The organism is Paenibacillus polygoni (assembly GCF_030263935.1).
Taxonomy (GTDB): domain Bacteria; phylum Bacillota; class Bacilli; order Paenibacillales; family Paenibacillaceae; genus Paenibacillus; species Paenibacillus polygoni.
Genome location: NZ_CP127162.1, coordinates 1511886 through 1569556 on the forward strand (window position 1 = coordinate 1511886; position 57671 = coordinate 1569556).

Annotated in this window: 55 protein-coding genes (2 of these 55 cut by a window edge); 37 read left to right on the top strand and 18 right to left on the bottom strand. The window is 41.3% G+C overall.

Annotation, left to right across the window (positions count from 1 at the left end):
• From thrS to QPK24_RS07370, 15 genes are all read left to right on the top strand, one after another.
• Positions 1-290 carry the 3' portion of a threonine--tRNA ligase gene (gene thrS, locus QPK24_RS07300; RefSeq protein ID WP_160032872.1) on the top strand. The gene continues 1648 nt to the left of window position 1, outside the view, so the window shows 290 of its 1938 coding nt (coding positions 1649-1938); the start codon falls outside the window, past its left edge; its stop codon occupies positions 288-290.
• Positions 291-369: 79 nt separating this feature from the next.
• Complete coding sequence (locus QPK24_RS07305; protein WP_285747462.1) at positions 370-942, top strand: 3D domain-containing protein; 573 nt, start codon at positions 370-372, stop codon at positions 940-942.
• 161 nt (positions 943-1103) lie between these two features.
• Positions 1104-1343: a hypothetical protein gene (locus tag QPK24_RS07310; protein WP_285747464.1), complete on the top strand. Its 240-nt coding sequence runs from the start codon at positions 1104-1106 to the stop codon at positions 1341-1343.
• A gap of 245 nt (positions 1344-1588) precedes the next feature.
• A complete protein-coding gene (gene liaF, locus QPK24_RS07315) occupies positions 1589-2509 on the top strand; it encodes a cell wall-active antibiotics response protein LiaF (RefSeq protein ID WP_285747466.1) in 921 nt (306 codons plus the stop codon).
• Positions 2510-2513: 4 nt separating this feature from the next.
• On the top strand, positions 2514-3539 hold the full coding sequence (locus QPK24_RS07320; RefSeq protein ID WP_285747468.1) for a sensor histidine kinase: 1026 nt from the start codon (positions 2514-2516) through the stop codon (positions 3537-3539).
• Between the two features lie 65 nt (positions 3540-3604).
• Positions 3605-4240, top strand: a complete 636-nt coding sequence (locus QPK24_RS07325) for a response regulator (protein ID WP_285749166.1) — start codon at positions 3605-3607, stop codon at positions 4238-4240.
• 140 nt (positions 4241-4380) lie between these two features.
• A complete protein-coding gene (locus tag QPK24_RS07330) occupies positions 4381-6018 on the top strand; it encodes a S1C family serine protease (protein ID WP_285747470.1) in 1638 nt (545 codons plus the stop codon).
• Positions 6019-6209: 191 nt separating this feature from the next.
• Positions 6210-6899, top strand: a complete 690-nt coding sequence (locus QPK24_RS07335) for a response regulator transcription factor (protein ID WP_213532038.1) — start codon at positions 6210-6212, stop codon at positions 6897-6899.
• Between the two features lies 1 nt (position 6900).
• Positions 6901-8385, top strand: a complete 1485-nt coding sequence (locus QPK24_RS07340; protein ID WP_285747474.1) for a sensor histidine kinase — start codon at positions 6901-6903, stop codon at positions 8383-8385.
• Positions 8386-8425: 40 nt separating this feature from the next.
• Positions 8426-9373, top strand: a complete 948-nt coding sequence (locus QPK24_RS07345; protein ID WP_285747477.1) for a 4-hydroxy-3-methylbut-2-enyl diphosphate reductase — start codon at positions 8426-8428, stop codon at positions 9371-9373.
• Positions 9374-9641: 268 nt separating this feature from the next.
• Positions 9642-10691, top strand: coding sequence for a 3-deoxy-7-phosphoheptulonate synthase (gene aroF / locus QPK24_RS07350; RefSeq protein WP_160032880.1), 1050 nt, complete (start codon positions 9642-9644; stop codon positions 10689-10691).
• Positions 10692-10938: 247 nt separating this feature from the next.
• Positions 10939-12363 (top strand): type I glutamate--ammonia ligase, encoded by a 1425-nt coding sequence (glnA, locus tag QPK24_RS07355; protein WP_285747481.1) that lies wholly within the window; start codon positions 10939-10941, stop codon positions 12361-12363.
• 197 nt (positions 12364-12560) lie between these two features.
• Positions 12561-13652, top strand: coding sequence for a 3-phosphoserine/phosphohydroxythreonine transaminase (gene serC, locus QPK24_RS07360; protein ID WP_285747483.1), 1092 nt, complete (start codon positions 12561-12563; stop codon positions 13650-13652).
• Between the two features lie 114 nt (positions 13653-13766).
• Positions 13767-14231: a tRNA (uridine(34)/cytosine(34)/5-carboxymethylaminomethyluridine(34)-2'-O)-methyltransferase TrmL gene (gene trmL, locus QPK24_RS07365; protein WP_213532043.1), complete on the top strand. Its 465-nt coding sequence runs from the start codon at positions 13767-13769 to the stop codon at positions 14229-14231.
• 157 nt (positions 14232-14388) lie between these two features.
• Positions 14389-14643: an AbrB/MazE/SpoVT family DNA-binding domain-containing protein gene (locus QPK24_RS07370; RefSeq protein ID WP_160032883.1), complete on the top strand. Its 255-nt coding sequence runs from the start codon at positions 14389-14391 to the stop codon at positions 14641-14643.
• A 333-nt stretch (positions 14644-14976) separates the two neighbouring features.
• Here QPK24_RS07370 and QPK24_RS07375 read toward each other — a convergent pair whose 3' ends face one another.
• Both QPK24_RS07375 and QPK24_RS07380 read right to left on the bottom strand, forming a co-directional pair.
• Positions 14977-16044 (bottom strand): phosphodiester glycosidase family protein, encoded by a 1068-nt coding sequence (locus tag QPK24_RS07375; protein ID WP_285747487.1) that lies wholly within the window; start codon positions 16042-16044, stop codon positions 14977-14979.
• Positions 16041-16451: a hypothetical protein gene (locus QPK24_RS07380; RefSeq protein ID WP_285747489.1), complete on the bottom strand. Its 411-nt coding sequence runs from the start codon at positions 16449-16451 to the stop codon at positions 16041-16043. The genes QPK24_RS07375 and QPK24_RS07380 overlap by 4 nt, the downstream gene beginning before the upstream one ends.
• 342 nt (positions 16452-16793) lie before the next feature.
• On the opposite strand from QPK24_RS07380, the gene QPK24_RS07385 reads away from it, so the two are divergent.
• The 3 genes from QPK24_RS07385 (at position 16794) to QPK24_RS07395 (ending at position 19646) form a co-directional block, all read left to right on the top strand.
• Positions 16794-17447 (top strand): response regulator transcription factor, encoded by a 654-nt coding sequence (locus QPK24_RS07385; RefSeq protein WP_285747491.1) that lies wholly within the window; start codon positions 16794-16796, stop codon positions 17445-17447.
• A gap of 116 nt (positions 17448-17563) precedes the next feature.
• Complete coding sequence (locus QPK24_RS07390; RefSeq protein WP_285747493.1) at positions 17564-18790, top strand: aminotransferase-like domain-containing protein; 1227 nt, start codon at positions 17564-17566, stop codon at positions 18788-18790.
• Between the two features lie 229 nt (positions 18791-19019).
• The gene (locus QPK24_RS07395; RefSeq protein WP_285747495.1) at positions 19020-19646 is read left to right on the top strand and encodes an FMN-dependent NADH-azoreductase; all 627 of its coding nucleotides are present in this window, start codon (positions 19020-19022) and stop codon (positions 19644-19646) included.
• Positions 19647-19729: 83 nt separating this feature from the next.
• Here QPK24_RS07395 and QPK24_RS07400 read toward each other — a convergent pair whose 3' ends face one another.
• Positions 19730-20485, bottom strand: a complete 756-nt coding sequence (locus QPK24_RS07400; protein WP_285747498.1) for a DUF2161 family putative PD-(D/E)XK-type phosphodiesterase — start codon at positions 20483-20485, stop codon at positions 19730-19732.
• 388 nt (positions 20486-20873) lie between these two features.
• Here QPK24_RS07400 and QPK24_RS07405 point away from each other — a divergent pair, with 388 nt between their 5' ends.
• From QPK24_RS07405 to QPK24_RS07420, 4 genes are all read left to right on the top strand, one after another.
• Positions 20874-22769 (top strand): PrkA family serine protein kinase, encoded by a 1896-nt coding sequence (locus QPK24_RS07405; RefSeq protein ID WP_160032890.1) that lies wholly within the window; start codon positions 20874-20876, stop codon positions 22767-22769.
• Positions 22770-23029: 260 nt separating this feature from the next.
• On the top strand, positions 23030-24040 hold the full coding sequence (locus tag QPK24_RS07410; protein WP_285749168.1) for a globin-coupled sensor protein: 1011 nt from the start codon (positions 23030-23032) through the stop codon (positions 24038-24040).
• A 134-nt stretch (positions 24041-24174) separates the two neighbouring features.
• Entirely contained in the window at positions 24175-25185 is a 1011-nt protein-coding gene (locus QPK24_RS07415; RefSeq protein ID WP_285747501.1) for a LacI family DNA-binding transcriptional regulator, read from the top strand.
• Positions 25186-25453: 268 nt separating this feature from the next.
• A complete protein-coding gene (locus QPK24_RS07420; RefSeq protein WP_285747503.1) occupies positions 25454-26149 on the top strand; it encodes a hypothetical protein in 696 nt (231 codons plus the stop codon).
• A gap of 84 nt (positions 26150-26233) precedes the next feature.
• Here QPK24_RS07420 and QPK24_RS07425 read toward each other — a convergent pair whose 3' ends face one another.
• The 3 genes from QPK24_RS07425 to yhbH form a co-directional block, all read right to left on the bottom strand.
• Positions 26234-26788, bottom strand: coding sequence for an SEC-C metal-binding domain-containing protein (locus QPK24_RS07425; RefSeq protein ID WP_285747505.1), 555 nt, complete (start codon positions 26786-26788; stop codon positions 26234-26236).
• Positions 26789-27036: 248 nt separating this feature from the next.
• Positions 27037-28485: a SpoVR family protein gene (locus QPK24_RS07430; RefSeq protein ID WP_285747507.1), complete on the bottom strand. Its 1449-nt coding sequence runs from the start codon at positions 28483-28485 to the stop codon at positions 27037-27039.
• On the bottom strand, positions 28482-29648 hold the full coding sequence (yhbH, locus tag QPK24_RS07435) for a sporulation protein YhbH (RefSeq protein WP_160032894.1): 1167 nt from the start codon (positions 29646-29648) through the stop codon (positions 28482-28484). Before yhbH ends, QPK24_RS07430 begins: the two co-directional genes overlap by 4 nt.
• A 252-nt stretch (positions 29649-29900) precedes the next feature.
• Between yhbH and thrC the strand changes: the two genes are divergently transcribed.
• The 3 genes from thrC (at position 29901) to pdaA (ending at position 32928) form a co-directional block, all read left to right on the top strand.
• Entirely contained in the window at positions 29901-31316 is a 1416-nt protein-coding gene (gene thrC / locus QPK24_RS07440; RefSeq protein ID WP_285747510.1) for a threonine synthase, read from the top strand.
• A gap of 308 nt (positions 31317-31624) precedes the next feature.
• A complete protein-coding gene (locus QPK24_RS07445; RefSeq protein WP_285747512.1) occupies positions 31625-32041 on the top strand; it encodes a hypothetical protein in 417 nt (138 codons plus the stop codon).
• Between the two features lie 131 nt (positions 32042-32172).
• Positions 32173-32928 carry a delta-lactam-biosynthetic de-N-acetylase gene (gene pdaA, locus QPK24_RS07450; RefSeq protein ID WP_407082999.1) on the top strand — a complete coding sequence of 252 codons (756 nt, stop codon included), beginning with the start codon at positions 32173-32175 and terminating at the stop codon, positions 32926-32928.
• A 74-nt stretch (positions 32929-33002) separates the two neighbouring features.
• Here the strand turns inward: pdaA and QPK24_RS07455 are convergent, their stop codons facing one another.
• A complete protein-coding gene (locus QPK24_RS07455) occupies positions 33003-33851 on the bottom strand; it encodes a DegV family protein (RefSeq protein WP_285747514.1) in 849 nt (282 codons plus the stop codon).
• 135 nt (positions 33852-33986) lie between these two features.
• Entirely contained in the window at positions 33987-34415 is a 429-nt protein-coding gene (locus QPK24_RS07460) for a hypothetical protein (protein WP_285747516.1), read from the bottom strand.
• A gap of 189 nt (positions 34416-34604) precedes the next feature.
• Here QPK24_RS07460 and QPK24_RS07465 point away from each other — a divergent pair, with 189 nt between their 5' ends.
• Entirely contained in the window at positions 34605-34979 is a 375-nt protein-coding gene (locus tag QPK24_RS07465) for a DUF423 domain-containing protein (protein WP_285747518.1), read from the top strand.
• A 41-nt stretch (positions 34980-35020) separates the two neighbouring features.
• Here QPK24_RS07465 and QPK24_RS07470 read toward each other — a convergent pair whose 3' ends face one another.
• On the bottom strand, positions 35021-35512 hold the full coding sequence (locus QPK24_RS07470; RefSeq protein WP_285747520.1) for a hypothetical protein: 492 nt from the start codon (positions 35510-35512) through the stop codon (positions 35021-35023).
• A 264-nt stretch (positions 35513-35776) separates the two neighbouring features.
• Here QPK24_RS07470 and QPK24_RS07475 point away from each other — a divergent pair, with 264 nt between their 5' ends.
• Complete coding sequence (locus QPK24_RS07475; RefSeq protein WP_160032909.1) at positions 35777-36079, top strand: YunC family protein; 303 nt, start codon at positions 35777-35779, stop codon at positions 36077-36079.
• A gap of 122 nt (positions 36080-36201) precedes the next feature.
• Here QPK24_RS07475 and mtnA read toward each other — a convergent pair whose 3' ends face one another.
• Both mtnA and mtnK read right to left on the bottom strand, forming a co-directional pair.
• Positions 36202-37302: an S-methyl-5-thioribose-1-phosphate isomerase gene (gene mtnA / locus QPK24_RS07480; RefSeq protein ID WP_285747523.1), complete on the bottom strand. Its 1101-nt coding sequence runs from the start codon at positions 37300-37302 to the stop codon at positions 36202-36204.
• On the bottom strand, positions 37299-38522 hold the full coding sequence (mtnK, locus tag QPK24_RS07485; RefSeq protein ID WP_285747525.1) for an S-methyl-5-thioribose kinase: 1224 nt from the start codon (positions 38520-38522) through the stop codon (positions 37299-37301). The genes mtnA and mtnK overlap by 4 nt, the downstream gene beginning before the upstream one ends.
• A gap of 302 nt (positions 38523-38824) precedes the next feature.
• On the opposite strand from mtnK, the gene QPK24_RS07490 reads away from it, so the two are divergent.
• From QPK24_RS07490 to sufB, 6 genes are all read left to right on the top strand, one after another.
• A complete protein-coding gene (locus QPK24_RS07490) occupies positions 38825-39289 on the top strand; it encodes a Dps family protein (RefSeq protein WP_285747527.1) in 465 nt (154 codons plus the stop codon).
• 384 nt (positions 39290-39673) lie between these two features.
• Positions 39674-40456 carry a Fe-S cluster assembly ATPase SufC gene (gene sufC, locus QPK24_RS07495; RefSeq protein ID WP_160032913.1) on the top strand — a complete coding sequence of 261 codons (783 nt, stop codon included), beginning with the start codon at positions 39674-39676 and terminating at the stop codon, positions 40454-40456.
• Between the two features lie 26 nt (positions 40457-40482).
• Positions 40483-41784: a Fe-S cluster assembly protein SufD gene (gene sufD, locus QPK24_RS07500; protein WP_285747531.1), complete on the top strand. Its 1302-nt coding sequence runs from the start codon at positions 40483-40485 to the stop codon at positions 41782-41784.
• A complete protein-coding gene (locus QPK24_RS07505) occupies positions 41781-43004 on the top strand; it encodes a cysteine desulfurase (RefSeq protein WP_285747533.1) in 1224 nt (407 codons plus the stop codon). Before sufD ends, QPK24_RS07505 begins: the two co-directional genes overlap by 4 nt.
• Complete coding sequence (gene sufU / locus QPK24_RS07510) at positions 42994-43425, top strand: Fe-S cluster assembly sulfur transfer protein SufU (RefSeq protein WP_213532094.1); 432 nt, start codon at positions 42994-42996, stop codon at positions 43423-43425. The genes QPK24_RS07505 and sufU overlap by 11 nt, the downstream gene beginning before the upstream one ends.
• Before the next feature lie 20 nt (positions 43426-43445).
• Positions 43446-44843 (top strand): Fe-S cluster assembly protein SufB, encoded by a 1398-nt coding sequence (gene sufB / locus QPK24_RS07515; RefSeq protein ID WP_285747536.1) that lies wholly within the window; start codon positions 43446-43448, stop codon positions 44841-44843.
• Between the two features lie 63 nt (positions 44844-44906).
• Here the strand turns inward: sufB and QPK24_RS07520 are convergent, their stop codons facing one another.
• The 5 genes from QPK24_RS07520 to moaD all read right to left on the bottom strand — a co-directional run bounded on the left by QPK24_RS07520 (position 44907) and on the right by moaD (position 48729).
• A complete protein-coding gene (locus tag QPK24_RS07520) occupies positions 44907-45122 on the bottom strand; it encodes a tyrosine-type recombinase/integrase (RefSeq protein WP_285747538.1) in 216 nt (71 codons plus the stop codon).
• A gap of 404 nt (positions 45123-45526) precedes the next feature.
• The gene (locus tag QPK24_RS07525; protein ID WP_285747540.1) at positions 45527-46159 is read right to left on the bottom strand and encodes a DUF1648 domain-containing protein; all 633 of its coding nucleotides are present in this window, start codon (positions 46157-46159) and stop codon (positions 45527-45529) included.
• 48 nt (positions 46160-46207) lie between these two features.
• A complete protein-coding gene (locus QPK24_RS07530) occupies positions 46208-46465 on the bottom strand; it encodes an autorepressor SdpR family transcription factor (protein WP_285747542.1) in 258 nt (85 codons plus the stop codon).
• A gap of 391 nt (positions 46466-46856) precedes the next feature.
• A complete protein-coding gene (locus QPK24_RS07535; protein WP_285747544.1) occupies positions 46857-47912 on the bottom strand; it encodes an HD-GYP domain-containing protein in 1056 nt (351 codons plus the stop codon).
• Positions 47913-47997: 85 nt separating this feature from the next.
• A complete protein-coding gene (gene moaD, locus QPK24_RS07540) occupies positions 47998-48729 on the bottom strand; it encodes a molybdopterin converting factor subunit 1 (protein ID WP_285747546.1) in 732 nt (243 codons plus the stop codon).
• 132 nt (positions 48730-48861) lie between these two features.
• Between moaD and QPK24_RS07545 the strand changes: the two genes are divergently transcribed.
• The 3 genes from QPK24_RS07545 (at position 48862) to yfkAB (ending at position 52837) form a co-directional block, all read left to right on the top strand.
• On the top strand, positions 48862-50310 hold the full coding sequence (locus tag QPK24_RS07545) for a bifunctional metallophosphatase/5'-nucleotidase (RefSeq protein WP_285747548.1): 1449 nt from the start codon (positions 48862-48864) through the stop codon (positions 50308-50310).
• 45 nt (positions 50311-50355) lie between these two features.
• Positions 50356-51471: an HD-GYP domain-containing protein gene (locus tag QPK24_RS07550; protein WP_285747550.1), complete on the top strand. Its 1116-nt coding sequence runs from the start codon at positions 50356-50358 to the stop codon at positions 51469-51471.
• 223 nt (positions 51472-51694) lie between these two features.
• On the top strand, positions 51695-52837 hold the full coding sequence (gene yfkAB, locus QPK24_RS07555) for a radical SAM/CxCxxxxC motif protein YfkAB (protein WP_285747553.1): 1143 nt from the start codon (positions 51695-51697) through the stop codon (positions 52835-52837).
• A gap of 100 nt (positions 52838-52937) precedes the next feature.
• Here the strand turns inward: yfkAB and QPK24_RS07560 are convergent, their stop codons facing one another.
• A complete protein-coding gene (locus QPK24_RS07560) occupies positions 52938-55598 on the bottom strand; it encodes a cation-translocating P-type ATPase (protein WP_285747555.1) in 2661 nt (886 codons plus the stop codon).
• A gap of 379 nt (positions 55599-55977) precedes the next feature.
• Here QPK24_RS07560 and QPK24_RS07565 point away from each other — a divergent pair, with 379 nt between their 5' ends.
• Positions 55978-56664: an HAD family hydrolase gene (locus QPK24_RS07565; protein WP_285747557.1), complete on the top strand. Its 687-nt coding sequence runs from the start codon at positions 55978-55980 to the stop codon at positions 56662-56664.
• A gap of 139 nt (positions 56665-56803) precedes the next feature.
• Here the strand turns inward: QPK24_RS07565 and QPK24_RS07570 are convergent, their stop codons facing one another.
• Positions 56804-57671, bottom strand: partial view of a YheC/YheD family endospore coat-associated protein gene (locus QPK24_RS07570; RefSeq protein WP_285747559.1) — the 3' portion only. The gene runs 245 nt beyond the window's last position; 868 of the gene's 1113 nt are visible here — the last part of the coding sequence; its start codon lies off the right edge, out of view; it ends in the stop codon at positions 56804-56806.

Here is a 57671-nt window from a genome sequence, read left to right on the forward strand (position 1 = left end):
CAAAAGTAATTCCTGTATCTGTTCATTTCGAGAAGTATGCTCGTGAAGTGGAAGAACAGCTTAGACGCGGAGGAATCACTGTAGAAGCAGATCTGCGTAATGAGAAACTCGGCTATAAGATTCGTGAAGCTCAGCTAGAGAAAATTCCTTATATGTTCATCGTAGGGGAAAACGAGATGAATGACGGCAGTGTCTCCATCCGTAAACGTGGTGAAGGAGATTTAGGAGCAAAACCTTTGGCTGAGGTAGTACAAATGCTGCAAGAGGAAATTCGTACACACCAAGTCTAAAAAGAAATAAATAGACATGGATGAATATATCGTGTGTTTTATGGGGACTCTCTGCTAGAGAAAGGGAGGAATTAAACCTATGATACACCGAGTGATTCGGCGATGTTCTTCAGCTGTTTTGCTGATGATGCTGATTTGTTTTTCTAGTAATGACTTAGCTATTGCCTTTCATGTACAACAAAGTGAGCCGGATGAAGCAAGAGAAGTGCTCGCTCCGCCAACAAAACAGGTGGTCGGTACAGTAAATGTAACGGCAACGGGTTATACTGCCGGATATGAATCAACAGGAAAAGGTCCGAATCATCCACTATATGGCATCACTTATTCGGGTGTAAAAGTACACCGGAATAAACAAGGGGTTTCGACCATTGCCGCAGACCCTTCCTTATTCCCCCTCGGGACGGTCCTTTATATTCCGGGGTACGGATATGGAATTGTAGCTGATACAGGATCTGCTATTAAAGGCTCCAAGATTGATCTGTATTTTCCAACGATTAAGGCGGTATACAGTGAGTGGGGCAAAAAAGATGTGCAGGTTCAAGTAATCAAGCTGGGGAAAGGGAAATGTACGGAACAAATGCTAGAGCAGCTCGGAGATGCGATCATGGTCAATCAGAGCATTCCGGATGCCTTGCTGAATGAAGAAATATAATGAAGATGAAAGAGCTTGCTTGGGTAGTCATTCTACCCAGGCAAGCTCTTTTCTTTTTTTTGAATAAGAAACAGCAAATCCTCACATAATACGGACTGAGGTAGCAGTACCTCAGGTGAAGCAAGGGACCTACACTTGCAGGAGAGGGAGGTGAATCTAACATGAAAAAAGTGAATTCTCAAGGTACGCAAAGTTCCCAAGGTTTCCAAACTCCGAATGAGAAATACGATGCTGAGTTTGGTCAAGAAACGAACTCTGCAGCTGAAAAAGTAAAACAATCTTCAGCAGCCAAAGTACAAGATAACTACCAAACACCAGATGAGAAGTATGATGCTGAGTTTGGAGTAGAGAACACAGGAATCAAACAACAACAACAAGGTCAACAAGGCCAACAAAGATAAGGTAAGATAAACAAACAGACTCTGAAGAATATTCTTCAGAGTCTGTTTTTTCTGTTCCGCTTTTTCTGTTCCGCTTTTCTGTTCCGCTTTTTCTGTTCCGCTTTTTCTGTTCCGCTTTTCTACTCGGTCTCAAGACTGAGTAGAATTTCATTCCTGCGCCGCTCTTCTTATTATGTATTTTCGTTTACAATAAGTACATAATTAGCCAATCGTAAGGAAAATGAGGAAGAGAGGGTGCACGGAATATGGCAAACCGTTTTATCGGAGCTGTACTGCTTATCGGAATAGGATTATTGGTGTTACTTCACATATTAAATGGAGGCGATTTTAGTCTTAGCTATCTCATCTCCACATATTGGCCAGTCATTTTTTTGTATCTTGGATTCAGTTCCTTGAAAGACAAAAATTGGATAGGTGGTTTAATATTGCTGTATCTTGGCGCACATTTCTTAAGTAATAACCTTGGATATTCTTATTTCTCTTTCCGAGCTCTGTTCCGTTATGCCGTACCTATAGGTTTAATTGGAGGCGGCCTTTATGTACTGTTAAGTCCGCGAAGAAGGGATCGTAAACATGATCAGAGAACAAAAGAAGATGAAGAATATGTAGTTCCACCTTCACCGCCTGTTGAACCAAGTCCGCTTTACTCTGATTTTGATAAACAGTTTGAGCAAAAGTTTGGATCAGCCAAGGTAGACGATGATAACAAGAAGTATGAACAAGCGAGACAGCAGAGTCATTATGGAAATAATGACAATAACGATGTACATTTTCATGATGAAAATGAAAAAATAAACAAATCGACTTTTATTGGCGATATTCGTCTCGGAGATGATTATTACGAATTGAAACCAACCAATATATCTCAGTTCATTGGAGATACCGTAATTGATTTAACGAAAGCACAAATTCCGTATGGAGAGACACGAATTCATATCTCTAGCTTTATCGGGGACATCAAAGTCTTTGCTCCTAGAGATATGGAGATTGGGATTATGGTAAATTCCAATTCGTTCATCGGTGACATGGATGTTCTCAGTAATTCGAAACAAGGTTTTATGAGTAATGCGGTCGCAGAAACTCCCGGTTATAGAGAAGCTGGAAAGAAAGTACGTATTATTATTAGCGTTTTTATCGGTGACGTCAAAGTGAATTCGGTAGGTTAACGAGATGAAGATGATATTTCGAACGGTTAAATGGGAGTTGTTGTTATTTTTCTTAATGAATAGTGTAGTTACAGTGGGGATTCTTTATAGCGCCTCTCGAAAAGGGTATGCAGAATCAGCGATGCCTGAGACCTGGCTTTACTATCTAGCACTCATTGTAGTTACAACCCTGATTATTGGTTATATAGCTGGGCTGCGTGTCCAGCGTAGAATAGATGTGCTGAATCTCAATATGCTGCAGGTAACGAAAGGTAACCTTTCTTCTCGAATTGATGAGGATGAGGATGCTTCTTTTTCCGGGGTGTTTCCGCAATTTAACAGGATGATGGATGCCATCGAAGAGCGGATGAAATGGGTACAGAGATTGGGAGAACAAGAGGTAATTGAGAAGGAAAAAGCGGCAGAAGCAGCTGTGCTCGAAGAACGGAGAAGAATGGCCCGAGATTTACACGACACCGTAAGCCAGCAATTATTTGCTATGCACATGTCTGCTTCTGCTCTGCCATCGTTACTCAAACAGCATCAAGAACAAGGAAATATAGTACTTGAACAACTAATCACAATGTCACAAACTGCTCAAAAGCAGATGAGAGCGCTCATTGCTCAGCTAAGACCTGTAGAACTGGAGAACCGAAGTCTGGAAGAAGCACTTGACGCCTGGTTCCCCGATTATTGCAGACAAAATGGACTAAAGGGAATAAAAGAACAAGAGTTTATTGGCGGGATTTCGGAAGCCATCGAACATCAGATGTTTCTTATTATTCAAGAAGCAATGGCTAATATTGTGAAGCATGCCGGGGCAAGCCTCGTCAGTTTGTCGATACGAGAAGAGGAGAGACGAATTGTATTTAGTGTTAGTGATAACGGTAAAGGATTTCGTCCGGAAGAAGCAGGAAGGCAAGGTTCTTATGGGCTGATGACAATGAAGGAACGAGCTGAGAAATTAGGAGGAAATGTAGATATTATTGCACACCCGGGAGCAGGAACGACGATCAGGGTGAATATACCTAAGTTTAAGTCTGATTCGTAAAAGGAGATTCATCTGCGGCATATATGGAAGGGGAGATTACATTGGAACGGGATAAAACGAAAATTATGATTGTAGATGATCATGATATGGTCAGAATGGGACTAAAAACATACATAAGTTTGGATCCTACTTTTGAAGTGGTATCGGAAGGTAAAGATGGACAACATGCCTTACATACGTTACAGACCTCTAATCCCGAACAATTACCCGAACTGATTCTTATGGATTTAATGATGCCTGTGATGAATGGAGTCGAAGCGACAAGAGCCATACTATCTGAATACCCGGACATGAAAATCATTATATTAACCAGTTTTCTTGAGGACCATTTGGTGCTCGAAGCGATTGAATCTGGGGCAGTCAGTTATGTGCTTAAAACGATTTCCGCTGAGGAGCTTGTTTACGCATTACAGGGGGCAAAACGCGGTATGCCCGTAATGACAAATGATATCTCTCAAGCGCTTACTCGGGGACTTAGACATAAAACAGTTCAGGACGATGACTCCGGAATGACAGAAAGGGAACGAGAAGTTCTATTGCTCATTGCTGAAGGGAAGAATAATAAGGATATATCGGAAGAACTACATATCAGCATCAAAACCGTCAAAACTCATGTGAGTAATCTGTTGATGAAATGTGAGATGGATGACCGGACACAGCTAGCGATTTATGCTCACCGTAAAGGCTGGGTGAATCCATAATAAGATTTTTGAATTTCAACAATTTTACATGTTTTATCTCCTTTTTAATTGTTTTTAATGTGTATTTAAGGTTTAAAGTACAAAATAAAGACAGTTAAACAATATCCCTTGGAAGCAAGGGGTTTAGGAGGATAAATAAAATGAGCGAGAATAACAATAATCGTTATAACCGTGAAGAGGACGAACGTGAATACAGTAGAAGCGGCGATCAACGTTCTCCCGAAAACAATGGTGAATCTTACTACTACTCATATGGACCATTTCAATCGATTAACTCCGACGGAAAAGAACAGAGTTCAAACAATGTTGATGAAGTAGAAGTAACACCGCCAGATCCAATTAAACCGGTTCCGACGATGCTTGAACGCAATTCAAGCGGCTATGCACGGTCTACTCATTCAAGTACGAATACAGGAACAGGGCAAAGTGAAAACAATGGAAACGGCGGGAATCGCAACTGGAACTACAACCAAAAACCGAAGAAATCCAATTTTAAAACAGGGGTTGTTTCCTTTTTTGCCGGCATGATCGTTGTATCACTGTTGATGTTCACCGCAGACCGTATGAACTTGTTTACTCCGGACACTGCATTATCAGGGAATGAAACAACGCAAAACGGGGGTTCTAGTGACAATAACGGTTCGACAAACACAGGGAATTCGGGGGTGACGACTTCACTTCCCGTGGGATCTACTGACATTTCGGGCGTGGTAAGTAAAGTAAGTCCTGCTGTTGTTAAAATCGAAACTTTGTCTAAATCAAGCTCCAATAGTTCTAGACAAAACAATTCTTATTACAATGATCCTCTTTATCAATATTTCTTTGGTGGCAATGGAACGAATGGAAGCAGCAATAACAGCAATAATGGTTCGTCTGAGGATCAACTTGTACCGATTGGCATTGGTTCAGGATTTATTTTTGAAAAAGAAGGCTATATTCTTACGAATGAGCATGTGATCTCCGGTGCAGACGTAATTCAAGTTACGCTTGAAGATAATACAAAGCCTTATGAAGCTACGCTTCTAGGAAGCAGCAAAGACCTTGACCTTGCCGTTCTGAAAATTGAAGGAAATAATGATTTCCCAGTAGCAACCCTGGGCGACTCGGATAGTATTAAAGTAGGTGAGTGGCTGGTTGCGATCGGAAACCCAGAAGGGTTTGAACATACGGTAACCGCTGGTGTACTAAGTGCAAAAGATCGTACGATTACGATTAGTGATGAAAGTACTGGAAAACCAAATGAATATAAAAATTTACTCCAAACCGATGCGTCTATTAACCCAGGTAACTCCGGCGGACCTTTGCTTAACTTAAAGGGCGAAGTCATTGGTATGAATGTGGCAGTTAGTGCAGATGCACAAGGAATTGGATTTGCGATCCCATCTTCTGTTATTCAGGAAGTTGTAGATAAACTGAAAAACAATGAAGAAATTCCGAAAGAACCAGAACCATTTATTGGAGCTTCTTTGATGAACTTGACTCCAGAAGTTGCAAAACAAATGGGAACAGAACTCACAGAGGGTTCTGTGGTGACCAACTTAATCTATCAATCTCCAGCGTATTCTGCGGACCTTCGTCCTTATGACATTATTACAGGGATTAGCGGTAAGAAATATGCGACTGCACAAGATTTGATTGAACAAATTCAAGCAAAAAATGTGGGTGATGTTATTACACTCAATGTAAATCGCGATGGAAAAGATATTGAAATTAAAGTAACCATTGGTAACAAAAATGATTACAACACGGAAAGCAGTTCACAAAGCGTGCAGCCTTAATTCAAGCAGCAGATAGATGGACTGCAGCACAGAAGCGAAGGGAGACAGCCCCTTCGCTTTTTGTTGCTAGAATGGGTGCATGCTTGTGATTTGACTGATACAATGTAAGTAAAAAGGGAATGAATTTCATATCATCATGTTCATGAGGTGTGAAATTGATTCAAGTGTATAGAGAAAAAGGAGATGCTGGGGTGCGTTCAACGATATTAGTTATTGATGATGACGAAAAAATCATTTCCATGCTAAGAAGAGGTTTAGCATTTGAAGGTTACGATGTATTAACTGCGGCAAACGGAGCGGAAGGGCTTCAAAAGATGCTGGAAGCCGATCCTGACGTTGTTGTTCTTGATGTCATGATGCCAAAAGTAGACGGATTTGAAGTATGCAGAAGGGTTCGCGAAGGAGGAAGCAATGTTCCGATCCTAATGCTTACGGCTAAAGATGAGATTGAACAACGAGTCAAGGGACTGGATCTTGGGGCAGATGACTATTTAGTGAAGCCATTTGCGCTTGAAGAGTTGCTTGCACGGGTACGAGCATTACTACGTCGTAAAACGGAGACAAGCGGGGAGAGCAGTAATCGGCTCAGTTTTGAAGACATCTTACTCGATTATGATTCTCGAGAAGTACACCGTGCTGGAGTACGGCTTGATCTGACAGCAAAAGAATTTGAACTCCTATATCTGTTTATGCAAAATCCAAAACGTGTGTTATCGAGAGACTTGATTATGGATAAAATATGGGGATTCGATTATAGCGGAGAATCGAATGTACTTGAGGTATATATCGCAATGTTGCGTCAAAAAACAGAAGAACATGGAGGAAAACGTGTAATTCAGACCATTCGCGGTGCAGGTTACATTTTGAGAGGAGACTCCTAGTATGTCCATCCGGTTACGGCTAACTTTATGGTATTCAGGCTTGCTCGCTGCCGTACTGTTGCTTTTTGGGTCCATTATTTATGCGCTTGTGTATCATTATGCATACCAGGATGTCGAGAATGAAATTTTGAGACAAACCAGTAGTCTTAGCAAGAAGATGGCCGTTGTGGTGGTGCCTAACTCCGATTTTACTGAAGAGCTTAATTTGTTGTTACCGGAAGAGGCGAATCAACTCGCAGACCTGCAAATCTATGTACAGCTATATAACTATGAGAATAATAAAGTGGTGACTTCAAAAAACCTGAATAACTTTAATTTTGAGGTTCCTGCAACCATACAAGAGGCGATGGAAAATGAAGGGTGGAAACGGATGCTCGTGGATAAGACTCCGTTTCTTGTCTATCAATTCCCATTCACCTATACGATTCAAGGAACGACAGAACAGGTTAGCGGTCTGCTGCAGGTAGGATCGATTACGGCTTCAGAAGACAAATTAATGGATCGTCTGCTTTTTATTATGGTGTATGTATCCATTATTACGATTATGCTTGCTATGAGTGTAGGGCTGTTTCTGGCCCGTAAGTCGATGCGGCCGCTGGTGGATATTATTAATGCAGCGAACGGCATTCAGTCCGGGAACGATCTTAGTGTACGGATTGAGTACGATGGTCCGCAAGATGAAATAGGGAAGCTTATAGGAACGGTAAATAAGATGCTTGCTCGTACAGAAGGGTTCTTCAAAGAACTTGAGGATGCATATGCTGCGCAAAGGCGCTTTGTTTCCGACGCATCCCACGAGCTGAGAACACCGCTTACCACGATTCGCGGGAATACCGATTTTCTGAAGAAGCTATGGGATCCCGAGGCGGATGGCAGTAAGCAAATGAGCGATGAGATGAGAAAAGAAATTACCTTAGAAGCCATTGATGACATTTCAGACGAAGGCAAACGAATGAGTCGTCTGGTGAATGATATGTTATCACTAGCGAGAGCTGACACAGGCCAGACCATTGAGCTTCATCCAATTCCACTGTCTATCCTTGTGAAGGAAGTGGCTCGCAGAGCGCACCATCTTGAACGGACGGCAGAGTGGAGTTATGGAGATCTCGAAGTGCTGAACGGTGTATATGTGCTGGGAAATAAAGATTACTTGCAGCAAATGTTATTTATCTTTATTGAGAACGCCTTTAAATATACACCGGAGGGAACCGTAACGCTTGATGCAGTCGTTTATAATGGTCAGGTAGGCCTTAAGATCAGTGATACGGGGATCGGGATGGATAAAGATGAAGTTCCCTATATCTTTGATCGTTTCTACAGAGCAGATGAATCCCGCGGGGTTACAAAAGGAACAGGGCTTGGCCTGTCGATAGCCAAATGGATTATTGAGGAGCATGGCGGTTCTGTAGAAGTTCTGACGAAGCTGAATGAAGGTACGACTTTCATTATATGGCTTCCGTTGGTGTTGGCTCCCCCTCTTGAATAAGGTATACTAAGACTACGTTTAGAAGAAAGCAGGTGGCAACATGGAAGTACTACGAATTTCACCACGTGGATATTGTTATGGTGTGGTAGACGCTATGGTGCTGGCACGACAAGCAGCAAGCAACTTGGATCTGCCAAGACCCATTTATATACTCGGTATGATTGTGCATAACAGTCATGTGACGCATTCTTTTGAAGATGAAGGCATCATTACACTGGATGGGCCAAACCGTCTTGAAATATTGAAACAGGTAGACAAAGGTACTGTCATTTTCACTGCACACGGTGTCTCTCCTGAGGTGCGTAAGATTGCGCGGGAGAAAGGACTCACGACAGTGGATGCGACTTGTCCTGATGTAACCAAAACGCATGACCTCATTAGAGAAAAATCTGCTGAGGGTTATCAGATTATTTATATCGGTAAAAAAGGGCATCCCGAACCCGAAGGAGCGATCGGCATTGCTCCGGATTCGGTACATCTCATTGAGAAAGAAGAAGAGATTGAGGCTCTTGATATCCCGAAAGGGAAAATCATTATTACCAATCAGACGACGATGAGTCAGTGGGATATTAAGAACATTATGAAAAAGTTACTCCAGAAGTTCCCAGGAGCTGAAGTTCATAATGAAATCTGTCTTGCTACTCAGGTACGTCAAGAGGCGGTTGCAGAACAAGCAGGGCAAGCAGATCTTGTCATTGTGGTAGGCGATCCTCGCAGTAATAACTCCAATCGTCTTGCACAAGTATCTGAGGAGATTGCTGGGGTAACTGCTTACCGGATTTCGGATGTTACCGAAATCAAACAGGAATGGCTCAAAGGCATCAACAAGGTCGCTGTTACTTCGGGTGCTTCGACACCAACGCCGATTACAAAAGAAGTCATTAATTATTTGGAACAATACGATGCGAATAATCCGGAGACATGGGAAATTCAGCGTACAGTGAATATGAAGAAGTTGCTCCCGCCAGTGAAAAAAGTGAAATCGTAATTTATTTTATATATAGAAGAAGACCGGGTGGATTGAACCCAGTCTTCTTCTTTTTTTTAAGAAATGTAAAAAAATCAGCAGATAGATCGGTATCAATTTCATATAGAGTGCATAAAGTAAGGAGAGCTTGACGCGAAGTTATAAAACATGTATAGTTGCTTTAACGTATAAAAGCTTAAAAGCGAACAAGCGTTTAAGTGTAATAGTATAAATATAAACTGAGGTCTCTCATAGAGTATGATTTCACATTTGAAAGGTGGAGAATAATATGATCGTTATAACAGGAAACACCACACCGGAAGAACAGATTCAAGATATTATTTCAGCAATTGAAAAGGAAGGACTTCAAGTTCACCTTTCCCGCGGAAATGATCGTACTGTTATAGGACTAATTGGAACTGTTGAACCTAAACTGGCTGAACACTTACGGCAAATGAAAGGTGTAGAGAACGTAGTGAAAATCTCAAAATCGTACAAACTAGCTAGTCGTGACTTTCATCCTGAAGATACCGTTATTTCTATAAAAGGTGTAAATATCGGCGGCGGTGAACTTGTCGTAATGGGCGGACCTTGTGCTGTGGAATCAGCAGAACAGATCGATGAGATTGCAGGTCTTGTGAAAGCAGCGGGCGGGCAAGTACTGCGCGGTGGAGCATTTAAACCTCGCACAGGACCTTATAGCTTTCAAGGAGTGGGAGTAGAAGGTCTTATTATGATGGCAGAAGCCGGGAAAAAACATGACCTTCTGACTATTACAGAAGTCATGACTCCTGAATATGTTGATATTTGTGCGGAATACGCAGATATTCTTCAGGTAGGTACTCGGAACATGCAAAACTTTGATCTGCTTCGGAAGCTGGGTACGTGCGGGAAACCGGTTCTGCTAAAACGTGGATTTAGTGCAACTTACGATGAACTTCTAAATGCAGCGGAATATATCCTTGCAGGAGGAAATCCGAATGTCATGTTATGTGAGCGAGGAATCCGTACGTTTGAGACGTACACTCGAAATACCCTGGATTTGTCAGCTATCCCTGTTCTGAAAGATCTTAGCCATTTACCTGTTATCTCTGACCCAAGTCATGGTACAGGGCGCAGAGAGCTTGTAGAGCCGATGACAAAGGCCTCTGTTGCTGCAGGAGCAGATGGACTTATTATTGAAATGCATACCGATCCAGACAACTCAATGACAGGCGATGGAGTACAGTCCCTGTTCCCAGATCAATTCGCTGGACTTCTTCAAGATTTAGAGAAGCTGGCTCCAATCGTTGGTAAAACATTTAACACAAAAAAAGCGCCATTGATTCATCAAAGCTGATGTAAGGTTTGATATTTTAAGAATAGCCTATGATCTCGTTCTATAGACCGAGGTTATAGGCTATTAGTCTATAATCCTCTTATTCCTGCTAGTGTCAGCAATTCTCACACTAGCATAAAAAATACCTGACATAACTATTGACGATGTAAGATTTGGGATTTATACTTACCTCAGTTGAAAATTAGATTGATGAACATTCACAAGGTTATGGGTGTTTAATGTTCGGAAAAATTGGGAGGAAGTACACATGTCTGTTGAAAATGTATTGAAAACAATCCAAGAAAACAATATTGAGTGGGTCGATTTTCGTTTTGTAGATTTATCTGGTCGTGCACACCACATTAGTTTGCCTTCTACTGAAGTAGATGCAGAAACGTTCGTTAACGGAGTAGCATTTGATGGATCTTCTATTCCAGGCTTCCGTGGTATTGAAGAATCTGACATGGTTATGATGCCAGATCCCGCTTCCACTTTCATCGATCCATTTACTCAACATCCAACGATTAATATTATGTGTGACATATTTACTCCAGATGGTGAGCGTTATGAACGTGACCCGCGCAGTATTGCAGTAAAAGCGGAAGAATATCTACAAAAAACAGGAATTGGTACTCGCGCTAATTTCGCTCCAGAATCAGAATTCTTCATTTTTGATGATGTACGTTACGAAAGTGGAACAAACAGTGCTTCTTTCTTCGTTGATTCCGAAGAAGCTGGCTGGAACACCAATCGTAAAGAAGAAGGCGGAAACCTTGGATTTAAAGTTCGCGTAAAAGGTGGATATGTTCCTGTAGCTCCAGTAGATACACAACAAGATATTCGTAGTGAAATGTCTCGTTTGCTTGAAGAAGCAGGCATGCGCGTAGAACGTCATCACCATGAGGTTGCTACAGCAGGTCAAGCAGAGATCAATTTCCGTTTTGACACACTTACAAAAACAGCAGATAATCTCCTCGCATATAAATACATTGTACATAACACAGCTCGTCAATATGGTAAAACAGCAACGTTTATGCCAAAACCACTGTTTGGTGATAATGGTAGCGGAATGCACGTTCACCAATCCATCTTTGACGGCGACACTCCACTATTCTATGAAAAAGGCGGATATGCTAACCTTAGTGAAATGGCACTCCATTACATCGGTGGTATTCTGCACCATGCTCCAGCATTGATTGCACTAACTAACCCAAGCACGAACTCATTTAAACGTCTTGTACCTGGTTATGAAGCTCCAGTAAACCTTGTATATTCCAAAGGGAACCGTTCTGCCGCAGTACGTATTCCAGTTGCAGCAGTAACACCTAAAGGATGCCGTATCGAATTCCGTACTCCGGACTCCACAGCGAATCCATACCTTGCATTTGCAGCAATGCTGATGGCAGGTCTTGATGGAATTAAACGTAAAATTAATCCTTCAGAACTTGGCTACGGCCCTGTTGATAAAAACATCTACGAATTGCCTGAAGATGATAAAGCGAACATTCGCAGTGTTCCAGCATCTCTTGAAGAAGCACTTGATGCACTAGCTGCAGATTGTGATTTCTTGACTGAAGGCGGCGTGTTTACAAAAGATTTTATCGACAATTACATTAAATTCAAACGGAATGAAGCTAAATCCGTTGCCATTCGTGTTCATCCACACGAATATAGTTTGTATTATGACTGCTAATCAGCAATAATATCCAATTATGTCTATAAGAACCCTCGGGAATGATCATTCCCGAGGGTTTCATAATATTGTAATATATGTAACGGATATAAGGTACAAATACACTTGATATCACGAACATTTATTGCTATCATAGCCATTATCATACGTATCATTAGATGTCATATAAAGATAACAGGGAGAGAAGGGCGGTTTCAATGATGAATAAAAGAGCGTTCAATTTCAATGCAGGACCAGCAGCATTACCATTAGAGGTGCTCGAGCGGGCACAGGCAGAACTTGTAGATTATAAGGGTACTGGCATGTCTATAATGGAAATGTCACATCGCGGAGCGGTATATGAATCAGTACATAATGAGGCTCAGGAGCGTTTGTTATCTCTTCTTGGCAACCCTAAAGGTTATAAAGTGTTATTTCTGCAAGGTGGAGCGAGTACACAGTTCGCTATGATCCCTATGAATTTCCTCTCTGCGGGCGTAACAGGCAGTTATGTTAATACAGGCAGCTGGGCTAAGAAAGCTATCTCAGAAGCGAAAATCATTGGTGAAACCCATATTGCTGCTTCTGGTGAAAGCAGTAAGTTTATGAAGCTGCCAAGTCTATCAGAGATAGAGATTGCAGAGAATGCAGCATATCTGCATATGACTTCTAATGAAACAATTGAGGGAACTCAGTTCAAGGATTTCCCAGATACGGGTAATACACCGCTTATTGTAGATATGTCTAGTGATATTTTGAGCAGACCTCTAGATATGAACAAGTTTGATATGATTTATGCGGGCGCACAGAAAAACTTGGGACCGTCCGGGGTTACTGTAGTTATCGCTAAAGAAGAAATGCTGACAGGTTCACCAAAAACAATTCCATCGATGCTTCGTTATGATACGTTCCTAGGAAACAATTCACTGTATAATACGCCTCCATCCTTTGGAATATATTTAATGAATGAAGTGCTGAAATGGATTGAAGAACAAGGCGGTCTTGTACAAGTCGAGAAAGCGAACGAGAAGAAAGCAGGATCAATCTACCAAGTGATTGATGAAAGCCAAGGTTTCTACCGGGGCTGTGTAGATGCTGAGGATCGTTCTAGGATGAACGTAACATTCCGATTAGCTGATGAAGCACTGGAGAAGGAATTTATTAAACAGTCGGAAAAAGAAGGATTTATCGGAATTAAAGGACATCGGAGTGTAGGCGGGCTTCGTGCTTCTATTTATAATGCCGTTCCTTATGAAAGTGTAAAGGCACTTACAGATTTTATGAAAGAATTTCAGAAAATAAATGGTTAATACATGAATTATTAAAAAAAATTCTATTTACCTCCCACAAAAATTTGTGGGAGGCTTTCTTTTATATTATAATTTAATTCTTATACAGTTCATACAAGAGGAGAAATGAGTCAGATGGCATTACACATCGTATTAGTGGAACCCGAGATTCCGGCGAATACCGGCAATATAGCAAGAACTTGTGCTGCAACAGGAACCCATCTTCATCTTGTTCACCCGCTTGGTTTTAACACAGATGACCGTACGTTGAAACGTGCAGGGCTGGACTACTGGCATGCCGTGAATATTGAATATCATGATTCCTTTGAAGAAGTACAGCAGAAATATGCCGGCAGTCGGTTTTTTTATGCAACTACAAAAGCAAAAAATAGGTATTCTGACTTCCAATTTCAGGATGGGGACTTCCTAGTTTTTGGAAAAGAGACAAAAGGGCTTCCTCCGGAATTGATCGCCAAAAATCAGGAAACCTGTATGCGTATGCCAATGTCAGATGCAGTCAGATCTCTCAATTTGTCCAATTCTGCGGCAATCATCGTATATGAGGCGCTAAAACAACTAGATTTCCCTGGAATGGAGTAATTTAGTTCATTTTAGTAACCGTCTTTCCTAATTGTGGTAACTAAAATAAAGTTAATAATTTTATTAATTATTGCAGGATTCGACAAAAACGTAGCGAATGTATAAACTATAGTTCTATTGTACCTAGAAATATTTTGAACAGGAGTGTGTACTGTTAATGAAACCTGCTGGAGTAGTACGAAAAGTAGACCAACTTGGAAGAATTGTGCTTCCTAAATCTTTACGTAAGAGATATCAAATGAATGAGGGGGATCCTGTAGAGATCCTCGTACAAGGTGATCACATCATTCTTGAGCGCTATCGTCCAAAATGTATTTTCTGTGGATCGATGGAAGAAGTGAATGATTTTAAAGATCGTTATATTTGTGCTTCTTGCCTCACAGAAATGACGGGGCTTCAAGAAAACGCCTAATCGTCTGGTGAAGACAGATTGCAGGCGTGATAGATAACTTACGTCTAGATCTAATACAAAAAAAGCTCACCTCGTAGAGGCGAGCTTTTTTTGTTGTTTCTAAAGACCTTTTGTCTTGTCATCATTATAGGAGGATGTCAAGATTCCTACGATGTAAAGGACAAGGACTATGGTGATGATCCAGAAAGTCAACGAGAATGACATGTCATCCACCTCCTGTTAATCTCGCAGCCCTTATTATACCTATTTTTCTATAAAAAAGGAATCTTTTCCCTGTTAAAGCGAATCACAACCTCAAATCACAAATTACGAATTATGAATCACGAATTCAATTTATTCATAAAACAAAAAATGAGTAGGTACTTTTCTAAGATTTCCATCGGATGGTTCATTTACGACCTTTCCATTCAGAACAAGAGAGGATGAGCCGCCTCCATCGAGGTTATAGGCATCTTGAACTCCAAGAGTATACAATTTATGCTGCAGTTCCTCTAAAGTGGCACCAGAGCTTCCTTTTTCGTTATAACCGTCGATTACGAGAATAAGCAGCTGATCATCTTTATAATTGCCAATGACGGTACGAGGAGCACGGCGCGGTGTATTCTTCCATTTAGAAGGGATAACCGTTTTCTTGCCATTTTTCATCAGCATAGGGACAAATGTAGCACCAAATACAGGCTCTTGCTGATCGAGGGCATATTTGCTGAAATATTTCCCGCCTATAAGTTTCCCCTCTTTATTCATTCCCACAAAAGCGAGATCTTTGATACTTGGATGAAAACCAGTTACATATTTTCCGTCTTGCACGGTTGTGCTGAGCGGATATCTCTTTCCTCCGCTTTCTGCATATCCACCTGCATTGATTCCCGCTACAGCCCCCCCGCGAAGGACAGCTTGCAGGGTTGTCTGAGAAGATCCAAGTTTATCGTCAAGAGCCATTTGCATGGCGGAGGGATCTTTGAGTTTTATTTTCATCGCAAATCCATGATAAGTGCCGGGATTTACTTTAAAAAGCTCGATGCGGATACGGTCACTGTCAACGACTTCGGAAGGCACACCTAACTTGGATTGAATCCGCCGATTATAGACCGCTTCGGGCTTTTTCGCTTGGGCTGCCGTCATATTCGCAATACTTTGCATGGTTTTACTTGTACTGTTATAAAGCTCGGTTGTTCTTTGAATGGACGAGGATGTACTCTCTGCGAGTACCTTTGCCGTATCCAGGTCACTTTTAATCCCTTCGGTTGCAGATCGAATATCATTTGAGGGAACAAATTGTTCCACTGGTTCTGTAAAATTGATAACAAGGGGCTGCTGAAGTAACAAAAGACAAAGGATAATTCCGACAAAAGGTGCTGTCGAAAGCATCAGGAAACGGTTCAATCTTTTAACCGTGATCATTTGAGTAAATCCATCTTCTTCTGGAGCGTGTCCAGCTGTTTTTTGACTTCTCTAAGCTCTGTATACAACTGATTGCTGTTATCGGATGTGTTACCGGCATTGTCTTTTGTAAAAGTCAGCAGTTCGTTAAAAGTCTTCACTTGTTCCTGGATCGCAGCGATTTCAGAACCGATATCTTTCATTTGCAGTTGATATTCTTGTTTGACAGCAGTGAGCTGTTCATTCGTATAGGTTTTCATCTCTGCTACCATTTGCTGTTTTAAATAATTGCTATAGGAATAAGCTGCAAAGACACCAATAGCAATAATAATGATCCATAGGATCAGGAACATGCGGACAGAGCGTTTGTTCTTACTTGCAGTTTGCCTGGTAGGATGGCTTGGTGATAGCTCTGTAGATCGATCCAATTTTCACCACTCCTCGCATTTATCGACTATATTCTATGATTTTCCAGACCTCATTCTATCACGGCCCTATCATTTCCGCAAAAAACGCCTTCAGGACATAATTAAACAAAAAGAGATTGCATCGGAAGGAAGTCCTAGGATACAATTTCATATATAGACCAAATTAAGGACTTAAGAGGGATGCAATTTTCGACAATATGTGATCTGTTTTATCCATTTATGTATAAGGCTTCCTCTAAACAACCATTGCCGCAACATATGGAATGTAAGTCATAAAATAGGCGATAACATCGATCTAACGATCTTTTAAATATATATACTAATTTACTAGGGGGATTTTTTATGAGAAGGGACTGGCAGGTGGTCTTAATTGATATACATCCAACGAGTATGCTAGGTACAAAGCTGATTTTAGAAGAACATCAAGATCTGAGCGTAAAAGCAATGGTTTCAACAGGGAGAGAAGGACTTATAGAAGTAGATAATCTTCACCCTGATTTAGTGCTAATGGATTATAAACTGCCTGATGGAGAAGCTGATACTTTCATTGAACAGATGAAGCAATTGTCAGCAGACACACATATCATCGTAATGACAGATGAAGACGATTTGAAACTATTTAGAAAATATATCGGGATTGGCGCGAGCGGAGTCATATCTAAGCAATCTTCACCGCTGAAATTGATTCATCTCATCACAGGTTTGCGTGAAGGACTAGCGTCTATTCCTCTGACCTGGCTGCAGAATGAAGATTGGGGTCAGCTGGGACAGCCAGAACTTGATGTGGATCTGCAGCTCACTGATATGGAGAAGTTCATTATGGAAAGAATTGTCCAAGGGATAACGTACGATAAAATTGCTAAAGAGATTGATGTAAGTCGCAGATCGGTTGATAATTATTTGCGAAAAATATATACGAAATTAGGTGTATCGAGCAGAGCACAAGCTATCGAGCAGTTTACGCTATACACCAAATCCAAAAAACCACATATATAACCTGAGCAGGCAGAGAAGGCATATTGCTTCATGACAGCGAATAGTTTTTATACGTCTGGGTTCTTGTTATCATTAAGCAAGATCCATATTTCGAATAAAAAATAGGGAGGACTGACATGAAATTTTCATTTGCTTCCCGTGCCTCAAAGTTATTGTCTTCTCATCTACATAAGGTGAATAAAGAAGAAAGACAGAATTCTTTTATATCTCTTGCAGAGGAATTGCCGGCAGAGGAGTTTTTTCCGATCAAGCGACTAGGAGAAGCAGCTCGTATGGTATTATCTTCAGATCCTGCGGTTTTACAATACGGAGATCCGCAGGGCTACGCTCCCCTTCGAAGCTGGATTAGCGAGGATTGGAAGCTGAGAAGAGGCATGCAGACGACAGCAGATCAGATTTTGCTTACGGCGGGAACACAGCAGGCTATCGATCTGATTACAAGGTTGCTTGTGGATATAGGGGACTCTGTCGTTGTTGAAAATCCAACCTCCCCTGGGTGTCTTCAAGTATTGGAGATGCAGGGTGCGAACATTATAGCTGTAGAGAATGATTTGGAAGGTTTGCTGCCAGATCGTTTAGAAGAGCAGTTTCAAAGTGTGAAACCGAAACTGCTTTTTGCTGCACCCAGCTTCTCAAACCCAACCGGCATACTATGGAGCTTGGAGCGGCGTAAAGCGGTGCTGGAGTTATGCCGTAAGTATGAAGTTCTAATTGTTGAGGATGATTCCTACGGTGAACTGCATTTTGGCTCAGAGGAGGCGGATTCTCATTTTTCCGTATCTTATCCAACACTGTATGCGCTCGATGCCAGGGATGGCGGGAATCAAGTGCTTTATATAGGTTCATTCAGTAAGACCATTGCACCTGCGATGCGAACAGGATGGGCGGTTGGAGATCAAAGACTCATCAGAGGAATGTCTACTTTAAAACAAATGGCGGACTGGCAATCCAGTTCGTTGAATCAACAAATTTTATATTTTTTACTTCATGAATCTTCTTTTCGCTGGAAAGAACATTTGGCGCTATTAAACAGGGAGTACGAGGTTAGACTCAAGCTGGTCCTTGAATTGTTAAAGAGGCCGGGGTTTAAGGAAGTGAAGTACCACCCGCCATCGGGAGGTATGTATTTGTGGATCCAGCTTCCACATGGACTGCACAGTGAAGCACTGCTGAGGGCATCCATGCGACTTGGCGTTGCTTTCTTACCTGGAAGCAGATGTTCTCCTGGAAGACAGGCAGATGAATACATCCGAATCAACTTCAGCAGGCCGGGTAGAGAAGAGTTGCTGTTAGGGATGAATCTAATCAGTGAAGCGATACAGGAGTTCACCGCTAGGAGATAAGGACACCCCGTATTGACGGGGGTTCTTTTTTTTAGGTGTATAATTTCATAATAAAATAAAAGTTGCACTAACTAACATTTTTATATATAATATTAATTAATCAGTTGCGTTAACTTTTTTAGTTGTTGTGACGATAAGGGCTGTAGCAAACACTTTCTATTCATTTATATCGATCCTTTGTTGATCATTTGTTACAGTGAACTATTTATAATATGGGGGAACGAACAATATGTCTAAAGTTCTATTTATTAAAGCAAACGACCGCCCAGCGGATCAAGCAGTAAGTGTACAAATGTACAATGCATTCTACAATGCATATAAAGAAGCAAATCCAACAGACGAAATCGTGGAGCTAGATCTGTATGCTGCTAACTTGCCAGCTTACGGTAATGATGCTGCAACAGGAACATTTAAAGTAGCAAAAGGTATTGAAACAACTCCTGCAGAGCAAGAAGCTGCGGACCTGGCTGCTTTCTACCAAAAACAATTCTTTGAAGCAGATAAAGTGGTTGTTGCATTCCCGCTTTGGAACTTCACAGTACCTGCACCGCTTGTAAACTACATCTCTTACTTGAGCCAAGCTGGCGTAACATTTAAATACACAGCTGAAGGCCCTGTAGGTCTTGCAGGTGACAAGAAAGTGGCTCTTCTGAACGCACGTGGCGGCGTTTACTCTGAAGGTCCTGCAGCAGCAAGTGAACTTGCTGTGAAATATGTATCTTCTGCTTTCGGATTCTGGGGTATTCAAAATCCTGAAGTTTACATTATTGAAGGACACAATGCATTCCCTGATCGTGCTGCTCAAATCGTTCAAGAAGGTTTGAAAAATGTTGCAGAAGCAGCTGCACGTTTCTAATAGATAATAATGAGTAAAAGGCTGAATTCCTACCTCGAATGAGTTAGGGACTCAGCCTTTTCTTTTATAAGACAAGTCTATTTTTAAAACTCATCAGCAGCAGGCGCTTTTTCAGCAATAAGAAAGTCATTGTGAGTAAGAGCGGACTGTTGTAGGACATTCTCATAGGTTGATAAAGCTTCCTTGCCCGCGGGAGTTAATCTATAGCTGCCTCGCTTAATACGTTCAAACCATCCATAATAGTTGTTTTGAAGGATGGAAGCAGCGGTGCTAATCCCCGTAATTCTTGCGAGCTGTGCAGGTGAGGCGAAGGGGAGAGGCTCAAGGGCAGAAGCTACTTTTAGGGCTCTCTCGCGGTAAGCAGTGACTAATTTCGTTTTGTGGCTGCCGCCAAGGTTATAATCCCCGCTGCGCCCCTCAAACTCTTGCAATAGTTTTTGTTTGCGTATGGATTTTCTTGTTTTTAGCTGACTTTGCGGTTGACATAAGATATCTACAAGTGCGGGTTTTGTCTTATAAGTAGTTATGGTAATGAGTCCAAGTCCAAGCTTCTGACAAAGCTCGCTAATTTCACTAAATCGCTGGTTCACCGCTCCGCGTTTAGCGCGGTTACGTTCAACAGCCAGATAAACATTGTTACTTATTTTTAATCGCTGCATCCCCTGAAGAAGCAGGGAGAGATTGAATGTTTTTTTGATTTCCACAATCAGCGGATCAGCCGATCCTTCTTTGACTCCAACAAGATCACAATACCGGATCTCGGATTTAATATGATACCCTTGCTTTTCGAAAAAGGATTTAACGGGTTCATATAATTCGGTTTCGTACCCCACAGCCATCCCTGTATCAAACTCCTTTTATGAATTTACTGCTTCTAATAGCGCTTGTTTTCTCATATACGTACAAGTATAACATTGCTCTTCTTTTTTCACCCTAACATACCTGGCGCTAGGATTCCCAAACCTTATCTTTCCTTGGTTTTTCTCATTTTTTGCGTCAAAAAGGGAGACCTGTCACAAAAAAAGAGGCAATTTATCCGAATTAACGCATAGGTATGTAATACACTTTTTTTAGATCAAAGTGTCGGACTTCTCTCACTAAAATGATCAGGAACTGAAGGCAGAGGAGCTTAGACAGTTAGGAAAAAGATGGGTTAGCAGTTCATGGAATGGACCTATTCGGAGTGGATGCTGAATCACTATGGAGCCATGGGAGGTACGAAAGAGCATGAATATTTTTGAACGCGTAGCTGAATTTCGTGAGGAAACCGATCGATTGTCATGGACGGGGACATTTAAAGACTATATTCAGATTTTGCAAAAGGATCCTACGCCTGCAATGACTGCTCATGCCAGAGTGTATGAAATGATCAAATCGTATGGTGTGGAAGAAAAAAATGGTCATAAACGGTATAAGTTTTTTGAACAACAAATTTTTGGACTAGACCGCAGTGTAGAAAGATTAGTTGAGGAATATTTTCACTCCGCAGCGAGAAGGCTGGATGTCCGAAAACGAATTTTGCTCTTAATGGGTCCGGTCAGCGGCGGAAAGTCTACACTTGTCACGTTGTTAAAACGCGGGTTGGAGCAATTCTCACGAACAGATAAAGGAGCGGTTTACGCCATAGAAGGCTGCCCTATGCACGAAGATCCGCTGCATTTGATTCCTCTTGAACTAAGACCCGAAGTAGAGAAAGAGCTTGGGGTACGAATCGAAGGAAACCTATGCCCTTCTTGCCAGATGCGCCTTCGTACAGAATACGATGGAGATATTGAACAAGTTCGAGTAGAACGCGTCTTTATATCAGAGGACAGCCGTGTGGGTATTGGAACCTTCAGTCCTTCAGATCCAAAATCGCAGGATATCGCTGATCTCACCGGCAGTATTGATTTTTCAACCATCACAGAATATGGTTCTGAATCAGATCCAAGGGCCTATCGGTTTGATGGAGAACTCAATAAGGCGAACCGCGGACTCATGGAGTTCCAGGAAATGCTGAAATGTGATGAGAAATTTTTATGGAATTTGCTTTCACTTACCCAAGAGGGGAACTTTAAGGCAGGGCGTTTTGCTCTTATCAGCGCAGATGAGCTTATCGTTGCTCACACCAACGAATCAGAGTACAAATCTTTTATATCGAATAAAAAGAATGAAGCATTACAATCCCGGATGATTGTTATGCCGGTTCCGTATAACTTGAAAGTTTCGGAAGAGGAGAAAATTTATAAAAAGCTGATTGAGCAAAGTGACATGCGCCATGTGCACATTGCCCCGCACGCTCTTAAGACGGCTGCCATTTTCTCCATACTTACTCGTTTAAAAGAATCAAAGAAACAAGGAATGGACCTTGTTAAAAAAATGCGGATGTACGATGGTCAAGAAGTAGAAGGATATAAAGAGGCAGATCTAAAGGAAATGCAAAACGAGTATCTTGAAGAAGGAATGACAGGAATTGATCCTCGTTATGTCATTAACCGAATTTCAAGCGCCCTCATTAAACAAAATCTAGAGTGCATTAATGCGCTTGATATCCTCAGAGCCATTAAGGATGGTCTGGACCAGCATGCTTCTATTACGAAAGAAGAACGTGAGAAGTATCTCAACTTCATTTCGATTGCACGTAAAGAATATGATGAGTTAGCGAAAAAAGAAGTACAAAAAGCGTTTGTCTATTCTTTTGAAGAGTCCGCGAAGACTTTGTTTGAAAATTATCTTGATAACATCGAAGCGTTCTGCAATTGGACGAAAATACGTGATCCGTTAACAGATGAAGCGATGGATCCAGATGAGCGCCTTATGCGCTCGATAGAAGAGCAGATCGGCGTATCTGAGAATGCAAAAAAAGCATTCCGTGAAGAAATTCTAATCCGGATTTCAGCATATTCGCGTAAAGATAAGAAGTTTGATTATAACAGTCATGATCGCTTAAGAGAGGCCATTGAGAAGAAATTGTTTGCAGATCTTAAGGATATCGTGAAGATTACGACATCGACAAAGACACCAGATGCGATTCAATTAAAGCGAATTAACGAAGTCAGCTCGAGACTTATTGATGGGCACGGATACTGCCCTGTATGCGCAAATGAACTTTTACGTTATGTCGGCAGCCTGCTGAATCGTTAATTCGGATATTTTGAGTGAAAATGTTGCTCGACTGTAGTACGTGTTATCCCATCCATCCACTTTGATTTAGATTGATAACAGCGTTAACTTAGGGTGACTTAACAGTTGCCTGGTTAACGCTTTTATTATGATAAAAAAGGAAAAATTTTGATGAAACAGGACTTTAGATCTATGTCGATCTAGGGTTTTCGTTCTATAATAATCAAAGTATGAATCGTAAATTGCACAAGAATACAGAAAGAAAGAGGAATCAAATCGTGATGATCAATGTTTCACAAGAAAGAAAAAAACAGCTCGATTTTATAGGACTAACAGATAGTGAATTGAAACTTCTTCATAGTCATCGTTCTGTTTTCGAGCAAATTGTGGACAAAGTTGTAGATCGTATGTATGAACATATCGGCCAAATCAAGGAACTCAGAACAATAATCGAGGGACACTCTACCATAGAACGACTTAAAGAAACACAACGTTGGTACTTTCTATCTTTAACAGATGGAGTCATTGATGAGCCTTTTATTGAGAAAAGAATTAAGATTGGTTTAGTACATTCTCACATTGGATTAAATGCCGATTATTATCTTGGAACCTATATGGTTTATCTGGATTTAGCTACCCAGTACATGCAGGAGTTTCTTCCAGACAATTGGTACCCTGTTATACATGCACTGACCAAGATGTTTAATTTCGATTCACAGCTTGTACTCGAAGCCTATGAAACGAAAGAAAAGGATACGATTAATGAGGTCGTAGAGGAACAGGAACTGATGTTAAAAGCTATTACGGAAGTATCTCAGAAGCTTACAGGAATGATCGACGAACTACATAGAAACACACAAGTGATTTCTGAGACTGCGAAAGAGACAGCAGCTTCACAAGAATTGGCTCATGGTTTAGTTAATGATCTGAATCAGGAAGTACAGCATATACAGAAGATGGGCACGCTTATTCGAGATATTTCAGACCAAAGTCATCTTCTTGGCTTGAATGCGGCAATAGAAGCAGCACATGCTGGAGAGAGCGGCAGGGGTTTTGAAATTGTAGCAGGCGAAATTCGCAAACTTGCAACCGGGTCTAAGAAAGCAATGGACCAAATCCAAGGAGTAGTAGATAGTATTATGACAAAGCTTGTACAAGTGAGTAAGGAATCAGATAATACAACCGGAAATACGGAAAGACAAGTTCACAGTTCCAAAGAATTAATCGCTTTTGTTGCTATGATGGAAGGCGTCTCTAAAGATTTAAAAGAGCTGCAGAAAAAGCATGTCTAGGAAGAACATTAGAAAGCGTATTCATTAATCTATGAGGTTTTCTCGTTTTCCGCTATAATAATGAGTATGCGGGTCTATAATTACCCCAGCTGATAATGTAACGGATAAACTATGATTGATATAGAGGTGATCAAATGGCATCGATACATGATGTGGCTAAAGAAGCTGGGGTTTCAGTTGCTACCGTTTCTAAGGTGCTGAATGATTATCCAGATGTAAGTGACAAAACTCGTAAAAAAGTGAATATGGTGATTGAACAGCTTCACTATCACCCTAATGTTGTCGCTCGGGGACTCGTAAAAAGAAGATCCTGGACAGTGGGCGTTCTCCTGACCGTTCCTTTTACCAATCCATTTGTTGCGGAACTGCTGGAAGGAATCAAAACAGCACTTGAAAACAGCGGATATGATCTGGTTCGGCTATCCACCCGTTTTGATGACCCCAATTATTCTTTTATCAAACATTGTCGCAGCCGCAACGTAGAAGGAGTTGTCGTGTTTGGGGTAGAGCGTGATAACCCGAGTATAGAAGAACTCCTTAATTCGGACATACCTACGATGTTCGTAGACACAGATATTATAGGAAAACGTGCGGGATACATTACAACGGATAACCAGAATGCAATCCAGATGAGTGTAAAGCATTTATACGAACTTGGTCATCAGAAAATTGCTTACATTTCAGGTACCCTCGGACCGTCCATTGCGAACATGCGGCTTGAAGGTTACAAAGAAGGACTGAAAAACTGCAATTTGCCTTATGTGACATCCTATCTTGAAGTTTGCGATTATTCTTTTGACGAAGGGGCCGCAGCGATGCGACGCTTGCTTCAGTTGGAAGATCCCCCCACAGGTGTTGTCTGTACATCGGATCTAGCGGCCTTTGGCGCGATTTATGAAATAGAAAGACATGGACTTCGTGTCCCCGAGGATGTTTCGGTCGTTGGTTTTGATAACACCTATCATGCCCAAGTGTTTAAACCCAATCTGACGACAATTAACCAAAATATTTATTCTATCGGAATTAAATCGATTGAATGCCTGATTGGCCTAATTGAAAATCCTGATTTCTCACCTCCTGTTATTACAGAGCCGTCTGAATTAATTGTAAGACAGACGACAGCAAGCCCAAGTGTTTTGGTATAAATTTTTTTACAAATAAGCATTTCTAGAAAGCAGCCTTAGGCATTGACCAGAATGGTCGATAAAGGCCGCTTATTCTAGAGATGCTTATTTCTGTTAGGGGAGGTTTATTTTCACCCGAAACGCTTATTTTTAAGAAATTTGATCAAATTTTCCTGAATGTCTATCATGACGGGTACTCGCACTATATAATGGTAAAGGTAAAGTGAAGATAAGATGAATGTTCAACAATCAATTACTTATGGCTATGAATATAAAGGAGTACAATTCATTGAATAAATTACTAAAATCACTTATGTTGCTGACTGCAATTATGCTGATCGGCAGTGTTGTTGTTTATGCAGAATTTAAGGGATCATCCCATTCAAATAGAGAACTAATGGAAGAAAATATAGATAACAAGCAAGAATCAGGGCAAGTGGATCAGCGGGAGAAATCGACACTACAAGCTATCGCGGAAGTGACAAATACGGAAAATCGTTTGTATATAGTACAAGAATCAGAAGGGTTTTATGAAGGGTTTATACTCAATTGGGAAAACAAAACCGCTGATTTTGATTGGAAAAGCATTGCATCGCCAGCCGCACCCGCTGAGTTATTCTCAGCTGATGTAACGGGTGATGGGACAAAAGATGCTATCATTACACTGCCAGCAGGGTATGGAACAGGCGTGTATTTGGAGGATATTCATATCGTTAATGGAAAAACATTGCGGGAAGAGCAGGTAGAAGTTGCAGCCGATGCTGCGAAAAAGTGGTTAGTTTCGAGTACGGAGTTCATTAGCCAGGAAGAGCTTCTCCTAAATCACATTGACTACCAGATGAACGAGAAGGAGCAGCTTACCGCTTTGATTGGGGTAGCGACATCCCCCTTACAATATGTTGGAGAGCTCGCTTTGACTTATGTATATAACGATGAAAAAGAGATGTTGATGATCGATTCCATTTCATATACTGCTTTTGAGTAAAATTTTGAATAAAACATTAAATAAAAAAGCCCGAAGAAGATGATCTCCTTCGGGAATCTGCCCATATATTTAAAAACTAAGGAATTAAACGGTTTGCAGTGCAAAAGACTGTTGATCAGAGAACTCAGAAAGCTGGTGCACACATTTGGAGAGGGTGCTTGCAGAAACATCATGTTTTGCAGCTAGTTCCGAATGACTTACTGTTTTACCAAGCTTCGTTGCCGTCAAGTATTCTAGAGCTCCAGCGTAACCGCCCGGCTTACGATAGCGAGGGGCTTCACTTTGGCTGTAGTCACTCCACAGCTTTGCCAATTGAGATTGCTGATCATACGACAGCGAGTAATCTTTTACAAGTTCCGGAATAACCGAAGCTGCTAACTCGCGGTGCGAATCACTTTCAAAGGGGAATTCAGACAGGTCAAGTGTTTTGTCTGTAGCTGTGACGGATGTAGCTTCAACGGACTGTACTGTTGGTGCTGGAGCTGATGTGGAAACAGCTCGTCTAGAACCTGTAATTACTTCAACCGAAGTGGCTACTCGTACATTACGTTGCTTTTCTCTGTCTTTCTCGAGGCAACATTTTTTATATTTTTTCCCACTGCCGCAGTGGCACGGTTCGTTTCTACCGATGTTGGACAATTTTGTTCGCTCCTTTATTCAATTGCAGATAATTCTAATGATGAGTGCTTACGATGTAACAAGCGCTGACAAAAGTAGATTATAACATATTTATCGGCTTTGTATGTATACGGGCATTAGATGACCAGTCCATCTATTATTCAATTTACCCCATGAAAAAGCCTGTTTCAACCCAAATTTGAGTGAAAACAGGCTTTTAGCTGGAAAAAGTACAAACTGATTTGATCTCACAGAATTATAAAATGGATTCAAGTTAGTAATTTTCTGTGCATTTTTTTGCCGTCAAAGGTAAACAGAACAGGTTTATCATCAATCATGGTCTCAAGATGAACAGCGCGGCCCCATAACTTATATACGTAAGGGAGCGTACGCTCCATGTATTTTAGATCAAGCTCAATGCCTTCATACTGGTGTTTTAATACAATTTCACCTGTCCGAAGGTGATCAGCATCCTTAACAACAAGATAGGGAGATCCGCCGTTAACCCTAGCAAAGACGAGCTGATCCCGTATATTTTCCCATGACTTATCGGTAATTTTCCAGTCAGGTCCTTTTTTCTCGAACACATATAGATCAAGGTCTTCAACCAGCTGCTTTGTCATGTAGTTACGGATGAAGGAGGTATCGGAATCATATTCACGTACTTCAAACATTTTAGCCCGGCCCCCGCCAGGAGTCCGTCCGAGTCGTTCTTGTTCATGTGAAGTTGGATGATCCCATCTTTTTTCAATGTCTTCGAAGATTTTAAGACCGAGATAATAAGGGTTCAAACTTTGTTTAGACGGCTGTACAACCGAGGCATTCAGCATCGCATATTCTACGGCTTCATCGCTCGTCAGATCCAGTTCACGGATGATGCGCTGATGCCAATACGAAGCCCAGCCTTCGTTCATAATCTTGGTCTCCATTTGCGGCCAGAAGTACAGCATTTCTTCGCGCAGCATGCTCATGATGTCTCTTTGCCAGTCAGTTAGTACTTCAGAGAACTCCTGAACGAACCACATGATGTCTTTTTCGGGTTCAGGAGGGAAGCGAAAGACTTGATGTGCATTTGGATCAGGATCCTCAGAGACTTTGACTCCGATATCCCAAAGGTCGTCATATCGCCCAGGCGGACGAACAGCGGGGTCTGGATTTTTTTGTTCTTTTATTTTTAGCTCCATATAGCGCTGTTTATCGAGATGCTGGGGTTTAATCAACTGTGGATCGACATGCTCCTGAATGGCAAGAACCGCATCAATGAAAGACTCGACGGCTTCTGTGCCGTACTCCAGTTCATACTGCTTAATCCGGTCTGCTGTTGCCGCCATACTTTCGACCATATTTCGGTTAGACTTGGAGAAGCGGGCGTTATTTTTAAAGAAGTCACAGTGAGCAAGGACATGGGCAACAATGAGTTTATTCTGAATAAGGGAGTTGCCGTCCAGCAAGAAGGCATAACATGGATCTGAGTTGATAACCAATTCGTAAATTTTGCTGAGCCCAAAATCATATTGCATCTTCATTTTCTGAAAGGTCTTCCCAAAGCTCCAGTGACTGAACCTGGTCGGCATGCCATACGCACCAAACGTGTAAATAATATCAGAAGGACAGATTTCATATCGCATTGGATAATAATCGAGTCCAAAGCCATTGGCGATCTCCATAATCTCGTCAATAGCATATTCCAGGTCTTTTAATTCACTTGAACTGCTCATGAGACGCTGCCTCCTTCTTTGTTATGAAAAAAGGTGCGCAGGGCCTTGTATACTTCGCCCTTTTCTTTGATGACGTAGTACATGAATTGATCCATCTTGATATTCCGGTAGGCAGACATCAGCGTACTGCTTCGATTATACTGATTGACCTCACCATAACCGAACATATTGCTTCTTTTCAGCAGTTCGCCGATTAATTTAACACAGCGTTCATTATCACTGGTTAGGTTATCGCCATCTGAGAAGTGAAAAGGGTAGATATTGTAACTTGAAGGCGGATAACGCTGATCTATAATCTCAAGGGCTTTAATATAGGCAGAAGAACAGATCGTACCGCCGCTTTCGCCGCGGGTGAAAAATTCTTCTTCGCTCACTTCTTTTGCTTCCGTATGATGGGCGAGGAAGACAATCTCTACTTTTTCGTATTGTTTCCGTAAGAACCGGGTCATCCAGAAAAAGAAGCTTCTTGCGCAATATTTTTCAAAAGAACCCATGGATCCGGATGTATCCATCATGGCAATAATGACGGCATTAGAGTGGGGGATGACAGTATCGTCCCAAGTTTTATAGCGGAGGTCATCAGGGCTGATGTGATGAATTCCTGGGTTGCCAGTGGTTGCATTCCGCCGTAAATTTTCTAAGATGGTCCGCTTCTTGTCGATGTTAGACTGCATCCCTTTTTTACGGATATCGTTAAACTTAATACTCTGTGTTTCAATTTCTTCTTTGTCTTTTTGTTTGAGGTGGGGTAAGGAAAGCTCGGAAAACAGCATATTTTCAAGGTCTTCCATGTTAATCTCTGCCTCTACAACGTCTTGACCTGGCTGATCGCCTGCTTTTTCACCTTTACCTGGTTTTTGACTCGCAGGATCACGTCCAATGACATCGCCGACCTGACTGTCTCCATCTCCTTGGCCGACATGCTTTTGTTTTTGATAATTATAGACAAAGCGATATTCATCCAGGCTCCGAATCGGAACTTTAATGATCTGTTTACCATCGGACATAATGATATTTTCTTCTGTAATAAGGTCGGGCAGGTTCTGCTTAATGATTTCTTTTACCTTCTGCTGATGGCGCAGCTGATCTTGGTAACCTTTACGGTGAAGAGACCAATCTTCTTTCGAAACGACAAATGAGTAAGGCTGGCGAGAATCCGGCATTCTAGGCACCTCCCCTGTAAATTGTGCGGCACAGTTTGACCTGCTGTAAATTAAGTATATTCACGGGCAGTGATGATATGTGATGACATTGATATAAAATAGAGAAGTGAAACATTTATCTTCCTATTATTGTCGTTAACTTACAGAAAATGATTCGCTTTTGCAGCGGTTCAGTGTATGATGGTTTAAAAGAGAAGAAGATAGGACCATCGTTTTCGTGCATGGTCAAAAGTGCAGGAGGGAATATAGCGCATGCAATATCAAAGTACTCGAGGACAGGTTAGTGAAGTAGGATTTATTGATGCATTTCTGATGGGGCTGGCTACAGATGGAGGTTTGCTCGTACCAAGTACCATTCCTGTCATATCCAGCGACAAGTTGGAAGAGTGGAGAACTCTTTCGTTTCAGGATCTAATGCTTGAGATTTTTTCTTATTACTTGAATGAAGAAATTCCGAACGATGAGCTGAAGGAAATGATCTATGCCAGTTACAGTACCTTCCGGCATGAAGACGTTACTCCCGTTCATCAACTTACGGATGATATATATTTACTTGAATTGTTCCATGGTCCAACATTTGCTTTCAAGGATATTGCGCTTCAGCTCATGGGACAGTTGTATAGTTATGTAGCTAAAAAGTATAAACGCCCAATTAATATTCTAGGTGCTACTTCTGGTGATACAGGAGCCTCTGCTATTCAAGGCGTTCGAGGTAAAGAAGGAATTAATATCTGTATCCTGCATCCAAACGGCAAAGTAAGTAAGGTGCAAGAACTTCAGATGACTACAGTACAAGATGAGAATGTGCTGAATTTATCAGTGGAAGGTAATTTTGATGACTGTCAGCGGATGATTAAGGAACTTTTTGCGGATGTGAATTTCAAAAATGAGCATCATCTGTGTGCAATTAATTCCATTAATATTGTTCGGATCCTTGCTCAAACCGTATACTATTTCTACGCCTATTTCCGGGTTACGGATCAGCGTCCTGAACTAAAGGGAGTACCGCTGCATTTCAGCGTACCTACAGGTAATTTCGGAGATATTTTTGCAGGATATCTAGCTTCACGAATGGGTCTACCTGTTGGTAAACTGGTACTTGCAACGAACGAGAATAATATATTAGAGCGTTTTGTGAAAGAAGGGATCTATAAACCTGACGGCTTCCATACGACGTACAGCCCTTCTATGGATATTCAGGTTGCGAGCAACTTTGAGAGATATCTTTATTACGTTTTGGATGAGGATGCAGAGCAAACGGAAAGCTATATGAAGAGTTTCCAGGAGAGCGGTGAAATTCGAATTCCACAAGAGCTGTTAAGCAAAGTTCAATCGGAATTTGCAGCATACGGTGTGATTGGGGCAGAGTGCCTTGCAACAATTCAAAAATATAACGATGAAAAAGCATATCTGCTCGATCCTCACTCCGCTTGCGGAGTGGCTGCAGCAGAACGTACGCTTCCTGCAGGAGAAGTTGTAGTTTCGTTAGCTACAGCGCATCCTGCAAAGTTTAATGAATCCATTGAACTTTGTGAGATCAAGCAGGAATTCCCGCCGCAAATCTCAGCACTCTATGACATGCCTGTTCGTAAAACGGAGGTAGAAGGAACGTTGGATCAAGTAGTTGCCGAACTCATTCCTTTTTACCATCGTCTTCAGGTGAAATAGTAGCGAAATTCAGTGAATAAAATAAAAACCGTCTAGGATGAAGAGCAGATCTACATCTTAGACGGTTTTTTGTGATTTTTGTAAGAAAGCCAGATCACTTTTGGAGTGAAAATTGATTTTTTTATTGATTCCAACTCTATAATCCTCCTAAAATAAAATGACAGAACAAAACACAAAATTCATTTATTTTTAATTATATCATGAAGAAAAAGGATCATCCGATTTAAATGTTTTAAATCGGGGTAAATCGGGGTAAACATGATCAGTTAAGTCAAATTATTTAATAGAAACATATAGGAGGCACCACCATGAGAGAGAAAAAAGAACCATTACATATAGATGTACTGTTTAAATGTCCAACGTGTGCAGAAGAAGTAAAAGTACATTTTGTAGAAGAACAGGTGGTCACCGTACGCTGTGAGAGTTGCCGACAAGGATATACATTAATGAGACCAACGATTGGTCAGGAAATACTGTTAGATTGGGAACAAGAGGCATTGTTTCAAAAAATGCGTGCCGAGAAAAAAGAACAGGATAACACAGAGATGATGGCTCTACTGATCAAAATTGTGGAACTGCTGACATGGAAGGACGAAGGTCGCGGTCAAATTCAGGCCATTGAAGCAGCACGTAGCTGGTTGTCTCATACCGATAAATCGAATGTTGTTCATGAACTTCTACATATCATTTCTGAGCAAGAAGGAAAGAAGGGTTTCCGATTATAACCGTTTAAAAACCGTTAAATCTGAAGATCTGACATAAAAAATTGGATTCTTGCTCATATTATCTTAAGTAACATAACTGTGTAGATGATAGGAGCGGATTCATGATGAAAAAGTGGTTTATGGTCAGCGTCATGATCATCTTGGTCGTGACTTGTGCTGGTGTCCACTATATACAGGCTTCCCCTGTGAAAGATGCATATCATTTTGGTTTCAAAAAAAGTAAAGATGGCGGGCTTGCATCCATCAATGAGGAAGGTTTCAAAGGAATTCTCGAAAAAAATGAAGCGATATTCCTTGGGGATACCTCACAAAAAGAGTTGTATTTAACGTTTGATAATGGTTATGAGAACGGGTATACCCCTGCTATTCTAGATGTGCTTAAGGACAAGAAAGTACCGGCGGCATTTTTTGTAACGGGGCATTATTTGAAAGATCAGCCTGAGCTGGTCAAAAGAATGAGTCAGGAAGGTCATATTGTAGGCAATCACTCCTGGAGTCATCCCGATCTGAGTGTAACACCAGATGCTAAAATTAAAGAAGAATTGGATAAAGTCAAACAGGAAGTATTTGCTCTAACAGGCAAGGAAATTCCTTATCTTCGTCCGCCACGCGGGATTTTCAGCGAACGTTCTCTTACTGTCAGTAAGAATGAAGGTTATATCAATGTGTTCTGGTCTATTGCCTATAAAGACTGGGATACGAAGGTACAGCATGGTGCTCAGTATGCCTACGATCAGGTGATGAAGCAGCTTCACCCAGGCGCGGTAATATTACTTCATTCGGTGTCTAAAGATAACACAGAGGCCTTAGGACAGATCATTGAAGCTGCTAGAGCACAAGGCTATACATTCAAAAGTTTGGACGAACTCAAAACAAAAACATATTAATTCACTGTGTCTTTAAATATATAAAAAGAAGATCGATCTATGTAAGATCGATCTTCTTTTTGGATTTAAGTTCCTTAAGCTCTAACAAAAACGAGTCCAATCGTTTTAGGTCCACAATGGCTTGAAATAACACAACCAGCTGTAGCCATTTCGATATGTTTTGCTTTGGTCTTTTCGTGTAAAGTCTTCTGAATGGCAAGTGCATCTTCTTCACACATGGAATGAACAACGATAATGGTATCATTATCCATTACATCGACATTGCTCAGTGCATTATTCATCATTTGGTCAATGGCTTTTTCGCGTTTGCCTCTAACTTTATATGCGGGCGTCATCTTTCCGTCAGTCACCTTGATGACAGGTCTGATTTTGAGAAGACTGCCGATTAGATTTTGCATTCCTGAACAGCGGCCGCCCATATATAGATAATCAAGTGTATCAATGACAAACTCGATTTCTACTTTTGGTCTCATCTCAGTCAGTATATCTACAATCTCAGTGATGGTTTTTCCTTGTTCCGCAGCTTGAACTGCTTTCATCACCATTACGCCAATTCCGGAAGATAAATTAAGTGAATCAAACACGGTAACGCTACCGTCTGGAAATTCGCCTGAAGCGATGAGTGCATTTTGATACGTAGAAGAAAGCTCAGATGAAAGGCTAATAAATAAAACCTGATAGCCCTGATCTATGTAAGGACCAAAAGAAGCCATAAAATCAGCAGGAGAAGGTGCTGCCGTTTTTGGAAGGCGACCTTCACGATCTACCCTTGCATACAGCTGTTCGGGGCTAATTTCAACACCATCTTTTAACGATTCATCGCCAAACACGGCATAAAGTGGAACAATACCAACCTCATGTTGCTGAACCCAAGTCTTAGGTAAATCACTGGTGCTGTCCGCAAAAATTTTAATTCGCGACATGTTAATCCCCTTTTTTAAAAATTTCATTTGTAGCATATGGAATCAAGTTCATCATTTTTAATGATTTATGAAATGGATTCACTGTCCTATTATAATGCATATAGACATTTGTAGCAAAAAGATCTGAGGTTATGGTCAAATCATACCTAAAATAAAGAAGCCTACAGTAATAAGTAATATGATTCCATGAAAAATGATCCCGGTAATAGGAATTATTTTTTTTCGATTCTTAATAGTTAGGCCAACAATCGCCAGAATCATACCAATTAGATTAAATAGTAAACCAACAAGGATCAGAACGCCGATAATGATTACATAAATACTCTCAAGCATTGCCTCAGGAGAATTGCTCTGTAAAATATCTTTGGCTGCAGCCGGTGCTAAGGCAAGAATCGTAATGTAGGTGATAAGAGATAGGATTCCCAGTACAAGCGAAGCGATTCCAGGACCTGAGTGTTTCAGGGTAGTTGCTGGCGGCTGGAATGTTCCATAAGGATTAATCACTTCTGTTACCTCTTCTTGTTTCGTGGTATCCCTTTCATGAACTTGCTCGAATTTATCCATCGGTATACTCCTTATTTTCTGTTTTACCATTTAATGTTTCATAAATCTTTCGAAAAAGCAAGAGAAAGGAGAACATGAGTACCGCTCTGAATGTTGCAGTTTAGTGACAAACCTCACTTTCGATAGCTTAGAGGAAACCAGTTGAGGTAAGATAATAGAAAGACAACAGGAACAAGGAGTGAGATGGAAGTGGCAAAAAAATGGATAGGCATCGGTTCAATACTAGTCATGCTTTCTGTTATGATTGGTGCATTTGGTGCACATATGTTAGAACCTATCATTGGTGAGGACAAGATTTCAGTATATGAAACAGGCGTTCATTATCACATGATCCATGCACTCGGCATCATTGTAATTGGAGTTATTGCAAAAGTTTTCGGGGAATCTAAGTTACTTGCTTGGTCAGCTAGGCTATTATTTATTGGTATTATATTATTCTCTGGAAGTTTATATGTACTAAGTATAAGTGGTATTGGTCCATTAGGAGCAATAACTCCTTTTGGCGGTGTTAGTTTTATTGCTGGCTGGATCTGTCTAGCGGTTACCGCTTTGAAGAAAGTATAAAAGAAACGGCTTCTCTCTATTGCTGAGAGAAGCCGTTTCTTTTATACGTATTTTTCGATTTCGGAAGTATGAATAGAGTATACTTGTTTCTCGTCAACGTGATAAATGCTTATTAACTTGGTTCCCTGATCATAATTTAATATTCGACAGGGGATGCTTTTTTGTTGCCCCTTGTTGTCTCTAATACGGATTCGAATGAGTCTGCCTGCTTGCATTGCAGAATTGATCCATTCGTCAGAAGGACACGTGGAAGCAGGTGGTGAATACGGCTGAGTTGCAGCATAGGATTGCGGTTTGTCTGCCATTCTGACCGCTCTAGGATCCGCTGAAGGGTGCTCGTGTAATGCTTCTTTGATTCTTGTACCCAGCTCAATACCGGACTGTATTCGAAAGTCACTGATTCCTTCCGGTTCATTCAGAATTTCAAGCAAAGCTTGCAAGGCAAGGGCATTGGTACGGCTGTGAATCATGATATCTACATTAAATAAAAAAGCTTGTTCATGATTTATGTTTGATGATATGGACTTGTTCATGTTTTTATTTACCCCACGCTGCAGATTTCTGTTACATTTTTTGGATATGTATTTTTTTAACTATATCATTAAAATGCAAGGATGAATAGTACAATAGACGTATAAAATTTCAAAAGAACGAATAGTAAGAGATCAAAATCGGGAGTTTCATAGGTTGTAGGACATGTTTTGTCAATAAATGGGTGCTCCGCTACTGTCCACACCGTTTATAAGACCTAGGAATATGATGTCGAGACGTAAAAGCGAAGGGGGTGTTTTACGCAAATGGTAACATTAGAACCGGTTCAAGTTGGAGAATATACCCTTACTGCCGTGGAAGTGAAGTTACCTAAAACGACACTCATTACAGTTTCGACATCAAAAGGATATATTATGTGCGGTGCGCTCGATGTAGGATTACTGAATGAGCGTTTGGGACAGCGGCAGATTATTGCAGCTAGAGCAGTAGGGGTGAAGACCATTGCGGAACTGCTGGCAGCACCAATGGAGTCTGTAACACATGAAGCCGAGAAATTAGGGATCGTACCTGGTATGACTGGAGTAGAAGCCCTGATTCGAATGATATGAGTAAAGCTGCTGAATTCTTAGCTCTTCAAAAACAAAGCAGCCCCTTCAGGGGCTGCTTAACAATTCAAATGATGAAAACACATTCGCTAACGCAGCGAATCCATTTTATATCTACAATAACATTACGAAATTGGTTCAGAGTATAAAGCTTTTAAATTTTGATCAAACGGAGCGCGGATGATTCCTTTTTCCGTAATAATAGCTGTTACATACTCGTTTGGTGTCACATCAAATGCGGGATTAAATACTTTGATTCCTTGGGGTGCAGTTCGCTTACCAAATCCTTCTGTTACTTCTTCCGGTGCACGTTCCTCGATCGGAATATGTGCGCCTGTCGGTGTATTCAGGTCAATGGTTGACATCGGACAAGCTACATAAAAAGGGATCCCATGTGCTTTAGCGAGTACAGCAACACTATAAGTTCCAATCTTATTTGCCACATCCCCATTAGCTGCTACACGGTCGGTACCTACGATAACGGCTTGAATCCAGCCCTTAGACATGACCATTCCAGCCATGTTATCCGTAATAAGCGTCACATCAATACCCGCCTGCTGCAGTTCAAATGCCGTTAAACGAGCACCTTGGAGAACAGGACGTGTCTCATCTGCAAAAATTTTGAGTTTCATTCCTTGTTCTTTGGCAAGATACATAGGAGCTGTAGCGGTACCATATTTAGCTGTTGCAAGTCCTCCTGCGTTACAGTGAGTCAGTACTCCCATTCCGTCTTGGAATAAAGGCAAGGCATGTTCACCAATCCGTCTGCATACTTCTTCATCCTCTGCGCGGATCGCAATGGCTTCTTGTACTAGACCTTCATTTAATGAAGAGATAGAGACGTAATTAGGATCTTCGCTGAGCTGTACAGCGGCTGCATACATACGGTCCAGCGCCCAGAATAGATTTACTGCGGTAGGTCTTGAAGTTGCAAGATAATCGCATACTTTCTTCACATTTTCAAGCCAGCCGGCAATATCCTCATTCGGATACTGGCCTGCACCAAGCACCACGCCAAAAGCTGCCGCGATACCTATTGCCGGAGCACCCCGCACTTTCATGGAGTGAATGGAATCCCATATCTCTTCCGGTGTATAGAGGTCCAGCATAACAATGGATTCAGGCAGCAGTCTCTGATCGAGAAGTTCAAGTCGATCTCCTCTCCAGTTAAGTGAAATTAATGGATTAAACTCTGTATTCGTGGTACTCGTGCTGAAATTGCTCATCGTTGTCCTACCTTTCCTTTGCTTGCGTCTGTAACGAGATTCATCAAGTCTGTAATGGATGTAATCCGGCGGTGATTTTTCACCAGGTTTTTGCCAATGGAGAGTGCTTTTCGTTCAGCTTGTTCTCGAATTGTTTCATTGCTAATGGTATCGATATCCGCTACATGAGCGAGTCCGACAATGCGGCGAATCATTTTGCTTCCAGCGAATCCAGCGCTGTCTTGAAGGAGTTTAGCTATATAGAACTCTTGATATCCTTTGGTACGAGCCATATAGTCCTGAACATCTTGATCCCATAGTTCGCAAAAACGGTGTTCAAACTCGGTCCATACATTCTGAACCATGAGAAGCAGTTCTTCTGCACGTGCGGTGGCGGCAGCTTCGTCTGTGATCCATCCTGGTATAGATACATAGTGCAGAAGCAAATTTGCAAGAACAGCACCGATATCAAATCCCATAGGTCCATAATAAGCGAATTCCGGGTCGATTACTTTTGTAGATTCTGATGTAACAAAAATACTGCCTGTATGAAGATCCCCATGAAGCAAGGCCTGCGCCTCAGTCAGAAACTTCTCTCTTAAAATCGCAATTTCTAAATGCAACTCGCGATCCGTACGAAGCGCCTCTGCTTCATCCTCGATTGAAGGAGAGTAATTGTTCCGTTCAGATAAGCGATAAGGCTCTTCAAAAATAAGATCTTCTGTAATTTTACATTGGTCTGGATTTACGAACTTCTTCACTTTTTCTTTCTTAAGTGATTGGTCCATGGCTAAATCGGATGTATAAAAAAGGGTCCGAGCCATAAACTCTCCGATATGTTTGGAAAACAGAGGATAGTGGTTTCCTTCAATTAATCCTTTTCTCATGATGACATGATCACTGAGATCTTCCATGATGGTTAGAGCAAGTTCATCATCATAATAATATACTTGCGGAACAGAGCCAGGGCAGATTCTATATTCTTCCTGTAGTACCTCACGTTCAATTCTTGCACGGTCTAGCGATAGGGGCCAGGATTCACCAACAATTTTGGCATAAGGCAAAGCCTGTTTAACTATCACGCTGTTGCGGGAATTCATATCTCTTATATGAAAGACGAGATTCAGATTTCCATCCCCAATTTCCTGGCAGGTTAGTTCACTGTTTGCATCAAATAGATCCAGTACTTTTTGAGACAATTGCATTGCTTCATCAAGAGTTAAAGGATGATATGAAGACAAGGTAGACACCTCCGCTAAAGTATATGTAGAAAGAATAAAACCAACTTCTTTACTTGGTATATCAGTATATCGGATTACTCTTCAATTTTATAGCATTTTTTTGGAACAATTTTCTTAATAGAGATTCTATTTAGGTTACAAGTCAGTTGAGAGATTTGTTTCATTAACTAGGCGTAAGGGTAAATTTAAAATAGCAGCGAAGAGAAGAACAGCAGCATCTGATCTTCATGAAATAAGAGGATTTCTAATCTACATAAAGATTGGAAAGTTACATTAAATTTTAAAAAAAGGATGGGATATCAATGGCTAAATCAACTAGCAAAACACAGACAAAAACAGGAGTAGAACAAATACTAAATCGTCAGGTTGCAAACCTGAATGTAATGTATGTGAAAATTCATAACTACCACTGGTATGTTACAGGTCCAAACTTCTTCTCACTCCATGTAAAATTTGAAGAATTGTATAATGCAGTTACTCTTCAAATGGATGAAATTGCGGAACGTCTCCTTACTATTAAAGGCAGCCCTGCCGCAACAATGAAAGAATATCTTGAGATTGCTTCCATCCAAGAAGCAGCTGGCGGCGAAGATACAAAAACAATGGTGCAAAATATCGTTGAAGACTTTGCTACCTTGTCCGAAGAATATGCGGAGGGTATTGAAGCAGCAGAAGAAGCAGGCGATCAGCCTACAGCAGACATGCTGACTGGATTCCAAGCTGACCTTGAAAAACATATGTGGATGCTTCGTTCTTATCTTGCTTAATTATAAAGGAAAAATAAAGATTCCAAAAAGGCTGACCTTATAAGGTCAGCCTTTTTGGTTAACGATGAAGGAATCATAATGAATTTGTGAAAAAAGCGAATCTCATTTGATTCGGTACCCTATTTCATATAGAATTCATATGTATCAGTGGTTACAGCGCAGTACTGCTGTCAAGTTGTGGAGAGTTTTAGGGAGAGAAGGGGATTTTCTTTCTGCAGTCTGTAAACTTTTTAACATAAATGACTTGAGAATCATTGAGAATCAGTTTAGAATTATTATAAAGTGATGCTTTGTAAAGCGAAACTGGAAATCAAGGGGCGACCCTATTTAGATAAACAATATGATTTCGACTATGAAATTATTTTATTGGAGGTTAAGGCACATATGGCTACAAATTTCGTCATTGAAGGACTTAAAGCAGAAATAGAAGGTAAGGAAATTCTGAAAGGAATTAACCTTAGCATGAAAGGTGGAGAAATCCACGCAATTATGGGTCCTAACGGTACAGGTAAAAGTACTTTAGCTTCCGCACTTATGGGCCACCCGAAATATGAAGTTACTGGCGGCTCGGTAACATTGAACGGTGAAGATGTACTAGAAATGGAAGTTGATGAGCGTGCTCGTGCAGGTATGTTCCTGGCTATGCAGTATCCAAGTGAAATTGCCGGTGTAACAAACTCCGACTTCTTGCGTAGTGCAATTAATGCACGTCGTGAAGAGGGAAGCGAAATCTCTCTTATCAAATTTATCCGTCAAATGGAAGGTAAAATGAAAGAACTTGAGATGAATCCTGAGTTTGCTCATCGTTACCTAAATGAAGGCTTCTCCGGCGGTGAGAAGAAACGTAATGAAATTTTGCAAATGATGCTGCTTGATCCATCCCTTGTTATTCTTGATGAAATTGACTCCGGTCTTGATATCGATGCACTTCGCATTGTAGCAAATGGTGTAAATGCAATGAAGAGCGAAGATCGCGGATTCCTCATCATCACTCACTACCAACGTTTGCTTAACTACATCAAACCTGATTTTGTTCACGTTATGATGCAAGGTCGTATCGTAAAATCCGGCGGTCCTGAACTTGCTGAACGTTTGGAAGCAGAAGGTTACGACTGGGTGAAAGAAGAGCTTGGTATTGAAGATGAAACTGTAGGACAAGAAGCGTAAAGATTAACGGAGGAGGACAAAAGTAAATGACAACACAAACCATTCTTCCGGTTGATTCCGTAGCGCTTCGTGCGTTATCCGAAAGCAAAAATGAGCCGGCTTGGCTCGCAGAACAGCGCCAAGCAGCGCTTGAACTTGCTGGGAGCCTTGAGCTTCCGAAACTGGAAAAAACAAAAATCGAACGTTGGAATATTTCAGCATACGGTCAATATAAAGCAGCTACCGCAATCTCTTTGGAAGAAGCTCCTGAAACTATACATTCTTTGATCAGAGAAGAGGAAGACGGAACTTTACTGATTCAGCGTAATTCCGGTGTTGTGTATAGTAATCTTTCCAAAGATCTAGCAGATCAAGGTGTGATCTTCATGGATCTAGAAACAGCAGTCCGTGAACATGAAGATCTTGTTAAAAAACACCTTCATACCGCAGTGAAATCAGATGAACACCAGCTTGCTGCGCTTCATTCTGCAATCTGGAACGGAGGAGTATTCCTTTATGTTCCTCGTAATGTAGTTCTCGACAAACCGGTTCAGGCCATTCTATTGTCTGATGATGGTACTGCAGCATTTGCACCGCATATTCTGATTATTGCCGATACGAACAGTGAAGTAACCTATGTAGATAATTATGTGTCTGGACAACTGGGTGCTGAAGTGTCTCATATCGGGGTAGCTGAAGTATTTGTAAAAGCAGGTGCAAAAGTTCGTTTTGCAACAGTTCACCAGTTTGGTGACCAAGTGACGGATGTTTCTTTCCGCCGCGCCGTTGTAGAGAACGATGGTTCCATTGAGTGGATCGTCGGAGAGATGAACACTGGCAATACGGCAAGTGATACACTTTCTGTGCTAAAAGGCAATGGTTCAACATCCGACCAAAAAACAATTGCTGTAGGTGCTGGTTCTCAAAAACTGAATTACACCACGCAAGCGAAACACTTTGGTAAGAGTTCTTCAAGCCAGATGATTACTCGCGCTGTCATGAGAGAAGAAGCAACAGCAATCATCAATGGTATTACCAAAATTGAAAAGGGTGCAACCAAAGCTGATGGTCAGCAGACAGAACGTGTTCTTATGCTTAGCCCGAAAGCACGTGGAGATGCGAACCCAATTCTCCTTATTGATGAAGATGATGTTACAGCAGGCCACGCTGCCTCTGTAGGTCAAGTGAATCAAGAACAAATTTTCTATTTGATGTCACGCGGTATTTCCCGTACGGATGCGGAAAGATTGATCATTTACGGATTCCTGGCTCCTGTTATTTCTGATATTCCATTGAAAGAATTGCAAGATCAATTGCAGTCTCTCGTTGAAAGGAAATTAGGACAATGAACGCCGAAGAGATTCGGAAACAGTTTCCCATCCTGGATCAAGAGATCAATGGGCATCCGTTAGTATATTTAGATAATGCAGCGACTTCCCAAAAGCCGATTGCTGTTATAGAAGCCGTAAAACATTACTATGAGTGGGAAAACTCAAACGTGCATCGCGGAGTTCATACGCTGGGCAGCCGTGCCACAGATGCTTATGAAGGTGCTCGTCAAAAAGTGGCCAAATTCATCAATGCAAGACGGACACAAGAGATTATTTTTACAAGAGGTACAACTACGGCACTAAACCTTGTTGCATCCTCCTATGGTCCTTCTGTACTTTCTGAAGGTGATGAGATTGTGATCACGCCTATGGAACATCATAGTAATCTGATTCCTTGGCAGCAACTTGCGTTACGCACAGGTGCTGTTCTGAAATATATTCCGCTTCAGCCAGACGGCAGTGTGTCATTGGCTGATGCAGAATCAACCATTACGTCAAAAACCAAAATCGTATCGATGGCATATGTATCTAATGTCCTTGGTGTCATCAACCCTGTGAAAGAGATTGCTGAGATTGCTCATCGTCATGGCGCTGTTATGGTCATCGATGGAGCTCAGAGTACTCCTCATATGAAAGTTGATGTACAGGATTTAGACTGTGACTTCTATACTTTGTCGGGACACAAAATGTGCGGTCCGACCGGTATCGGTGCACTTTATGGCAAGAAGGCGCTGCTTGAGTCCATGGAGCCGGTCGAATTTGGCGGCGAAATGATTGATGATGTTGGACTATACGAGTCCACTTGGAAAGAACTCCCTTGGAAATTTGAAGGAGGAACTCCGATTATCGCTGGCGCAGTAGGTCTCGGTGCAGCTATTGATTTCCTTGAGGAAATTGGCATGGACGAGATCGCAAGACATGAGAGTGTTTTAGCGAATTATGCTATGGATCGTTTATCTGAGATTGAAGGTATCACCATTTATGGTCCTAAGAAACGCCATGTCGGCCTTGCAACGTTTAACTTAGAGGGCGTTCATCCTCATGATGTAGCGACTGTACTTGATGCAAGCGGTGTAGCAATTCGTGCAGGACATCACTGTTGCCAGCCGCTTATGCGATGGCTTGAAGTAGGTTCTACTGCACGAGCTAGCTTTTATCTATATAATACGGAACAAGACGTTGATCGTCTTGTCAGCGCCTTAATCCAGACAAAGGAGTATTTTAGTGATGCAACTTGATGATCTGTATCGGCGCGTAATTATGGACCACTATAAAAATCCGCGAAATCGGGGTACTTTTGCTGATGACGCAGTCACAGTAAATTTAAACAATCCGACTTGCGGTGACCGGATTTCATTGCAACTGAAAGTTAAAGACGGAATTGTCGAGGATGCAAAGTATTCAGGAGATGGCTGTTCGATCAGTATGTCTTCTGCTTCCATGATGACTGAGGCTATTAAAGGCAAATCCATGGAAGAAGCTTTGAACTTGGCAGAACGTTTCTCGTCCTTGATGCAAGGAGAGGAACAAGAATTTGACGAATACGAAGATATTGAAGCCCTATCCGGTGTAAATAAATTCCCGGCTCGTATTAAATGTGCAACCCTTGCATGGAATGCACTGCGTAAAGGGATTGATGAGGATCACAAATCACAATAACGATAGGGAGGTAGACCCCGATGGCTAAAAAAGCTCCTGAAATGGAAGAATATAAATATGGTTTTCGTGACGAACACCAATCCATTTTTAAAACGGGTAAAGGTCTGACTGAAGAAGTAGTAAGAGAAATTTCCCGTATTAAAGAAGAACCAGAATGGATGCTTGAGTTCCGTCTGAAGTCTCTGAAACAATTTTACAAAATGGATATGCCAAAATGGGGTGGAGACCTTGACGGTCTCGACTTCAACGATATCCAGTACTATGTAAGACCTTCTGAGAAGCAAGGAAAAACGTGGGAAGAAGTACCGACAGAAATTAAAGAAACATTTGATAAACTGGGTATTCCTGAAGCAGAGCAAAAGTTCCTAGCTGGTGTATCTGCTCAGTATGAATCTGAGGTTGTATATCACAACATGCAGAAAGAACTGGAAGATCAAGGTGTAATCTTCATGGACACGGATACTGCACTCAGAGAACATCCAGAAATTTTGAAAGAGTATTTCGCTACGGTAATTCCTCCGGCAGATAACAAATTTGCTGCACTGAATAGTGCGGTATGGTCAGGCGGAAGCTTTATCTATGTACCAAAAGGCGTAAAATGTGAAGTGCCGCTTCAAGCCTACTTCCGGATTAACTCGGAAAATATGGGACAATTTGAGCGTACTTTGATTATTGCTGACGAAGATAGTTTCGTTCACTATGTAGAAGGCTGTACAGCTCCTGTATACAGCACGAATTCCCTGCATAGTGCAGTGGTTGAGATCATTGCGAAGAAGAACGCTCGCGTTCGTTATACAACGATCCAAAACTGGGCACCAAACATTTATAACCTGGTTACAAAACGTGCGGTTGCTGAAGAAAATGCAACGATGGAATGGGTCGATGGTAACATTGGTTCCAAACTAACGATGAAATATCCAGCTGTTGTACTGAAAGGCCGCGGTGCAAAAGGTTCCGTACTTTCCATTGCGGTTGCTGGTAAAGAACAGCATCAGGATGCAGGTGCTAAAATGATTCACCTTGCACCAGACACAACGTCTACAATCGTATCCAAATCCATCAGTAAACATGGTGGTAAAGTAACGTATCGTGGATTGGCATCCTTTGGACGTAACGCAGAAGGAGCAAAATCCAATATCAAATGTGATACACTCATTCTGGATAATGAATCCACTTCGGATACGATTCCTTATAATGAGATCATGAACGACAACATTACGTTGGAACATGAAGCTACAGTATCCAAAGTATCGGAAGAGCAGCTGTTCTATCTGATGAGCCGTGGTTTGTCAGAAGCAGAAGCTACACAAATGATCGTTATGGGCTTCATCGAGCCATTTACGAAAGAACTTCCAATGGAATATGCGGTAGAGATGAACCGTCTCATCAAGTTTGAGATGGAAGGAAGTATTGGTTAATCCTTGCTACACAAGGGTTTTCCGATGAACCTATCTGGTTAAGATCAAAATCTGACCAAAATATTATTTAACGTAATACTGAAAAAGGTCGAGGGCGCTTTCCTCGATCTTTTTCGTTATGTGTAAATTAGTGTTCGCGGTTGACTTTACGCTGCTATGTCCTAGGCATGCAGAAACATACTTTAGGTTCGCACCAGCTTCAAGAAGATGGATTACATGTGTACGTCTTAATGCATGTGGCGATAGAATGGGTAGACCAGCACGTGAGAGATAAGTCATTACTTGGGGATGTTAACGCTAAAACGGAGAGAGCTTTGAGGATTATCATAGATCTTGGAACAAAAATTAGTATTATAGAAGAAGACGAACTTTTAAAGTTCGTCTTAATCTTTTTGTATTAGTTTATTGAAAAAGGTTTTAAATTCCTGGATGTCCTGAGTTTCCATCACCACTTTTTTATTATCTGCGATAAGAATAGTTGGATATTTTTTCACTTCTATTCTTTTTGCTCTCAATTGGTTATAATCTCGATCAAACGTTATATAACTGAATACCTTTCATTACCTTGAGTATTTCATCACTAGAATTCATATAACTGAGTAACTCCATGTCCAAATCTGTATAGCCATCGTAGAACAAGTTGACTAAGTAGGTATCATCTGAATCAGAAAAAAGTGCAGAGATTACGATATGCTATTGTTTTTATTTGTAAGATAAAAGAGGTAAGACCCGATATAACAAATGACCACACCACTAGCAAATATGCTAAAGTTATACCCCAGCATAGAACCACCTATAATATTAAGCACTAAGGTAAGAATTCCAGCCAGAATAAAAACGACAGAAGCCAGTTGGTGTGTTTTTTTCCATACGGTTTCGTTAGATAAGGTCCAGCGATTGGCAAATCCAAAACCGTAGCCACTTCTCGCTCGATATAGATAGTTACCAACAATGATAAAGATAATGCTGACGGTCATATTTCCAAGCATGTAGAAATTAAAATGGTAACCTAATCCGTATAAGATCAGCGCAATTTGGATTCCGAGCAGAATGAATAGTGAAATCTTGTAAATCAATGTGACTTCTAGAAGATTTGCACGGTGAACAAGACGTTTGGCATTTTCACGGGTGAGTAGAAGCAGCAGCATGGTACCAGGAACGATAGCCAAGGCCACAAGCTTAGGTGCGGTATTCGTAGGTGTATTATCTGCTCCAAATTGAATAACTAATGTTTCAGGCAAGAATGGGTAAGCAAATAAACCTAGAATCATCGTTATACAGATAAATACAAGTGAAAAGAGATTCTTTTTTACCAAATGACTCAAACTCCTCTCATTTTAAAAATAAACACAGTACATTTTGTTTTATTCCTTGTTAAATTTCAGTGCCCAGTACATAATCTCTTGGATCATGGTTGTGTTAAGAGAATAGTGAATGAACTGTCCTTTTTTCTCTGCGTGAATTAAATCTGCTTGATTTAAAATACTTAAATGATGGGAAATGCTTGGTTTTGTCATATGAAAATGGTCTGCAATTTCTCCTGCGGTCATGTCTTCTTTTCTGAGTAATTCAAGGATCTTCATTCTCGTTGGATCGGATAGCGCTTTAAATGTGTTAAACATGGATTTCACCAACATATCTATATTTAGATAATTTTCTAAATACAGTATAACAGTTAGTTAAGGAAAATGGAATCGATTTACAGATTGTTTAGTTTCTTATTTATCTGAACCCAAAAATAAGAAAAGACCGAGGAAAGATTCCTCAGCCTTTTTGTTATCTTTAGCTGTTTGGTTATAGACAACGCATGCAATAAATCTAAAGGGACATCACATCAGTCATAGATGGCTTGATAATTATAGGCAGCTTGACAGTCATAGGTAGCTTGATTGTTATAGGCAGCTTGACAGTCATAGGCGACTTGATAGTCATAGGTAGCCTGGTAGTTATAGGTAGCTTGATAGTCATAGGTAACTTGATAGGGCTTTATGTATCTGTTCTATTTCGTTACTATTAAATATAAATTTCTACAATTGTGATATAACGATGCTTCGCAAGATCAATAAACCCATGAGGGGTTTTTACAAGAGGCCTGAAATAATCATTTGGATTGTTCATTACAATCATGCCAGTATCACCGGTAGTGAGCAGGACTTTTTTACCGATGAAATTCGGCAGCAAGTTTTTGATAAAATTTTGGGTGACTTCTGCATTCAATTGACCAAAGCTAAGGCCGTACAGCTCACATAGGACAGAGATATACTCTTGTTTGGATTGATACACGCGAGTAGTAGTCATAGCGCTGTATACGTCTGCTACAGCCGCTATACGCGAATAAGGATGGATGTCATCCTTGCGCAGCCCGTAGGGATATCCACTTCCATCTTCCCGTTCATGATGCTGAAGTGCAGGGAGGGCAAGGAGTTCATTTCCTGTGGACGCAAGAATAATCTCATGTCCTTGTTTTGCGTGTTTTTTCATAATTCTAAATTCTTCGGTGCTGAGTTTGCCAGGCTTATGCAATAGTTCTTGTGGAACTACTGATTTCCCGATATCAATGAGATAACCTGCTTTAGAGATGTTATAACAGTCCTCTGCTGAATAACCAAGCCAAGAGGCCATATAATACGTGAGAATGCCTACTTGGACTGAATGGTTATATGTGTACTCATCATCGCGATCTAAAAGCAGGAGCAGTGAGACAACATCCTTCTGCTCGACAAGCTGCTCAGTCATCGGTTGAAGCAGTTCATCAACCTCGTTCATAGCAATGGTTCCTGTGTTCATCGCTTGCTTGAAGATAGATGCCGTTCCTGCCATCGTTGTATCAAACAGCGGAACCAGCTTCATAAGTGATTCCCCTGGGGACGAAGTGACAATAGGAGCAGGGAAATCGGGCAGCTGTACACTATCCGCAATGTTTACATAATCAATACCGTGTAATTTAAGTCTATTAATATCGGAATCATTAAGGAGAGAGCCTGCTGGCATCAGCTGCACACCGGAATGATTAAATGCATCACTTTCCAGTAACTGACCGGGCTTAAGATCGGTGACATGTAATCTCAAACAAATAAACCACCTTTAAGCATTGAATTTAAAATGATCATAACAAGAAAAAAATGGTATGACAATGACTTGTTAAAGGAAACGGTCATATTTTGGGATTCCACGGTCCAGTCTGATGGCCCTTCCACTCGGACCCATCTGCCCATACTTCTTTTTTCCATATAGGCACAATTTCTTTTAGACGTTCAATAGCGTATCTGCTGGCATCATAGCAATCAGCTCGGTGAGGAGAAGATACTGCGATGACTACACTAACCTCTGCAATTCCTACTTTACCCAGTCGATGGGAGATGGCACACCGTGTTCCAGGCCAGCGTTGGTCTATTTCTTGTCCTATCGTTTGCATCATAGATAAAGCCATAGGAATATAAGCTTCATACTCAAGGAGAATTGTCCGCTGATCGCCTGTCATTTCTCGTGTGGTACCAACAAAGGATAGGGAAGCTCCATGATTCGGAGTAATAACTTTATCGGTTACTTGTTCCACAGACAGCGGAGCGTAACCAATTGTATATAGACCATCTGATGTTGTATGGATCTCTTCATGTTCAGCGGACCTTGAAGTAGTTCCATCTCCACCAGAAACAGGCGGGATGAGGGCGACTTCATCGTCTGAATTCAGCAGCGAATGGGAGGGTGCGTATTCTTGGTTTATGGCAATAATCGCACTTTCGATTAGTCCCGCAGCATCCGGATACTGATGAATGAGTTCTTCTTTTACTTGCCCTGCTGTTGTAGATTCTGTTAACGTAAGTTCGACTCTGGATTTGCCAATTCTTTCAGCTATTCCAGCAAATAATAAAACGGTTATTTTCATTTCTTCACCTCATTTTTGCTTGGTAAACCCTTTTAATATATCATATCTTACATAGAAATGTTATGCTTATCTATTAGAGGAAACAGGAAATAAGGACCAGGCTGTATCATTTTTCCGGAGGAGGGAACGAAGATGAACGTTTCACAAAAACAAATACTTACCATTCTTCACACGAATGATATCCATAGTCATTTTGAACAAATGGGCTCGCTCGCAGCGATGATTCATGAAGCTAAAGAACAATCTTCATCCGGAGAAGAAGTGCTCGTTCTTGATATAGGAGATCATATGGACAGGATGGCCGTAGAGACAGAGGGCACGATGGGCGGTGCAAATATTGATATCATCAATATGACAGGCTATGATGCGATTACAATCGGAAATAATGAAGGTCTAACATTTACAGCAGACATTCTTGATCAGGCATATGCAGGAATTTTATGTCCCGTTGTTTGTGGGAACCTCCTATTAAAAAGCACAGGGAAACCTCCCCTATGGATGAAACCCTATCATATCCTCAATAAAGGCGGGATTCGGATTGGACTCCTCGGAGCGACTGCTCCGTTTAATTCTTTTTATGAACTAATTGGGCTTGAAGCACTTGATCCGATGGATACACTCCGAAGTCAGGTTGCCGAGATAAGGGATCAGGTTGATATTGTGATTGTATTGTCTCACTTAGGTATTATGATGGATGAGAGAATAGCCGAAATAATAGAAGGGATTGATGTGATTCTCGGGGGACATACACACCATGTGCTTAAAGAACCGCTGCTCATTAATCGTACTGTGGTCTGCGGCGCAGGAAAATACGGTCAGTATTTGGGGAAAGTAACCCTCGAACGTCATCCTGGACAGGAGCGTTTTTCTTTGGTTTCTGGCGGATGTTATCCGGTAAATGAGATGCTTTTAGATGAAAATGTAACTGCGGCCATTCTTGCTCATCGTGAGCAGGCTGAGATGAAGCTGAGCCGGACGGTAGCGATTACAGACAGAGAACTTCCGATTTCTTGGGATGTGGAATCCCCCTTCGGTAATTTATTAGCTCAGGCAGTAAGACAATTCACAGGGGCAGAACTCTCTGTTGTGAATGCAGGTCAGCTTTTAGGAGCGCTCCCAGCAGGAAATATTACGGAGGGTATGTTACATTCTTTATGTCCATCTCCCATAAATGCGTGTACAATTCAGTTAAAGGGATCAGATTTGCGCAACGCGCTGGAACAAAGTCTCCTTCCTGAATATAGAGAGCTGGTATTTAAAGGTTTTGGCTTCCGAGGTTATCAAATGGGAAATTTGTGTCTCGATGGTGCTGAAGTATATTATGATGATTCGCTGCCACCTTATCATAAGATTACAGAGATTTGTGTTCAAGGAACGGTTCTTAGGGATGAGCAGCTTTATAAAGTAGGAACGCTTGATATGTTTACATTTAATATTGGTTATGAAAGTCTGTCTTTAGGGACCGATTTATCCTATCGATTACCCGAGTTTATTAGAGATTTGCTCGGTATAGAACTGCAAAGACCAGAGTCACTAGAAGAAAGTTCGTCAGCCCGTTGGCATCAAGTCATATCGAGGTAAAGGAACGGTTAGAGAGCATTTTAATGTAGGCAGGAGAGGGTGACCTTGCGTCTTGTACCCATTGCTATGCTTGAGCCGGGGATGAAACTCGGCAAGCGAATATATAATGATGAGGGTATGGTTTTACTCAGGGAACAAATTGAACTGACAACCCATCTGATCAAGCGAATCTCTCAGTTGGGTATTCGTTATGTATATATTCAGGATCCTCATATGGAAGATATTGAGTTTCCTGTTATGTTACGAGAAGAAACTAGGATCCGAGCTATGAAAGAGATTAAAGAGCAGTTCACCAGTCTAGCAGGCGGTAATATGAAAAATAAATATCCTTATTTAGGGAAAAAATTTACCGGTGTGATGGAGCTGATCCTTGAGGATATTTGTTCTCAGCCGGGTGTTATGATTATGATGACGGGAATGCATACCATGGATCACACTTTGTATGATCATTCGCTTAATGTTTGTATTCATTCTTTGATTCTTGGTAAGGCACTCGGTTATGACAAAAACAAACTGATGGAGATCGGTCTTGGTGCGATGCTGCATGATATAGGAAAGACTCAAATCCCTCCTCATATTTTGCAAAAGCCAGGAAAGCTGACTCCTGAGGAATATGAAATCGTAAAGAATCATACGTTATATGGATTCAAACTTTTAAAAGATGAACCTGGCATCCCTTTATTATCGGCACATTGTGCACTTCAGCATCATGAACGAATGGATGGTCAAGGTTATCCTCAAGGGCTAAAGGGATCGGATATTCACGAATATGGCAAGCTGCTTGCACTTACAGACTCTTATGATGCCATGACCACAAACCGTATATACCAGAATGCTCTGCTGCCTCATCAAGCTGTGGAAATGCTGTTCGCGGGTTCAGGAACACTCTATGATCAGCATATCTTGGAGGTTTTTAGGGATTACGTAGCTATTTATCCAATCGGTCTTACGGTACAGCTTATCACCGGGGACACGGCAGTTGTTGTTCGTATTCATCCTGAAGCGCCGCATCGCCCCGTTGTTCGAGTTATTACAGATTCGGAAGGCAGGAAGCTGCATACTCCGTATGATCTTGACTTAATGGAACATTTATCCGTTATGATTGCGGGTGTGGGCGGGGAGGCAGTAATGATGACTTCGGAAGAGCCTCAGTTTACATAACGAGGTATTTTTGTTGGGTAAACGAATCAATTTCATAATACCTTTAGTTGCTTTAATTAGGACTATAGATAGATCAAAATGGTTTTATTTGTCTATATATAGTTACAAATTTATCGTTTTAATGAGTTATGAAATTGATTCAAACAGATGTGATATACGAAATGAATAATGTTAAGGATTGCTTTATGCGGTCCGTTTATTTTAGGAAGTAAGGTGAATTAAAATGAGTTTATTAAATCATGAAACAAATTCTTTGCAAAAGATTTCTCCGTCTTATGATCCATGGGATCCAATTATGTCACTGCGAAAATATGGGCAGCATAAGCTGACAAGTGTAGAGATGACAGTGACTCACTTGTGTAATATGCGCTGCGAACATTGTGCGGTAGGAGACATGCTTGTCATGAAAGAGGCGCCTGCACTGCCTGTGTCTGAGATGATCAAGGCACTGGATCAGGTGGAGCATCTGGAAACGATTAGTCTGACAGGCGGAGAACCAAGTTTTCTCGAAAAAACGGTAGATGAAATGATTGTACCGCTGTTGAAATACGCAAGAGAACGGGGAATAAGATCCCAGATTAACTCTAACCTGACACTTGACCTGAGTCGTTATGAGAAAATGCTGCCTTATCTTGATGTTATGCATATTTCATTTAATTATCTAAGTGCTAAGGATTTGCATGAGGTCGGATTTACAAACAGTCCGCGGCCGGTGAGTTATGATATAGCAGCAAGAATGTACGATAAAATGATGGAGAATTCTTTGAAACTGAGTGAGCAAGGAATGTTTATATCTGCCGAATCGATGATTAATTATCGCACGCATGATAAATTAGCTGGTATCCATCGTTTAATTGGACAGATGGGGGCAAAACGTCATGAAGTGCACCCGATGTATGCATCTAACTTTGCTGCTTCTCTGCCGGTACTTTCATTAGATGACATGCGTGCAAGTATCCATGGACTGCTGGACGCCAGAGACAAGGACATGTGGATGTTATTTGGAACCTTGCCGTTTTACGCTTGTAATGGGGGAGAAGAAGATCGCAAGCTGATTACAAGACTGCATAAAGAGCCGAATGTGACGGTACGTAATGATCCGGATGGTCGTAACCGGGTTAATGTGAACATGTTTACTGGTAATGTGTATGTTACGGATTTTGCAGATATCCCTGCCTTCGGCAACATTAAGAATCAGAAGCTTGATGATATTTTTGAAGAATGGACGACAAACCATCCACTGAATCAGACCGTAAACTGTTTTTGTGATGCTGCTCAGTGCTGTGGGCCTAACCTGCTTGTAGCAGATATGTATTATAAGGATGTCGATTTCAAAACAAGAAAAGCATTCTCTGATATCGTATAATTGAATGAGCTTACGTAAATATAAGATTACGATCAGGCAAAATAATAAAGGAGAGGCAGTCACGTCATATACGTAACTGCCTCTTTTTTAGATTTATTCGTTAAGAAGCAGCCTGATCATTTTTACGCATGCTTACTCGTATGAATTTAATTACTTCCATCAGCAGTACGGAGCCGAGGGCAAGTCCACCGGCAATAAGGAATTCATTCCATCCAAACGTTGATGGAATGGAGAAGATACCGCGTACGGCAGGAAGCAACGTAATTCCGTATAGAACGAAACATAGCAGGACGGCTCCAATCACATATTTATTGGACAAGAAGCCTACCTGGAAAATCGTTTGCTGGCTCGAACGTGCGGCAAAGGTCTGCAGGGTACGTGCCAGAATCAGCGTTGTAAAGGCCATAGCTACACTCATCTCCGGCGAATGCTGTAGACCGATATACTGGGAGACAATAACTGCGATCCCGATAAGGAGACCTCTGGTAATCACTGCAGTAAGTGTTCCGCCGGCAAAAATACCTTCGTTAATATCACGCGGCTTGCGCGACATTACATTTGGTTCTGCTTTTTCCATCCCTAGGGCGATGGCAGGAAGTGAGTCATTCGCCAAATTGATGAACAAGAGCTGGATCGCTGTAAATGGATTAATCCAGTCCACAATTAAGGCGAAGAGAATCGCTATAATGGCACCTAAATTTCCCGCAAACAGATAAGCGATTGCTTTCTTAATGTTATCAAATACAGTACGACCTACTTCAACGGCGTTAACGATAGAAACGAAATTATCATCTGTCAGAATCATGGCAGACGCATCTTTAGCTACGTCCGTACCACTCCCCATTGCAACCCCAATATCTGCTTGCTTTAATGCAGGAGCATCGTTAACTCCGTCACCCGTCATCGCGGTAATTTGGCCTTTTTTCTGCCAAGCACGAACAATTCGAATTTTATTCTCAGGTGATACACGGGCATAGACGGAGATATGTTCTAACTTCTGATCAAGTTCTTGTTCAGACATGGCATCTAGCTCTTGACCTGTTACTGCAATATCTCCTTCACTCATGAGTCCGATATCTCGTCCAATAGCCTCAGCTGTTGTTTTATGATCGCCTGTAATCATTACCGTACGGATTCCTGCTTTCTTGGATTCCATAATCGAGTCAAAGACCTCTTCACGCGGAGGATCGATCATTGCGGTAAGACCGACAAGAACAAGGTCATGCTCGTCATTCACACTAACTTCAGTGGTCTCATTAGGAATATTTTTATAGGCATATGCCAGAACGCGGAGCGCTCGTTTAGAGAACTCCTCATTTTGATGACGAAACTGTTCGATTATTTCCTCTGTGAGCGGTTGTTCTTCACCGTGGATGAAGACACGATTACAACGACTGAAGAGTACGTCAGGTCCGCCTTTTGTTAAAATTGTTTTCTGTCCATCAAACGTATGGATGGTAGACATCAGTTTTCGATCCGAGTCAAAAGGAATTTCTGCTTCCCGTGGGAATTGGTCCCGAATTTCACGGTAATGTTTGTTTTTATTATTGCTAAACGCAATAAGCGCAATCTCCGTTGGGTCGCCGAGTTCTTTTCCTTCTTCATTGATATGGGAATCGTTACAAAGGACAGCAATGTGCAAAAGTCTTCGTTCTGCAGCGGTTAACGTATCTGGATCATCCGGAAATTCTTCTTTGGTTCCTTCAGGCAGATAATAATCGACCACGGTCATTCGGTTTTGAGTCAGCGTACCCGTTTTATCCGTACAAATGACGCTTGTTGAACCTAGAGACTCAACCGCAGGCAATTTACGAATAATCGCATGCTGCTTTGCCATTTTATTCGTTCCTACGGAAAGAACAATTGTGACAATGGATGATAAAGCTTCCGGTATTGCAGCAACGGCAACCGCAACAGCGAACATAAGAGCATTCAGGATCGATGCTGTCATATCTACGGAATTATTGTTAAAGTAAATACGCGCTGCCTCTACGCCGAAAATAATAACGGACAGGATGAGGATGAAAACCCCTAGTTTTTTACTGAATTTATCTAATTTACGCTGAAGCGGTGTTTGCTTAGATTCTGCACTTTCGATCAGACCCGCAATCTTTCCAATCTCTGTTTGTTCTCCGGTAGCGGTAACGACAATCGTTCCTCGGCCGTAAACGGTAAGAGCACCGCTAAATACCATATTGAGGCGGTCACCAATAGCCGCTTCACCCTCAATAGGCTCGGTATGTTTCTCAACCGCTTCCGATTCACCGGTCAGCATTCCTTCATTTACTTTTAAGCTGCCGGATTCGATGACACGACCATCTGCAGGCACGTTGTCTCCTGCCTCAAGGAGCACAATGTCGCCGGGTACAAGTTCTCTCGCAGGTATCGTTACACGTTGTCCGTCTCGAATGACCTTCGCTTCCGGAGCAGATAGGTTTCGAAGGGCATCAAGTGAACTTTCTGCTTTTCTTGTTTGCACAACACTAACGATGGCATTAAGAACAAGAACAAGGAAAATAATTAAAGATTCAATATATTGCCCAAGGAAAAGCTGAACAGCAGCTGCAATAAGAAGCACAATGACCATAGGGTCTTTAAAGTTATCTAAAAAAAGTTTCCATAGGGGATCTCGATCTTTTGATTTCAGTTCATTATAGCCTTCTGAATCCAGTCGTTTTTGTGCTTCTGTACTGGAAATCCCTTGTTCTGAACTATTTACTTTGCTGAGAACTTCTTCTTTACTTTGTTGATAGTAATTCAATACGAATTTCCCTCCCTTGTTATTCTGACTGCCAAAGATGTAAACCAGGCCTGAAGTCTCTTTTGCCTTATGTATATTTTAAGTATCAGCAAAAGAAAGTAATGATCTCTCTTCGTGTAATTTCTCCACACCCTCCTCTTGTTATGCTTGAATCATAAATACTCTGTTCATTACCCGCATAAATAAAGGGAGATATCAAATTTTTCAGTTAAATATATATCTTTTGTGAATTGAGCCACTTCAAATGAGTAAGGAAATTGATCCGCTCCATTTATATTTTACATAACCCAGGTTTACATGACTGTTAAAAAATGCGTATCATATACATAGATCGTTATGTACTTCGAAATATTTTTGTTACGGAAAGGATGCTGCAATAATGAATCAAATGGTTACCCTCAAAAAGCCGGAGGCCATGATCTTTGATATGGATGGTACTCTTTTTCAAACAGAATCACTTCTCATCCCAGTTTATCACCGCCTGTTTGATATCTTGAGGGAGGAAGGTCATCATGAAGGTCCAACTCCGCCTGACGAACTTATGCTCGGATGTCTTGGAATGCTGCTGCCGGATATTTGGAATAAAGTAATTCCGAATGCCACAGATGAGGCGAAGGCTCGTGCAGATGAGCTTCTTTTGCAGCTTGAACTAGAGGATCTTAAAGCAGGTTCTGGAGTCCTTTATCCGGGAGTAAAAGAAACACTTCAAGAGCTTCACAGCAGAGGTGTCAAACTTTTTGTAGCAAGTAATGGACTAGAACATTATGTAAAAGAGATAGCAGGAATCCACGGAATCGCGGAATGGTTTGACGATCTATACAGTGCAGGTGAATTCAGTACCGCTTCAAAAGTAGATCTTGTGAAGCTGCTTTTAGATAAACACCAAATTAAAAATGCATGGATGGTAGGAGATCGTTCTTCCGATGTGGAAGCAGGGGCCAAGAATGGTCAGACTGTTATTGGCTGCGCCTATGCTGGGTTTGGTAATGAAGACGAACTTAAGGGTTCAAATGCATATATAAATGACTTCACAGAGCTTCTCGAGCTGTACAACCAAGCTGAGTAGATAAATTAGGAATACCTATTGAATGAAGTCTGCATAATAAAAAAACAAGCCGCTATTGTTATATGCTTTCCTGCATGAAGGATGAAACGCTCCTTCAGTGGACAGATATAACATAGGCGGCTTGTTTTTGGCATATCTTTTATAAGAATGAACTATTTTTTTGTTTGTAGAGCCACAGCGAGTATTCAAGAGGTTTAATCATGGCCTGACGGTATACCTCTTCTTGGCCAATCTCAATAAATACTTCCCGTGCAGGTTTAGGATTGACTTCAATAAGATAAATATGTCCCTTTTTATCAATAGCCAGATCGAGAGCAAGCTCACATAGATCTCCGTAGGTTTTCTCCAGATATTTAGCAACCTCAATACCGAATTCTTCTGCTGTTTCACGGACCTCGTTTCGTTTTTCGGGAAGGGAGATCCATTTCGATAAAAGTTCGTTCATCTCAGCTGCTCTGCCGCCGCCATGCAGATTAGAAGTTACGCTTCGCTCTGCACCAATTCGTCCCGCACAGCCGGTACACTCCCACTGCCCATATTTATTCTTCTGTACGAGCATACGGTAATCGTGAACACGACCATTGGGAAGTTTTAATTGAACGCCCTCTTGAATGATATAACGAGTTTTCGTATCTGCGGAAGGAAGTAACGTAGATATATTCTCTATTTCGATCTTTCTAGGGGACAGGATACGTCTTTGTTGATCCCGTCCTTGTACAAGTAAGGTGTTACCGTTTTTTGAGCTCCGCTCTATACGCAAAATACCACGGCCGCCCGTACCGTTAATCGGTTTCAGGTAAAGAAGTCTGTGTTTTTTTAACATTAATTTGACATCGGCTGTGCTTCCATACAGTTTGGTATCGAGTAAAAAAGGGCGGAAGAGTGCTTTTTTATTCAATGCTTGATGCAGGGTCCACTTATTACGAAGCGGACGATTTAGAAATAGGAGATGTGCATATTTTTTGCGAAAACGAAGCAGTTCTTGGAATCGTTCTCCTCGCTGAATC

Excerpts from the sequence above, each read along its gene's own strand:
- QPK24_RS07330 (WP_285747470.1), top strand. The coding sequence starts at position 4,381 with ATGAGCGAGAATAACAATAATCGTTATAACCGTGAAGAGGACGAACGT.
- QPK24_RS07400 (WP_285747498.1), bottom strand. The coding sequence starts at position 20,485 with ATGGCTGTGGGGTACGAAACCGAATTATATGAACCCGTTAAATCCTTT.
- aroF (WP_160032880.1), top strand. The coding sequence starts at position 9,642 with ATGATCGTTATAACAGGAAACACCACACCGGAAGAACAGATTCAAGAT.
- QPK24_RS07565 (WP_285747557.1), top strand. The coding sequence starts at position 55,978 with ATGAATCAAATGGTTACCCTCAAAAAGCCGGAGGCCATGATCTTTGAT.
- serC (WP_285747483.1), top strand. The coding sequence starts at position 12,561 with ATGATGAATAAAAGAGCGTTCAATTTCAATGCAGGACCAGCAGCATTA.
- QPK24_RS07345 (WP_285747477.1), top strand. The coding sequence starts at position 8,426 with ATGGAAGTACTACGAATTTCACCACGTGGATATTGTTATGGTGTGGTA.
- QPK24_RS07310 (WP_285747464.1), top strand. The coding sequence starts at position 1,104 with ATGAAAAAAGTGAATTCTCAAGGTACGCAAAGTTCCCAAGGTTTCCAA.
- moaD (WP_285747546.1), bottom strand. The coding sequence starts at position 48,729 with ATGAAAATAACCGTTTTATTATTTGCTGGAATAGCTGAAAGAATTGGC.
- QPK24_RS07505 (WP_285747533.1), top strand. The coding sequence starts at position 41,781 with ATGAACGCCGAAGAGATTCGGAAACAGTTTCCCATCCTGGATCAAGAG.
- QPK24_RS07545 (WP_285747548.1), top strand. The coding sequence starts at position 48,862 with ATGAACGTTTCACAAAAACAAATACTTACCATTCTTCACACGAATGAT.
- QPK24_RS07460 (WP_285747516.1), bottom strand. The coding sequence starts at position 34,415 with ATGGATAAATTCGAGCAAGTTCATGAAAGGGATACCACGAAACAAGAA.
- sufD (WP_285747531.1), top strand. The coding sequence starts at position 40,483 with ATGACAACACAAACCATTCTTCCGGTTGATTCCGTAGCGCTTCGTGCG.
- glnA (WP_285747481.1), top strand. The coding sequence starts at position 10,939 with ATGTCTGTTGAAAATGTATTGAAAACAATCCAAGAAAACAATATTGAG.
- QPK24_RS07410 (WP_285749168.1), top strand. The coding sequence starts at position 23,030 with ATGATCAATGTTTCACAAGAAAGAAAAAAACAGCTCGATTTTATAGGA.
- yhbH (WP_160032894.1), bottom strand. The coding sequence starts at position 29,648 with ATGCCGGATTCTCGCCAGCCTTACTCATTTGTCGTTTCGAAAGAAGAT.
- sufU (WP_213532094.1), top strand. The coding sequence starts at position 42,994 with ATGCAACTTGATGATCTGTATCGGCGCGTAATTATGGACCACTATAAA.
- QPK24_RS07490 (WP_285747527.1), top strand. The coding sequence starts at position 38,825 with ATGGCTAAATCAACTAGCAAAACACAGACAAAAACAGGAGTAGAACAA.
- QPK24_RS07395 (WP_285747495.1), top strand. The coding sequence starts at position 19,020 with ATGTCTAAAGTTCTATTTATTAAAGCAAACGACCGCCCAGCGGATCAA.
- QPK24_RS07415 (WP_285747501.1), top strand. The coding sequence starts at position 24,175 with ATGGCATCGATACATGATGTGGCTAAAGAAGCTGGGGTTTCAGTTGCT.
- liaF (WP_285747466.1), top strand. The coding sequence starts at position 1,589 with ATGGCAAACCGTTTTATCGGAGCTGTACTGCTTATCGGAATAGGATTA.
- QPK24_RS07430 (WP_285747507.1), bottom strand. The coding sequence starts at position 28,485 with ATGAGCAGTTCAAGTGAATTAAAAGACCTGGAATATGCTATTGACGAG.
- trmL (WP_213532043.1), top strand. The coding sequence starts at position 13,767 with ATGGCATTACACATCGTATTAGTGGAACCCGAGATTCCGGCGAATACC.
- thrC (WP_285747510.1), top strand. The coding sequence starts at position 29,901 with ATGCAATATCAAAGTACTCGAGGACAGGTTAGTGAAGTAGGATTTATT.
- QPK24_RS07305 (WP_285747462.1), top strand. The coding sequence starts at position 370 with ATGATACACCGAGTGATTCGGCGATGTTCTTCAGCTGTTTTGCTGATG.
- QPK24_RS07320 (WP_285747468.1), top strand. The coding sequence starts at position 2,514 with ATGAAGATGATATTTCGAACGGTTAAATGGGAGTTGTTGTTATTTTTC.
- QPK24_RS07475 (WP_160032909.1), top strand. The coding sequence starts at position 35,777 with ATGGTAACATTAGAACCGGTTCAAGTTGGAGAATATACCCTTACTGCC.
- QPK24_RS07375 (WP_285747487.1), bottom strand. The coding sequence starts at position 16,044 with ATGATCACGGTTAAAAGATTGAACCGTTTCCTGATGCTTTCGACAGCA.
- QPK24_RS07390 (WP_285747493.1), top strand. The coding sequence starts at position 17,564 with ATGAAATTTTCATTTGCTTCCCGTGCCTCAAAGTTATTGTCTTCTCAT.
- QPK24_RS07445 (WP_285747512.1), top strand. The coding sequence starts at position 31,625 with ATGAGAGAGAAAAAAGAACCATTACATATAGATGTACTGTTTAAATGT.
- yfkAB (WP_285747553.1), top strand. The coding sequence starts at position 51,695 with ATGAGTTTATTAAATCATGAAACAAATTCTTTGCAAAAGATTTCTCCG.
- QPK24_RS07370 (WP_160032883.1), top strand. The coding sequence starts at position 14,389 with ATGAAACCTGCTGGAGTAGTACGAAAAGTAGACCAACTTGGAAGAATT.
- QPK24_RS07530 (WP_285747542.1), bottom strand. The coding sequence starts at position 46,465 with ATGTTTAACACATTTAAAGCGCTATCCGATCCAACGAGAATGAAGATC.
- QPK24_RS07325 (WP_285749166.1), top strand. The coding sequence starts at position 3,605 with ATGATTGTAGATGATCATGATATGGTCAGAATGGGACTAAAAACATAC.
- sufB (WP_285747536.1), top strand. The coding sequence starts at position 43,446 with ATGGCTAAAAAAGCTCCTGAAATGGAAGAATATAAATATGGTTTTCGT.
- QPK24_RS07340 (WP_285747474.1), top strand. The coding sequence starts at position 6,901 with ATGTCCATCCGGTTACGGCTAACTTTATGGTATTCAGGCTTGCTCGCT.
- QPK24_RS07455 (WP_285747514.1), bottom strand. The coding sequence starts at position 33,851 with ATGTCGCGAATTAAAATTTTTGCGGACAGCACCAGTGATTTACCTAAG.
- QPK24_RS07470 (WP_285747520.1), bottom strand. The coding sequence starts at position 35,512 with ATGAACAAGTCCATATCATCAAACATAAATCATGAACAAGCTTTTTTA.
- pdaA (WP_407082999.1), top strand. The coding sequence starts at position 32,173 with ATGATCATCTTGGTCGTGACTTGTGCTGGTGTCCACTATATACAGGCT.
- sufC (WP_160032913.1), top strand. The coding sequence starts at position 39,674 with ATGGCTACAAATTTCGTCATTGAAGGACTTAAAGCAGAAATAGAAGGT.
- QPK24_RS07520 (WP_285747538.1), bottom strand. The coding sequence starts at position 45,122 with ATGACTTATCTCTCACGTGCTGGTCTACCCATTCTATCGCCACATGCA.
- mtnA (WP_285747523.1), bottom strand. The coding sequence starts at position 37,302 with ATGAGCAATTTCAGCACGAGTACCACGAATACAGAGTTTAATCCATTA.
- QPK24_RS07385 (WP_285747491.1), top strand. The coding sequence starts at position 16,794 with ATGAGAAGGGACTGGCAGGTGGTCTTAATTGATATACATCCAACGAGT.
- QPK24_RS07405 (WP_160032890.1), top strand. The coding sequence starts at position 20,874 with ATGAATATTTTTGAACGCGTAGCTGAATTTCGTGAGGAAACCGATCGA.